Origin of the sequence: Streptomyces sp. NBC_00203, from assembly GCF_045206325.1 — a bacterium.
Lineage (GTDB): Bacteria > Actinomycetota > Actinomycetes > Streptomycetales > Streptomycetaceae > Streptomyces > Streptomyces lutosisoli.
Map to the genome: position 1 here is coordinate 8,699,040 of NZ_CP108126.1, position 57,198 is coordinate 8,756,237.

Consider the following 57,198-nt stretch of genomic DNA (forward strand, 5'->3'; position numbering starts at 1 on the left):
GCCAACCCACATGCCTATTAGGGCCTGTCCGGCGGATCATGGACGGAGCCACGCCGCTCTCTTCGCTGCCGGTCGCTCTCTCCGGGGTCTACTCGGAGGTGGTGCGCCGGTCGTGCGTTGTGGCTTGGCGGCCGCGGTGGTTGGCGACGTTAAAGCGGTTGCCGCACAGGCCGTGTGGTTCGGGAATCAGAGTGACTTCCCGCTGCGTTCGGCTAACAGCCATTCTTACGCCCCTGCTTCGTCCAGGAGACCTCTCCCATGTCAGAGTTGGAGATCGATGCGGTCGTGTTCGACGTGCTCGGCACGCTCGTCGACGAACCCACCGGTATCCGCGCCGGCATCCGTGAACTCGCCCCATCGCTCGACGATCTCAGGGTCGAGCGGCTTTTGTCGCTGTGGCAGCAGCACATCGACCGCGAGCAGCGTCGCATCCTCGACGGCGTCCGGCCCTACCTCACCAGCGACGTCCTCGACCTGGAAGCCGCCCGGCTCGTCGCGGATGCCGCCGGAGTCGACGACCCGGCCGCCGTAGCGGAGCTGGCTCTGTCAGGTCGCAGGCTCCCGCCGTGGCCCGACACCGTGGCGGGGCTCGCCCGGCTCGCCGAACGGTTTCCGCTGATCGGGCTCTCCAACGCGAGTCGGACGGCGCTGCTGGGAATCAACGCGCACGCCGGGCTGCGCTGGCACCAGGCACTGTCCGCCGAGGACGCCCGGACCTACAAGCCGGACCCGGCGGTCTACCAGCTGGCCGTCACCGTCTCCGGACGACCGCCGGAGCGGCTCCTGATGGTCGCCGCCCACGCCTGGGACCTGCGTGGAGCACAGGGCCTCGGGCTCCGCACCGCCTACGTCGCCCGCCCCGTCGGCGACCCGCCCACCTCCTCGGACGGGTTCGACCTGCACGCCGACGACCTGGCCGGTCTGGCCGGCCAACTCGACCATGCCTAGCCTGTCCGACGGATCATGCGAGTTGGCGGGTTGTTGGGGGCAGGGTGGTGAAGGTTCGGGTGCTGTAGGTGGCCTTTACGGATGCCACGATCTGCGGTACGGGTCAGTCCGCGTCCGTTGCGGCAGATTCAGCCTCCGGTAGCGCCGGATAGTCGGTCGGGTAGAGCCCGGCCGCGAAGCCGTACACCACATCGCCTGCGCGCGGGAGCTGCGCGTAGTCGTTGGCGAGCTCCAGGACCCGCGTCCAGAACTCAAGGGCCTGCTCCCGTGGGATCCGCACGTGCCGCACGATCGAGGAGAGCTGATCCGCCTGATGTGCGGAGGCCGACTCGGCCGCGGCCGTGGCGAGATCGTTGTTGCAGTAGGGCGCCTCGGCCCCGTCCGTGGGGCTGACCGTGCCGACGCGGAAGATGCGCGCGGTACGGCCGTAGTAGCGCTCGTCGATGGCCCGCACCCGGCGGGTCCGCACGACTCTCAGCAGCTGGGCGTCGACCAGGACGCTCACGTGGTGCGCGACCGTGCTCTTGGGGCGGCGGAGTGCGGCGGCCAACTCGCTCACCGTCGCGGCGCGTTCGAGGAGCAGTTCAAGGATGGCGTTGCGCAGGGGGTTGGCCAGCGCGCGGAGCTGGGCCGGGGCTGTCACATCTGTGACGTCGGCGAGGTCGTGGTCGGGGAGACGGGGATTGTTCGACACTCTTCGATTATTCTAAAGTTCCGGATCATTCGCTACTCGCAGGCAAGGGGTTTGGGCATGACAGAGGTCGTACTGTTCCATCACTCGCAGGGACTCACGCCCGGAGTCGCGGCTTTCGCCGACGAACTCCGCGCGGTCGGCCACACTGTCCACACGCCCGACCTTTTCGACGGGCGCACGTTCAACTCCCTCGAAGAGGGCCAGGGCTACGTCGAGCAGCTCGGCTTCGGCGAGATAACCGAGCGCGGCGTCCGCGCGGCCGAACTCCTGCCGCAGGACGCCGTTTACGCCGGTTTCTCACTCGGCGTGCTGCCCGCCCAGAAGCTGGCGCAGACGCGGGCGGGCGCGCGGGGCGCGCTCCTGTTCCACGCCTGCATCCCCGTCTCGGAGTTCGGTGCGGCATGGCCCAACAGTGTGCCGGTGCAGGTACATGCGAAGGAAGCCGATCCGTTCTTCGCCGAGGACATCGACGCCGCCCGCGCGCTCGTCTCCGATCGCGCCGATGCGGAGATGTTCCTGTATCCCGGAGACCAGCACCTGTTCGCGGACAGTTCGCTGGCGTCCTACGACCCGGACGCCGCCAAGCTCCTGACCCAGCGGGCGATCGAGTTTCTCGGCTCGCGCTAGGTTGTCGGCGGGTCATGCGCAAAGCCAGAGGCGCAGGGCTGCGACGGTCACGGTGCCGTAAAAGACATACGCCCTCTTGTCGAAGCGCATGGCCACTGCCCGGTTCGCCTTCAATCGGTTGATCAGCCGCTCAACTTCGTTTCTGCGGCCATATCGTGCCGCATCGAAGCCGGTGGGCCTGCCGCCGCTGCTGCCACGGCGCAGGCGGTGGGCCCGCTGATCACGGCGTTCGGGGATGCTGTGCCCTTGGAATAGATCATCCAGGGCGACGGAGGCCCCGTAGTAGTCGCCGGAGTAACGACCGGCCAGGGAGGACGGGCCGCCCACTGTTCGTCCGTCATGTCCGAGTCGTAGGCGCGGACACGGTCGGGCCGGCTTCGATTGTTGGCCGGGGTACCTCCGGGGTGCGGAGCGGTTGTCGATCCTCGGTGAGCTGATCCATGATCAGCGGTTTCGATATGCCGGATCGCCGGGATCCGCGCTCGGCAGGCTGACCATCCGCTGACGCAGCACGCGAGTCTGGCCGCTCGCGCAGGATGTGGTCGGCGTTGGTGCTGCACTGGAGGTTCTCCGATGGCGCGGCACTGGGTGAAGTTGCTGCGGTCCCCGCGCAGCCATTGCCCCTCAGGCGGTGAAGCGGCTCTGGATGTCAGGGCGCGCGGCGAGGTGCGGGGGATAGCCCGGGCCGAGGCGTGGGTGGGTGTCCTCGGCCGTCATCGGTTCCTTACAGGAGGCGCATACGACCTCGGCGTCGCTCTCGGCGCCGCAGCGGTCATGGTGGAAGACCACCGGAGGTCCCTGCTCGTCGCTGAGCCAGCGATTGCCCCAGGCGTTCATGGCGGCCAGCACGCCGAAGAAGTCGCGCCCCTTCTCGGTGAGGACGTAGTCGTAGCGCACCGGCTCGTGCTGATAGGCCTTCTTCTCCATCAGGCCCTCATCGACCAGGCGGCGGAGCCGGTCGGTCAAGGTGTTGCGGGCGATGCCGAGCTCCTGCTGGAACGCGTCGAACCGCTTGATTCCGTAGAAGGCCTCCCGTAGGACCAGTGGCGTCCACCAGTCCCCGAGCATGTCCATCGTGCGCGCGACCGAACACGGCCAGTTCGCGAAAGAGGTCCGCCTCATGACCTCAGCCTATAGGTCTCACGACAGGACTTAGCATTTCGAGCCCTTTGATCCGCAACACGGCCGCGCCGGGCCGCGGCCGGTCCGACGCCGCACCGGTGGATGGCATCTTCGGGAGTTCGGGCTACCGGCCCGGTTCGCGTTCCATGTCACAGACCAGATCGAGGGCGCGGCCCAAGGTGGTGAGCCGGGCGTCCAGCGTTTCACCGGCAGGGTAGAAGCGGACGGTGTCGACGCCCGCGTCGCGCCACACCCGCAGCCGGTTGCGCACCATCTCCTCGGTTCCGATGAGGGTGGTGCCCAGCACCATCTCGTCGGTGACCAGTCCGGCCGCGCCGTCACGGTCGCCCGCCTGCCAGCGTTCGTGGACCTCGGCGGCGACCTCGGCCCAGCCCTGCCGGCTGTATGCGTTGTTGTAGAAGTTGGTGCTCGCCGAGCCCATGCCGCCGAGACTGAAAGCCAGTTCCTTCTTTCGGCCGGCCACCATCGCCCGCAGCGCGTCCTCGTCCTCGGCGAAGGCCACCTCGGCGCCCTGGCAGATGTCGAAGTCTGCGCGTGTGCGGCCGGAAGCGGTGAGGCCCGCGTCGATGTGGTCGAAGTAGGCCTCTTTGGCCCCCTCGGGCACGAAGCTGGTACCGAGCCACCCGTCGGCGATCTCGCCGGTCAGCCGCAGCATCTTCGGTGAGAGGGTGGCGAGGTAGATCGGGATGTCATGCTCGGCGCGCATGGACAGGCGCATGGGCCTGGCATCCCCACCGGGCAGTGGAATCTGGAACTCCCGCCCGGCGTAGGAGACTTTCTCCCCTGAGGCGGCCTGCCGCACGATCTCGACGGTCTCCCGCATCCGTGACAGCGGCCGGTCGAAGGGCACACCGTGCAGCCCTTCGATCACCTGAGGACCGGATGGGCCAAGTCCCAGGAGGAAGCGCCCCTGGGAAATCTGCGAGAGGGTGATCGCCGCTCGGGCGATGGCTGTCGGTGTGCGGGTGGCGAGCTGGATGATCCCGGAGCCCAGCAGCATGCGCTCCGTCCGGGCCGCGAGATACCCCAGCGGCGATGGCGCCTCCGATCCCCACGCCTCCGCCACCCAGCAGATATCCAGGCCCAGCTTCTCCGCTTCGACGACGAAGTCCACCGTCTCCGGCCAACTGCCCCCGGATGCCTCGATCGTGGTCGATGTGCGCATCACAGACTCGCCTTTCCGGACTCTTCGGCAGTCTTCTTGATCGCCGCGAGGGTGTCGCTGAAGTTGGTCTCGAACTCCCGCATCCGTACGAAGACGATCTTCTGTTCCTTCTCCGGCATCCGGTCGATGGCAAACGAAAGACCGGAGCGGCCCGGTCCCATCTGCATCCACTGCCGCAGCAGCGTGCCGCCGTCCTGGGGCTCGAGCGTGAACCGCCAGATCGCCGAAGGCTGCTCGGGGTCCTCAACCGCCCAGGCAAACACCTTGGGTGCATCGCACTCCACGACGTAGGAGGTGGTGGCCCACTCACCGAGCGACTCGTGGCTGCTCCGGCCCACGAAGCGGGCCCCCGACGCGGGCTGGGTTGCCCCGTCCAGCCACTCCACCGACTGCAACTCCGCGCTCAGGCTCGGCATCAGCTCGATGTCGGATACCAGCGTCCATACCAGTTCCGGCGGAGCAGCGATCCAGATCTGCACCTCAACCGTCGGCTTGTCCGCATAGCCCGCGCCTGTCCACTCCATGGCCCGGCGACCTCCTCATTCATCAGTGGTGATCTCCGCAACGCGGGGATCCGAACAGTCAAGATGTGCAGATGGACTCGTATGCCACGGCCGACATCAGGACAGGCGCCCCGACCCGATAAGTCGGTCGGCCAGGGCGTCGAGTCGGTGCGCCGGGGAGCCGAGAAGCGAGCGCCTCGCACGGGCGCGCCTGAGCAGTACGTGGGACGTGTGCTCCCAGGTGAAGCCGATGCCCCCATGGGTCTGCAGGGCGTCGGCCGTCACCGCCTCGAGTGCGTCGGCCGCCGCCGCGAGTGCGGTACGAGCCGCCACTTCGGCGTCGGCACGCTCGCCATCGACGGCGTGGGCCGCCGCTTGGACGAGCATCCAGGCGGCGTCGAGTTGGACGGACCGGTCCGCGAGTACGTGCTTGATGGCCTGGAACGATCCGATCGGCCGGCCGAACTGCCGTCGCATCCCGGCGTATTCGACGGCGCCTTCCAGGGCGCGTCGTCCCGTGCCGATGAGCTCGGCCGCAAGCACGGTGAGCACCCGGGCGACCGTGTGCGCGCCGAGTGGTGGAAGCGGTTCGGCAGGCGCTCCGGTCAGCCGCAGGCTCGCCATTGGCTCGGTGACGTCCAGCGCCTCCACGGAGGTCCGGGCGGTGGCCGGCTCGGCGAATTCCACGAGGAACGGCCGCGCCGGGCCGTTGCCCTCATCGGCGAAAGCCAGCACCAACTGGGCGTCGAGGCCGAACGGCACCGCTGCCAGCACGCCGTCAACCGCCGTGTCATTGAAGGTCAGTGATCCCGCCCGCCGGCCGGGAACCATGTCGGAAGGGAAGGTCTCCCAAGCCGGTACGGCGACGGTGGAGCCGTCCAGGACGCGGGCCAGTGCGGCCCGCGCGCCGGGACTGTCGGCGTGCTCGGCCAGCACCGCGGCGACCGTCGCGGTGGCGGTGAACGGCACGGTCGGCAGGGCCGACCCCACCCGCTCGGCCAGGACACACAAGTCCGCAACACCGCCACCCGAGCCGCCCAGTTGCTCGGGCACACCCAGACCGAGCAGTCCGAGTTCGGCGAGCGAGGCCCACAGCTCGGAGTCGAGGGTCCGAGGGATGGCATCCCACGGGGGAGGAAGCGGGTTTCCGCGGGCATGGTCCGCGAGCAACCGCTCTGCGGTTCGGCCCAGTTCGAGCTGTTCGCCGGTCGGCGCGAAGCGCATCGACGTCCTCCTCACGTCGGGGGGAGATCCATGGCGCCCAGCATTGACTAGCGAGTCTATCTACGCAACTGTTCTGGTCATTCGCTTACCGATCACACCAGGAGGTCTTGGTGGAACCGCAGGGCAGCGAGCCGGCCGACAGCTTCCGCGCTTCGGTGCAGGCATTCGTCGCGGACCTGGTCCCGTCGGACTGGCAGGGCATCGGCGCCCTGGACCCGATCGAGCGCGACACGTTTCAGGAGAAGACGCGGGCCGCGCTGGCCGAGCGCGGCTGGGTTGCCCCGGCATGGCCGCGGGAGTACGGCGGCGCCGGCCTCGGGCCAGCGGAACTGGCCGTCGTCATCGAGGAGTTGACTGCAGCCGGCGTCCCGTCCGGCTCGGACAACGACGATTTCGGCATCACCATGCTCGGCAACACCATGCTGCGCTGGAGCGACCCGAACCTGTTGCGCCGCTTTCTGCCGAGGATCGCGTCCGGCGAGTACGTCTTCGCGCAGGGCTTCTCCGAGCCGGACGCCGGCTCGGACCTCGCTTCGCTCTCCCTGCGGGCCGAACGGCATGGCGACCAGTGGGTATTGAACGGGCAGAAGCTGTGGTCCTCCGGTGCACACAAGGCGAATTGGGCGTTCGTCCTGGCCCGGACCAACCCCGACGCCCCGGCACACCGCGGCATCAGCATGCTTCTCGTCCCCTTGGACCGGCCCGGCATCGACATCCGCCCGATCCGCAACCTCACCGGCGAGGCGGACTTCAACGAGATCTTCTTCGACGACGCGACCACCGAACTCGGCCTGGTCGTGGGAGAAGTCGACCGCGGCTGGGCGGTTGCGATGACGCTGCTGGGCTTCGAGCGCGGCGCGACCGCGCTCAAGGCTCCGATCCGCTTCCGCAACGAACTGGAGCGGCTGATCGAGTTGACCCGCGAGCGTGGGCTGCACCACGACCCGGACATCCGCCGCCGGATCGCCTGGTGTCACATCCAGGTCGAGCAACTGCGCTGCCACGGGCTGCGCACGGCCGCCACGCTGATCGCGGGAGAGGAACCCGGTCCCGCCGCCGCCGCGTTCAAGCTGCTCTGGAGCGAGTATCACCAGCAGGCCACCGAGCTGGCCATGGACGTTCTCGGACTGGACGCGCTGACCCCGACCGGGCGTCCCTCGCCGAACTGGTTCCACACTGACGACCCCGGCGCGCCGAACTCGTCCGCGTCCTGGACCAGCGTCTACCTCAACGCCCGCGCCGGAACCATCTACGCCGGCTCCTCCCAGATCCAGCGTGGAATCGTCGGAGAGCTGATTCTCGGCCTGCCGAAGGAGCCCCGACCCGCGCCCACCGCCGCACACTGACTGCCGAGAGCCGAGGAATACCGCTGACCATCCGTAGCCCCTACCCGGACATCGCCATCCCGGACGTCGGCCTGCCGGAGTTCCTGTTCCACACCCGCGACCAGAACATTTCCAGTCCGGTCGACAGGTGACTGTCCGTAAGACTGTCTGCGCAGTACCGCCTCGGTCGGCACCCCGAGGCGGCATGGCGGTTGAGCGGGGCACCGATCAGCTCACGGTGTGGCTGTACGTCTCGTGGACGGCGGCCCGCCCTGCTTCCAGCGCCGCGGCGAGGAGTTCACCGTCGCGGGCCAGGCGGCTGACGGACGGAGTGTCGGGGCCGGGGCGGACCGAGGCGGCCGATGGGTGGTCGGCCAGCAGCGCGTCGTCCGCGGCGAGGCGTGCTCCGCGCTCGAGGAAGGCCCGGCGCAGGGCGGCGGACTCGCGGCGCAGCGCGGTCCTGGCGATGACCGGAGCGGAGCGTGACGGACGCGCCGCGTCGATCGTGCGCCTGGATCGCAGCACGAGAACATGGGTCGCGTCGTGTGCGAGCGCGGTCCGGTAGGGGATGGACTCGGAGACGCCGGCGTCGTAGAACCGGCGCCCGCCCAGCGCCACCGGCCGGCCCGCGAGGAGCGGCAGAGCGGCGCTGGCCCGCAGCGCCGTACGCAGGTGTGCGGCATCGCCGAGGAAGGGGCGCAGGTCGGTGGACTCCCCGGTGGCGGCGTCGGTGGCCAGAGGGTGGTACTCGACGGCGTGGGCCAGGACCGCGTCGAAGTCCATGGGGGCGAAGTCCCGGTCGCCGTAGCGGTAGAGCACCTCGTAGAAGGCGTGCAGGTCCACCATGGGCCGCCCGCGCAGCGGGTTCGAGCGCCGGATCAGGACCCGGGCGTACTCGGGAGCCGCCCAGAAGCGCAGCGACTCCGGGCTTCCGCTCAGCAGCCATGCACCGGAGGCCGCACCGGCGGAGGCTCCGTAGACGGCGTCGAAGCCGTCGGTCAGGCCGAGCTCGTGCAGGGCCAGGGTCATCCCGCCGGCGATGATGCCGCGCATCCCGCCGCCTTCGATGGCCAGCGCGACGCGGTGCCCGTCGGTGCGTGCGCCGGGCCGGCTGCCGCTGCGCGCGCGCTCGGCGAGCACCCTCCAGACCGGGTGCAGTTGCCCGTCGGGCTCCGTCGTGTCGGCGGGGGGTGCTGCGGTCATGGTGCTCGGGGCTCCTGGAGGTTGTTCGGGGTTCGGTCGAGCCGGCCTTGTCAGCCGGGCCGTTACGGGGCGGCCTTACGGTCGATGGCGGCCTTCGCGGAGTGCCACAGGGTGCGGCGGTTCTCCCAGGCAGGGTAGAGCTCGACCATCCGGGCGACGATGCCGGCGCTGGTGGTCTCCTCGGCGGCGATGCGGGAGAAATCGCGCAGGTACTGCTGCGACTCCGCGATGATCTTCGGGGTTGTTGTCGCCGGCGACTGTCTTGTGACGGCGACGACGAGCGCGGGATTGAGTCCCGCGATGACGTCCAAGTTGGCGATCCACTGCTCGCGTTCGGCCGGGCCCGTCTCGGCGGTCATCATGTGGACGCCGTCGTAGGCCAGGTCGCCGGCGACGACCGCGGCGAGCGAGGGGACGTACAAGGCGGTGGATATCGCGGTGTCGGCCTGGCCGATGGACAGGACCTGCAGCTGGTTGCCCTCCAGGTCGATCGTGTCGCCGGACAGCGGCTGCGGCAGCACCCACTCGGCGAGCGAGGGCACCTCCCCGGGGAAGCTCGCCTCCCAGTACGCGGCGAAGCGCGGGTCGTCGGCCTCGGCCGCGACCTCGGCGGTGGCCGGCCCCCGTACGCCGGGGAAGCGCTGGGCCAGGCGGGCCAGACCCAGCCAGTGGTCCGACTCCCGTGCTCGCACGGCCCGTACCACCGCAAGGGCTTCTCCTGGAGGGCAACGTTCTGCGCTCCGTCGAAGTCGGGCACAGTGATACCGACGGCACCACCGTGCTTCACGTTCCCTCGATCGAGCTCGTCGTCGCCGGCGATGTCGTTTACAACGGCGTGCACGCGTACCTCTCCGAATCCGCGGATGGCGGGCGTGCAAAGTGGCTTCAAGCGCTCGACGCGGTCGAGCGCCTCGCGCCGCGCCACGTCGTCTGCGGACACAAGAACAAGGCGCTTCCGGACAGTCCGGCCACCATCGAGGAAACTCGGCAGTACATCCGTGACGCGGACCGGCTCCTGAAGGAGACAACGAGCCGGATCGAATTCTTCGATGCCCTGTGCTCCCTTCATCCCGAACGCCTCAACCGGGCGGTCGTGTGGCTCACGGCCACCGCGCTCATGGATGCGCAGAGCTGAGGCGGCCAACGCGGCTACAGCCAGGACCCCGCTCATAGGGGCTGTGACTCGCCGGTGACACGAAGAGGCCCCGCCGGTGATCCGGCGGGGCCCCTTCGTATGACTGGTCAAGAGGGGCTGCAGCATCCTTCGTGGGATCCGTTGTACTCGGACTCGCCGCTGTCGAGTACCCGAAGCAGAGACGTGGTGACGACCCGCGTGCTGCGGCCGATGCGGAGCACACGGCACGGGAACTTCCCCTGGCGAACCAGGTCGTAGCCCTTTGCTCGCGAGAATCCAAACGCCTTGGACGCTTCCTCCACGCTTCCGGTCACGCCCCAGGTGGCACGGTGTATAGAACCTTGTCGAGGCGCAGATGGAGATGATGCTGAGCGTTACGTCCCTCGCGAGCGGGAACATCATCGGTTGCGTCGACGGCGGTCGACGCCGCGCTGGTCGGCCTCGGCGAAGGTGTCACCCGATTTCAGCGCAAGCAGTATGCGGCCTACCAGCGGCTGCGGAACTTCGCCTGGCGAATTGTGCCGAGGCTCGATAGTTGTCACCGGATCAGATGGATGACGTAGTGGGATTGGTCAAAGCAGTCTGATTGACACCAGCGAGGCAAGCGGCTTGTCGCACAACCTGACTTGGAAGAACTTCTGTCACCGGCTACGGGAGGGTGTGTGACAGGCCAGGCCGGCCGCCCCGCCCCTGAAGCCAGGCCGGCACCGGCAACAACGGCCGGATGGCTGCCCACTCCGTGTCCGACATGTCCGACGGATACCGGCGCACCCGATCGGGACGATCGGCCGCGTTGCCGTACACGTGCGCGAGGCAATCACACGACGCGGCGGGCGAGTTGAAGTCAACGGGCTCGAGCGCGTACAACAACGACAACAGGGCCTCCGGGAACCGCTCGGAATGGGATCGCACCCCCGAGCTACCGTGAGGCTCTGCCTTCATACGCGTACCGCCGGAAGATCACCCGACCAGGAACTCCGTTCGATCCACACGTTCCAAGATCGGTTGAGATACGGCTTCTGAGTCAGTCGGTCAGCTTGCCCATCTTCCAGACGGTCATGGACTTGACAACAGTGCCGTCGCCGAAGAGCCGCAGGCCGAGGGAGTCCTGCCGGAAGGGGTAGGCGCGGGTGGTGATGGACTTGTGCGAGTTCGCGTATGCCTCGATCATCGAGCGGTCCAGGAACACATCCAGTGACAACTCTCCGTTGGAGAGCGTCAGCGGGCCTTTCTGGATGCCGAGGTCGGCGTCGACGCTGGAGTTGTTTCCGGATCGTGTTCGGTCGACACCCAGTTGTCCGGCTGGGGCGTCGTAGAACAGGCGGGTCCGCTCTTCGTCCCCGGGGCTGCGGAGCACATCGACTCCGAAGGTGTCGGCGCTGCCCCGTTCCAGGGTCAGCTTGATGTGGAGCATGTCCCCCTTGATGTCGGCCAGGCGCGCATTGGCGTCGGCGACAGAGGTCTGTTCGCTGATGTCCAGGAGCGGTTCGCCCACGTGAAGCCGGGAGACCTCCTCGACGGGGCTGAATCCGAGGTCTCCGTCAGGGCGCATGGACAGTTGGATGGGGAGTCCGGCGTTGTGGGCCCAGCCGGCGTCGTAGTGGGCGCGCTCGGTGCGCCGGTCCTGCGCGATGCTGATGACGAGGGAGCGCCCCTTGTCGTCGACCGTGCCGCTGGGCCCGGTGAAGTGATCGCCGTAGTCGAGCAGCCTGGGCTCGGTGGTGTCGGGCGTCCAGCGGCGCGCCTGGGCGTCCCAGGTACCGACCCAGTAGTAGACGTACTTGCTGCTGTACTCGCCGGGGCCGTCGGGGAAGGCCGGGTTGACGAGCAGCGCCCGTCGCTGGCGGCCCTGGGCGTCCTTGCCGATGGGCAGGAAGGTGGGAAGCTCCCAGACCTGGCCGGTCTTGGGGTGGGCCGCCACGTCACCGACCATCAGAGGCCCCGAGTAGGTCCAGTCGGTGAGGTTCTTGGAGGTGTAGAGAAGCGCCGTGCCGCCGACGTTTTGCCCCGAGGTGGTCTGGACTCCCGAGCCGACCAACTGGAACCAGGTGTCGCCCTCCTTCCACACGGACGGGTCGCGGAAGTCTCCGAAGCGGACCTTCCGTCCGGCACCGACGTCCAGATCGGCGGTCTGGCTGGTCACCAAGGTCGGGTACATCTTCCACTCGACCAGGTCCGGGTCGCTGGGGTCGACAGGGCGCGCGAGTCCGACCGCTTGGTTGGGGCGCTGGGAATCGTTGCCGGCCGTGAACAGCAGGACGGGGACGCCGTTCTCGTCGAGGGTCGAGCCACCGGACCAGACACCGTCGGGCGCCACGCTTCCTGCGGTGGGCGCGAGAGCGACGGGCAGGTCGCGCCAGTGCACCAGATCCTCGCTGACCGCATGCCCCCAACTGATGTTGTGCCAGTAGGGACCGTGGGAGTTGTGCTGGTAGAAGAGGTGGTACTTGCCGTTGACCTGGATGGGGGCGTGCGGCTCGTTCATCCAGTGGTTGGGGGCCGTGAAGTGGTAGCCCGGGCGGTAGCGGTCGCCGTCGTAGCGTGAGCGATCCATGGCCATACGGGCCTCGGGGATGCTGCCCCCGGCGAATGTCTGTACATCGTGCTCGTGGCTGGCCCTCACGGACTCCGAGGTGAGCGCGCTGGTGTGGACCTTCACCTCGTCGATCAGGCCATTGAACATGTTCACGGCAAAGGTGCCGTTGATGATGGCAGGCTGGTTGTGGCGGCCGATGAGCAGCGGAACCTCGGCCTTGGCCAGGCGGGCAGTGGTGGGGATGGCGGTCTGGGCGACCTGCGCGCCGTTCACGTACAGCGTGATCGTGCCTTCGCTCGGTGCGAAGACGCCCGCGAGGTGCGCCCACTTGCCTGCGGCCAGAGCTGCCGATTGGGGGACCGCCGTCTCGTACCAGGCGTCACCGGTGCCGATGCCGAATTGCCACACGCCGTGCCGGCCGACGCCGAGCGAGAACCCTCGGTGTGCTGCCTTGTCCTGCTGGTTGACGACCGCCGAGGGCTTGCCTTCGTCACCCCATTCGAAGGCGCGCGGTGCGACCCAGGCTTCGACGGTCATGCCGTCCGTCGGGATTTGGGTCTGCGATGCGGCGCGGGTGACCCAGGTGGAGTACCCGTCGAAGAGAAGGGCGCCGGAGAGAACGCCGTCCTCCTGTCGCTTGGGACGCCACAGCGGGTCGCTGTTCGGCTTGTAGACCGCGTTGTTGAAGACGTAGCTGATGGGGTCCGCGCTCTGGCTGACACGCTCCGTGGTTGCGGTGCCCTGGCCCTCGGAGAAGTCCCAATAGGTGGCCAGTCCCTCGAGGCCCGGATCCGGCGCCTTGTCCAGACCGACTCTCACGTCGTCCAGGTTGATGTGTCCCCAGCCGCCGGTGGCCTGGTCGACCGCAGTGATGCGCAGCTGCTCACCCAGGTGCTCGCGCGCGTCCCAGGTGACGCGGCGGTACGCCTCGTCGTCGGTTCCGGTGGCCTTGTGCAGGATGGTGCCGTCCAGGGTCGTCAGGGCGACGTAGAGCTGGTCGTCGTTGCGGCCGCCGGAAACCAGAACGCTGACCATTCCCGTGCCGGTCAGGGTGAACGGCTCGGAGGTGACGGTACCCGTGGGGGCGTCGCCGCCGCCCACGAATCCCCACAGGTGGTAGGTGCCCTGCTGGTTGAAGCAGCAGCCCCACCCCCAGCCCGGCTGGTCGGTGACGGATCCGTTGAAGGCCGTGCCTGTGGCGGTCCAACCGCTCAGGTCGCCTGTCTCGAAGCCGGGGTTGGACAGGGTGCTCTCACTCGCGCTGGCCGGCTGCGACATGAGGGGCGTTGTCAGGCCGAGACAGACCACGAGTGCGAGCAGTATGCGTAGCAGGCTGCCCGGGGATCCTGTCCCGGGTATCGCTGGTGAGCGCGTTCGCATGCAGACCTCCGATGGGGTGTTGAGGTTTGTTGAGCAGGCTGGTTCGCGTGGTTGAGTGCGGGCCCACGACACGGCCTCGAGAGCGTGGAACAGGGTGTGCTGGTGGTCAGGGGCGTTGGACGGGCACGTTGACGTCGTCGACGTTGATGTGGCCCCAGCCGCCCGTCGCCTTGTCGACGACCTCGACGTAGATCCGCTCACCGATGTGGGCGGACAGGTCGAAGGCGACTCGGCGGTACTGCTCGCCACCACGACCGGTGGCCTTGGCCAGCACCTTGCCGTCGTCGGCTCGGACGACGGCCGCGTAGAGCCGGTCGAGGTCGTTGCCGCCGGATACGAGCAGATCGACGACGCCGTCTCCGCCGAGGGTGACGGTGTCGGAGCGGAGGACGCCGACCGCGTCGTCGCCGCCCGCGTCTGGGTTGTAGCCCCACAGGTGGTGGCCGGTCGCGTCGTCTTCGGTCTCGGCCTGGTAGAACGGTCCGCCCCAGCCCCAGTCGGTGCGGGTGGTCACGCTGGCGTCGCTGAAGGTGGTGCCCGAGACGACGGTCCATCCGGTGAGGTCCCCGGTGGCGAAGTCGTGGTTGGGGAGGGCGTCGACGTCCTTCGGACGCGGGGGGTCGTAGGCGGCGGGAGCGACAGACGTGTCGTAGGCGCCGTTCATGCGCCAGACGTCCAGGGACACGACCCGGGCGGCGCCGCCCTCACTGGTCAGCCGCAAGCCGGTGGCGTCCTTTTGCGTCGGGTAGACGCGGCTGGTCAGGCTGTTGGTGCCGTTGATGTACGCCTCCAGCATGGAGCGGTCGAGCAGGACCCTCAGCGTCAGTCGGCTGCCGTCGAGTTCCACGGTCCCTCCGTGGGCACTCTTGCGTACGTCCGGGTCGAGGCTGGAGCGGCTGCGGTCGATGGAGAAGCGCCGCTTGGTCGTGTCGTAGGAGAGCAGTGTCTGCTCGCTGCCGTCGTCGCTGGCCCGAACGGTCAGGGTGATGGTTGTGGCGTCGCGCGGCTCGATGACGGCTTCGATGTCCAGCAGGTCGCCGGAGACGTCGGCGAGTTGGCGGTTCGCGTCCTTCACCGAGGTCTGGCGAATCTTGGCGAGTCGTCGGCCCCGCAGGGTGGCCGCTTCGGCGATCGGTTCGACGCCGAGGGCGCCGTCCTGGCGAAGCGAGACGCTGACGGGCATTCCGGCGTTGTGCGCCCAGCCGGCCTGGGCGTGCTGCTGTTCGCTGCGGCGGTCCTGGGTGATGCTGAAGAGCACGGACCGGCCGTCGGGAGTGACGAAGCCGGACGGGCCGGTGAAGTGCTCGCCGAAATCGAACTCGCGGGGCTTTTCGTGGTCGGGCACGAAGCGGCACGCGTCCTTGTCGAAGGTGCCGATCCAGTAGTACGTGTGCTTGACGGCGTTGGAGTTGAACGCCTCCCACCAGGGGCTGACCAGCAGGATGTGCTTGCCGGTGCGCTTGCCCGTGGGTCCGGGGAGCGGGAGGAGGACCGGCAGTTCCCACGCCTCGCCGGGCTCGGGCACCTTGGTGAGATCGTTCCAGTGCAGGGGGCCTCGGTACGTCCAGGGGCCCTCGGGTCGGCGGGCGGTGTGGACGAGCGCGGTGCCGCCGTACTTCTTGGTGACCTGTGTGCCGTCATAGTCGACGATTCCGCTGCCCGTCAGCTGGTACCAGACGCCGTCCTCCTCCCAGACGAACGGGTCGCGGAAGTTCTCCGCCCACGCGGTGCCGGGGCCCGCCGGGAGGGCGGCCGGGGCTTCGGTGACCGGCTCGGACTTCATGGTCCAGGTGGGCAGGTCCGTGTCGCCGTCGGTCGGGTAGGAGGACACGGCGAGCCCGGTGCGCTGGCGGTAGGGCAGCCGGTCGTCGCCGCCGGTGAAGAAGAGCACGGGGCCGCGGTCGCCGTCGACGTGGGCCGAGCCCGACCAGCAGCCGTCCGGTGCGACCGAGCCCGCGGCGGGGGCGAGGGCTATGGGCTGGTCTCGCCAGTGCACCATGTCGGTGCTGACCGCGTGCCCCCAGTGGATCTGGCCCCAGTACGGGCCGAACGGATCGTGCTGGTAGAAGATGTGGTACTTGCCCTTGAAGTACACGGGCGCGTGCGGCTCGTTCATCCAGTGCCAGGGCGGCAGCATGTGGAACTGGGGGCGGTGGCGGTCGCCGTCGTAGCGGGCCCGCTGCTGGGCCAGGTCCGGCCGGGGCACGCGATGGTCGGGGAGAGCCGCGATGGTGTCGGCGTGCTCCTTGTGCGCCGCCGAATCGTCCAGGGTGCCCGGGCGGATCGCGAGGCTGTCCATCAGGCCGATGTACATGTTGGCGTGGAACTCGCCGTTGAGCAGCGTGGGTGTGTTGTGCAGCCCGATGAGCAGCGGCTCGTCCGAGGCCAGTACGGGGGCCTTGTCCGGGGTGGTGGCGGTGCCGATCAGCCGGCCGTCGCGGTAGAGGCGCAGTTGCCGGGCGGCCGGGTCGTAGGTGGCCGCGAGGTGCGTCCACCGGCCCTTGACGGCAGGCTGGTCCGAGGCTCCCTTGACCTCGATCAGGTCGGTTCCGAAGCCGAGTTGGAAGACGATCTGACCGAAGCGGCGCAGGCCGAGCAGGAATCCGGTCTTCGCGTCCGGGTTGTGCTGGTTGACCAGGGCCTGGGGTTTGCCGTCGATGCCTTGCTCGTAGGCGTAGGGGGCGATCCACGCGTCGAGCGTGAAGCCCCCGGCGGGGTCGAGCTTGCCGGGGCCGTCGGCGGTGACGACGGTCGAGTAGCCGTCGAAGTACAGTGCCCGGCCGCGCACTCCGCGGCGCCGTACGGGATCGCCGTCGGGCTTGTAGCGGGCGTCGTCGAAGACGTAGCCGATGGGGTCGGCGGTGCCGGAGACCGCCTCGTGGGTGACCGTGCCGGTGCGCTCGTCGAAGTCCCAGCGAGCGGAGGGGCTTTGAGGGCTGCGCCGCTCCTGGGCGGCTGCCGGTGCGGGAGCGAACGCGAGGGGAACGATGGCGCCGCCGACGGCAGCCGATACGACACTGAGGGCTGTTCTTCTCCTCATGGCTGACTCCTGAGGGTGCGCGACAGGTCTGACGCCCTGCCAAATCGGTTTAACCGGTGGCTCGGCATCGTTCGCGCGCCGCTCCTGCTAAAGCAAGAGCTAACGCATGCCGATTTACCTGGGCGTTACCTGAAGGCCTCGCAAAACGTCACATAAGGTCGGCATATCTCTACTTGATATGTCCGAGGTGTTGACACAGGGCGAAGAGCGCATCAGTCTCGTCACAACTTGCTAATCCGATTTAACAACGGAGCTGAGCCGCTGATGCCTGAACGTCGTGTGACCATGGCCGACGTCGCCCGCAAGGCAGGCGTCTCGCCGACGACCGCGTCGTTCGCCCTGTCCGGCCGCACCGACATGCGCATCGCCGACGCCTCCCGCGCACGTGTCCTGGAGGCCGCCCGGGAGCTGGGCTATCGCCCCAACGTCACCGCGCGCAGCCTGCGGACGAAGTCGACCCAGACCATCGGGTTCGTGTCGGACCAGATCACCACGACACCGTTCGCGGGGGATGTGATCCGCGGGGCGCTGGAGGCTGCCCGGGAGCGGGACCACCTGCTGTTCATCACGGAGGCGGGCGGCGACCGCGCCGCCGAGTCGTCACTGGTCCACGCGCTGCTGGACCGCCAGGTCGACGCGGTGATCTACGCGTCCATGTTCACTCGGTATGTGACTCCGCCCAAGGAGTTGTTCGGTCGCCGGGTGGTCCTGTTGAACTGCCTGGCGCCCGGCTTCGACGCGCCGTCCGTCGTCCCGGACGAGCTCGAGGCCGGCCGGGACGCGGCCCGTGCCCTGCTCGCAGCTGGTCATACCGAGGGCATCTGGGCGATCGGCGGCCACCAGGCCATCCCGGCCACGCCCGAGGGGATCATCGCCGGCAACGAGCGCATGCGCGGCCTGGAGGAGGTCCTGCGGGCGGGCGGCGCCCGCCTGGACGGTGTCGTCGAGTGCGACTGGGACACGCGGGACGGGCACCGGGAGGTCTCCGCCCTGCTCGCGGCAGGCCACCGCCCCCGGGCGCTGGTGTGCCTGACCGACCGCGTCTCCTTCGGCGCCTACCAGGCGCTCGGCGAGGCGGGTCTGTCGGTGCCCGGCGACGCATCGGTGGTCTCGTTCGATGATCAGGACATCGCGTCCGTACTGCGCCCGGCGCTCACCACGCTGAAACTGCCGCACTACCAACTCGGCCGCCTTGCCGTGGAGTTGATCCTCGGCGAGGGACCGCTCGAAGCAGTCGTACACCGTGTGCCCATGCCGCTGCAGGAACGCGCCTCCATCGGCACCCCCGCAGCGGGCTGACACCGGGCACCCGAAAACGGCTGTCCCGCCGCCCGGAGCGAAGATCCCCGGGCGGCGGGACGACCACCAAGAACAGCGACCGTCGCAACCGGTCGCATGGGCGGGTCCGGCAAGACCCGTCTCAGTGAGATGGAGGAACCTCGTGGTGTTCAGAACCAGGCGCCTCGCAGTGGCGAGTGTAGCCCTCGCGGCGGCGACCGCGCTGGTCGCCGGATGCGCGACCGGGAGTGGCGACAGCGCGTCCGGAGCCAGCGGCAACACGCTGACACTGTGGACGCACAACGCCGGCAACTCGGCCGAGCTCGACGTCGTCAAGAAGATCATCAAGGAGTTCAACGGCTCCCAGAGCACATACAAGGTCAAGCTCCAGGCGTTCCCGCAGAGCGACTACAACAACTCCGTCGTGGCCGCCGCCTCGGCCCACAAGCTGCCCTGTTTGCTGGATGTGGACGGCCCCAACGTGCCGAACTGGGCCTGGGGCGGCTATCTGTCCCCGATCGACGTCTCCGGCAGCCAGGTACCGTTGTCCGACCAACTGCCCAGCACCGTCGGCCGCTACAAGAACAAGGTCTACGGGTTCGGCTTCTACGACGTCGCCCTGACCTACTTCGCCCGCAAGTCGGTGCTGAACAAGTACGACATCCGCATCCCGACCACCGACAAGCCCTGGACGAAGGACGAGTTCGACTCCGCGCTGGCCAAGCTGAAGAAGGGCGGAAAGTTCGCGTACCCGCTGGAGATGGGCACCGGCGGCAGCGGCGAGTGGTGGCCCTACGCATACTCCCCGCAGCTGGAGAGCTTCGGCGGCGACCTGATCGACCGCGACGGCTACAAGACCGCCTCGGGCACCCTCGACGGCAAGAACTCCCAGGAATGGGCGACCTGGTTCCGCTCGCTGGTGGCCAAGGGCTACATCGCGAAGAAGTCCGGAGCCGACCCGAACAAGGACTTCCTGGCCGGCAAGAGCGCCATCCAGTGGGACGGCAGCTGGAACGCGGCCAAGAACGCCGACAAGCTCGGCGACGACCTGGCGATCATCCCGCCGGTCGACTTCGGCAACGGGCCCAAGATCGGCGGCGCCTCCTGGCAGTGGGCCATGAGCTCCACGTGCTCCAACAAGGCCGGCGCGCAGGCGTGGCTGAAGTTCTCCCGCCAGACCAAGTACTTCGTCGACTACGCCAAGGCCACCGGCACCCTCCCCGGCACCGACGCCGCCGCGAAGCAGGTCGAGGGTTACCAGCCGGGCGGGAAGTTCAATGTGCTCGTCCAGTACGCGCGCAAGTACGCGGTGGTGCGCCCGGTCACGCCGGCCTACCCGTACATCTCCACCGAGTTCCAGAAGGCGGCCCAGGACATCCTGGCCGGTGCCGATCCCAAGAACGCTCTCGGCCAGGCCGCGAAGGACATCGACAACAACCGGAAGACGAACAACAACTACGCCGGCTGACCCGCCCGCCCCGCCCCGGTCCGGGCCCGACCGCGCCTCGCTGCGCCGCCTGAACCGGACCGGCTCCCTCTGGAGCTACCGTGACCACCATGATCGCAGCCCTTGAACGGCTGCGTCCGGTCCGGCGAACCCGAACGACGCACGCCCGTCGCCGTGAGAGCCTCACCGCCCTCGGCATGGCCACCCCGGCCGTCGTGCTGCTGATCGTCTTCCTCGTCGTACCGGTTGCCCTCGCCTTCGCCCTGGCGTTCACCGACGCGAGGCTCATCTCGCCCACTCCGGCCCGCTTCGTGGGCCTGAGGAACTTCACCCTGCTCTTCCAGGACCCGGTCTTCTACAAGTCCCTGCGCAACACGGCCTACTTCGCCGCCGTCGTCGTCCCGCTCCAGGCCGGGCTCGCGCTGGTGCTGGCGCTGTTGGTCAACGCGAAGGTGCGCGGCGTCAACTTCTTCCGCACCGTCTACTTCCTGCCGGTCGTCACCTCGATGGTGGTCGTGTCCCTCCTGTGGACCTTCCTCTACCGGCAGGACGGCCTGGTCAACCACGTGATCTCAGGACTCACCCTGGGGCATGTCCACGGCCCGGACTGGCTGGGCGACCCGGCCACCGCCATGCCCGCCATCATCCTGATGTCGGTCTGGCAGGGCGTCGGCTTCCACATGATCATCTGGCTGGCCGGCCTGCAGACCATCCCCGCCGAGCTGTACGAGGCCGCCGACCTGGACGGGGCCGCCCGCTGGCACCGCTTCCTCCATGTCACCTGGCCCGGACTGCGCGCCACCCGCACCTTCGTGCTGGTCACCATCACCATCGCGGCGTTCAGCCTCTTCACCCAGATCAGGGTGATGACGCAAGGAGGCCCGCTCGACTCCACCACCACCGTCGTCTATCAGGCGGTGCACACCGGCTACGACCAGCAGCAGACCGCGTACGCGGCAGCGATCTCGCTGGCCTTCTTCGTGCTCGTGCTGAGCGTGTCCCTCGTCCAGCGATTCCTGACCCGGGAGAAGGACTGACATGACCTCCTTCCTCAAGCATCTCGGCGGTCACGCCGGCCGTATCGTCCTGACCCTGGTCTTCGCGCTCCCACTCGTCTTCATGCTGGTCTCGTCCTTCAAACCGGACGACGAGATCTTCAGCGACTTGGGCTCCCTGCGTGCCTTCCTGCCAGTCGGCGCCCTGTCACTGGACAACTACACCGCCGTGTTCCAGCGCGTCCCGGCGGCACGGTTCCTGCTGAACTCCGTGCTGATCTCATCCATCACCGTGGTACTCGGCATCATCGTCAACAGCCTGGCCGCCTTCGCCCTGTCACGGATGCGCTGGCCCGGCCGGAAGCTCGTCCTGACCGCGATCATCGCCACCCTCATCGTGCCGTTCGAGACCTTCGCCCTGCCGCTGGTGTGGTGGGTCAACCAACTGCCGCTGCTGCGCATCAACGGCTTCCACCTGGAGTGGACCACCGGCTGGCTGGACACCTACCAGGTGCAGATCGTGCCGTTCGTCGCCAACGCCTTCTCGATCTTCTTCTTCCACCAGTACTTCCAGAGCATCCCCAAGGAACTGGACGAGGCGGCGGTCATGGAGGGCGCAGGCTGGTTCACCATCTACCGCCGCATCGTCATGCCGCTGTCCGGACCAGCCGTCGCCACCGTCGCCATCCTCACCTTCCTGCCCGCCTGGAACTCCTACCTTTGGCCGCTCATGGTCGTGCAGAGCGAGAACCTGCGACCGGTGATGGTGGGCATCTCCTACTTCTTCCAACTGAACGTGGGCTGGGGCCAGATCATGGCCTACTCCTCCATGATCACCGTGCCGATCCTGGCCCTCTTCGTGGCCTTCCAACGGTCGTTCGTCAACAGCATCGCCTCCTCCGGCGTCAAGGGCTGACCACGCTCCGTCGACCTCCACACCGAAAGGACCCCTGCGTGTCCGTCATGCCCGCAGACCCCCACCTGCCCGTCGCGCACCTGCGCCCGCCCCGCAACTGGATCAACGACCCCAACGGGCTCGCCTTCCACCACGGCCACTACCACGTGTGCTTCCAGCACAACCCATACGGACCCGAGCACGCGAACATGCACTGGGGCCACTTCCGCAGCCCGGACCTGATCACCTGGGAAGAACTTCCCCTCGCTTTGACCCCCACGCCGGGCGGCGAGGACGCCGACGGCTGCTTCTCCGGCAACGCGATCTCCGACGGCGACCGCATGGTCGCCTTCTACTCCGCCTTCCGCACCGACCGCTGGGCACAGCCGGTCACCACCGCCGAGTCCCGGGACAACGGTGTCACCTGGACACCGCGCGGCAGCCTGCTCATCCCCGAACTGCCCGCGGGCGCCACCATGTACCGCGACCCGTACGTGTGGCGGGAAGCCGGCCGCTGGCGCATGCTGGTCGGCTCCGCCCAGGCGGGCGGCCGGGCGGCGGCACTGCTCTACGAGTCCGGGGACCTGGAACAGTGGAAGTACAGGGGGCTCTTCCTGGACCGGGCCCCGCAGCCGGTGGCGCCGGGCGCCGACACGGGGCTGGGCTGGGAGTGCCCCCAGTACCTGCACGCGGACGGACGCGGCGCGCTGCTCCTCGGCGCCTGGGACCCGGAGCTCGGACCGCGCCGCACCGTGGTCTACCCCGGGCGCGAACAGGCCGGCCGCTTCCTCGCCGGCGATCCCGTTCTGCTCGACCACGGGCCCGACTTCTACGCCCCGGCGCTGCTGCCCGCCTCCGACGGCCGATGGTTGCTGTGGGGCTGGTCGTGGGAGGCCCGCGACCCGAAGTGGGTACGGGAGAGCGGCTGGGCCGGGCTGCTGACAATGCCGCGCGAGGTGACACTCGCCGAGGACGGCTCCGTACGACAGCGACCGGCCGCGGAACTCCTCGCGCTGCGCGACGAGCGCGCGGTGACCGCTACCGGCGAGACCGCCGGAACGGCCGTACTGGGAACGGTGGGCCCGAGCTTCGACCTGACGGCCCGTCTGGAACCCCGCAATGCCGGGAGTGCCGGGACGGCGGGCAGACTGCGGCTGGTGACCTCCGCCGACGGCACCGAGTACCTCGATATCAGGATCGACACTGCCGCCGGTGAGCTCGTCGTGGACCGCGACCACGCCTCCCTCGACCCGCGCGCACACGGCGGGACGTACCGCGTCCCCTGCCCCGAGGCGAGTGCGGTGTCCGGCGCCCCGGTCGAACTGCGCCTGGTGGTGGACCGCTCCGTCGCCGAGCTCTACCTGCCGTCGGGCCGGGCGTTGACCTTGCGGTTCTACCCAACCGGCGGCGCTCCCTGGCGGATCGAGGCCCATGCCGGAGGCGAGGGCAGCCTCGGTTACACGGTCGGAGCCTGGAACCTGCGGCCATACACCATGCGGTACACGGCCGACTCCAACGCCCAGTCCGCGCTCCCGGACGCTGGCCTCGTCCGCCCCTGATTCTGTTACCGCCTCCACGGCCCTCGTGCTCGGGCTCCCGGCATCCAGTGCACGATCACTCCGGTGCACTGGGCGCTCGGCGAGATCGGGCGCCGGGGCGATTGCAGAGGGACGTTAGCTGCGCCAGCCAGCCGGGAACCCGCGGAGTCGGCTCGCACGACTCCGCCGCTGCTGGACAGGCATGGGACCTACTGTAACCGGCTGCTGCAGGCCGACCGGAAGTAGACGCTTGGGCGTCAGTGACTGGTGACGACCTTGCCGAAGTGACCGCCTTGCTCCATGTAGGACGCTGCGGTGGGGGTTTCCTCGAAGGAGAAGACGCGGTCGCAGCCCCGACTACATCGACATCTATGCGCGCAGCGCGCACCGTCGCGGCAAGAAGACTGCCACCGTGGCAATCGCCCGCAAGCTCCTGGCCCGCGCCTGGCACGTGCTGAGCGAAGCAGAGGAAGCAGCGCAGGCCAAGGAGGCGTACACCACGGCATGAACGGCCAACAACCATTGCGGGGGAGGACGCAAGCCCCGGGTGAGCTCGCAAAACCGCATGAGACGGCCCCGCCGCACTCGTTGACCTGAATGAGCAGCCCGGCCCCGGACCAAGGTCATGGTGCCCGCCCACCAGCCCGCGCCGAATGGGTGTGTGAGTCGTCTCCGCCCGACCACATCCTGGGGAACCACATCCGGCATCCCGCCCCTTTCACAAGACCGCCCACCTCGGCGGGGGCCCGCCTCACACCGGGGACAGGCCCTTACGCGCCTTGACAACCCCGGCCCTCATGGGTGCGGCTTTATGGAGGATGGCGGCGGGATGGGCCCCGGCATACCGTGACGCTCGTCCTGGCGGTACATCAGATGCCTGCCGGCCCGGGTGCGGCCGGGAACGGGCGGGGCGCCCGCACACGCTGCGCGCGAGGCCGTCGATGGTATGTGGAAGCGGGTTCTCACGGCTCCGCGACCGATTCGGGCGCGAGCCCGCCGGGGGCGTTGAGCACTCGGGCACAGTTTGACGGCACTTGTTCGGGCGGCACCGGGACCTTCGGGGTATCACCAGGACTTCAGCCGGGCCGCGTCACGCTGGACCGGGGCCCGCGCCACATCGGAGTCCTCCGCATGAGGACTCCGATGTGGCGTCATGTTGCTGCTCTGGGCTGCTCAGTGGCTCAGGCAGACGCGAGCTTCTGGATGCGCGGATGGTTCTCCAGGGCCCAGCGCACGGTCTTCGGCGGGCGTCCGAGCAGGGTCTCCAGCTGGTCGGTGGTGCCGCGGTAGCCGCCGCCGCCCATAAGCCGGGTCAGGGTCTTCAGGTGCTCCGCAGTGTGCGGGATCGCGGCCAGGGCGGTGTCCACGTAGGTCTCGTTCCAGGTTTCGACGTCTTCGGGAACGTAGGTGACCGGGCGTCCCAGCACGGCCGCGAAGTCCTCCGCGAACCCGTGCATGTCCTTCGCTTCCGGACCGTTCAGTTCGTAGGACTTCGAGATGTGCGGCGCCGGGTCGGCCAGGATCTTCGCGCACACCTCCGCCACGTCGTAACCCGCGATGGGCGCGAGCCGGTGGTCGCCGAAAGGCAGACACAGTTCACCGCGGCTCAGCGGCTCCAGCGCCAGCCAGGTCATCAGGGGGTTCTCGACGAACATGGCCGCCCGTACGTTGACGGCCGGGAGGCCGGACCACTCCAGCACCTGCTCGGCGACCCAGTGGGCCCGCTGCTGCGGCGACCAGTTCGCGACGAGTCCGCCCAGCCACGCACGCCGCTCTTCCTCCGGCGCGGTCAACTTCTCGAACGTCATGAACGACTGCTCGTACTCGGACATGTTGACGAAAACCTCGATATCGCCCTGGGCCCGCGCCGCCGCGGCCATCAGGCTGACGGCGTCCGTGTAGTACGGCGACAGGCTCATGCTGAAGTAGATGCGCCGGACGCCCTTCAGCGCGGCGCTCACGTCGGCGATGGTGAGCAGGTCCCCGACGAACACCTCGGCCCCGGCCTGGCGGAGCGAATGCGCGCGTTCGTCGTCCTGGCGCACGAACGCGCGCACCGGGTGCCCTTGTTCGAGCAGCATGTCGACCATCGTTCGGCTCACACCACCGATTTCGCCAGCGGCACCGGTGATCAGGATGGGATTGCGCTCTGGCATCAATGTGTCCTCTGTCTGGTTGTGTCTGGTTGGGGTGAGTCAGCGAGTCAGTGAGTCGGTTGTTCACAAAGCCGGGGCCGACAGTGGGTGTCGGCGACCGTTTTGGGCTGCTTGAGGTGCGAGGAGCGCCTTGCACGGCGTACGGAGGTCCGCTCGAAGCACTTCCTGAATGCAGGCCAGGGTCTCAAGCAGGACTCCCGGGCCGCGGAGGATTTCCAGTCGCCCAGCTCGATGGCCGGCTGCGCGTGAGTCGTGGGCTCTGCTGTGTCCGGACGGTGCCGGCCAGGCGGATTCGGCGGAGGGTCATCGGGGTGCGGGGCCGTCGATGTGGGCGAGGAAGTCGAGGAGTGCGGCGTTGACCTCGGCGGGACGTTCCTGCTGTGTCCAGTGCCCGCAGCCCGGCAGCACCACCAGGTCGTGCAGTTGAGGCGCGATAGCGGTCAGCGGGTTGTCCGACCCGCCCTCGCCACGGAACATTTCGCTCAGCGAAGGGCCCCCGTCCGGGCCGCGCAATGAGGTGACCATGTCGCGGTCTCCCACCACGTACAGCGCGGGGACGTCGATACCGCGTCCCCGGAACGGCGCGAGCAGTTCGCTGTTGCGTTCGATGTTCCGGTACCAGTTGAAGGCTCCAGTGAACGCCCGCTCGCCGTGCAGGGCGAAGTCCTCGGCGTACACCTGAATGTCCTCCTCCGTCAGCCAGTCCGGGAGAGCCGGCGACTCCGGCATGGTGTCCAGGAGGCCCAGACCGTCGGGTATGACCAACGGGCGGGGTTCGCTGCCGAGCGGGTTGTCGCCCGAGGCACCGACCAGGAGGCGGCGCAAGGCGTCCGGGATGTCCTTGGCGAACTCCGCGTCGGCGACTCCCGGTTGCTGGAAGTGCACCTGGTAGAAGCCCTCGCCGTACTGGGCACGAGTGATCGAGGGCGGGACCATTCCGCCCGGCAGAATGGGCGGAATGCTGAGCCCGGCCACTGCGCGGACCTTGTCCGGGCGCAGCATCGCCGCGGTCCAGGCGACGGGTGCACCCCAGTCGTGGCCCACCACGACCGCCTGCTCCTCCCCGAGCTCCTCGATCAGGGCGATCACGTCGCCGACGAGGTGGAGCAGGGTGTACGACGCCACGTCCGGCGGCTGCTCGCTGCGGGCGTAGCCGCGCTGGTCGGGGGCGACGACCCGGTACCCGGCCGCCGCCAGCGCCCCGAACTGGTGACGCCAGGAGTACCAGCTCTCCGGCCAGCCGTGCAGCAGCAGGACCAGCGGCCCTTGCCCCTGCTCGGCGATGTGCAGCCTGACCCCGTTCACGTCGACGAAGCGGTGGGTGAGCGGACTTTCCACGAGGAGCTCCTTGAAGTGCGTGAGTGCGTGCTACTTCTTCAGCTGGGCGTACATGGCGTCCAGGTCGGCGGACAGCTGGGACTTGACCCAGCGGGTGGTGTCGTCGGCCAGGACCTCGTGCGCCCCTGCCTCGATGCCGTCGAGTGCGGCCACGGCGATGTCGCGGGGGTCGGCCTTGGGTGCGTCGACGCCCGAGGTCATGTCGGTGTCTACGTAGGCCATGTGGAGCCCGGTCACCGCTATGCCGCGCGGCTGCAGCTCCAGGCGCAGGGAGTTGGTCTGCGACCACAGGGCGGCCTTGGAGGCGCCGTAGGGCGTGCCGTCGGCCAGCCAGGACAGGGCGGAGTGGGCGTTGAGGAGGTGGCCTCCGCCGTTGCGCTCGATGACCGGCACGAAGGCCCGGGTGACCAGCAGCGGCCCGTAGAAGTTGGTCTCCAGGTCCCGGCGCACGTCCTCCATCGGGGAGTCGAGGTACGAAGCGCGGACGGATGCGCCGGCGTTGTTGATCAGAATGGTGACGTCCTGGGCCTGCTCGGCGGCCGCCGCCACAGATGCCGGGTCAGTGGCCTCGAGCGCCAGCGGAACGGCATCGGGGTGGGTCACCGTGCGCGGGTCACGGGCCGTGGCGTAGACCTTGCCGGCCCCGCGCGCGTAGAGCTCCTCGACCAGCATCTTGCCGATGCCCCGGCTGCCTCCGGTGACGAAGACGCTGGCGCCCTTGATTGCTGTCATGACTACCTCCACGAAGATGAAAACCGATCGGTTTTCACCACCGTAAACCGATCGGTTTCGTCATGCAAGTCGGGTTGAGCACCGGGTGGCTACGGCACGCGGGGTCGAGGTGGAGTCGGGCGGCGCTCAGGCTTCAGGGGCTGGCTGGCCTCGTGTCGATCGGCGAAGTCCGTACTCGCCGGGCGCAGGCCGGCGAAGCAGCGAGCCTGCCAGTGATCGACGTGGCCTGGCTGAGCCCACGGAGTTCAGCGGGGTGACGTGAGGAGTGGCGTGCCGTACGGCTCGGTATCGCCGGCGTGCCCGGCCGCCGTCCCCGGCCGGCCCGGGGTCGGCGGCCAAGGGCGGCCGACTGTCGGCGGCGCTGGGACCGGAACCACCGGCAGGACGATGCGGGAGGGTCGGGCGGGGTCGTGGAAGACCTGCTGCCGGGCCACTCGGGCCGTGGTCGCGCTCTCCTCGGGTTCGCCCGTGTTGAGATTGCGGTCCCAGCGGGGGAAGTTGCTGGAGGTGACCTGGACCCGTATCCGGTGCCCCGCCCGGAAGACGACGCTGGTCGACCACAGGTCCACGACGTGCTCGGCCGCCTCGCCCGGTGTCGCCGCGCGCACCCTTACGATGCCGTCGGCCACATTGCGGGAGACGCCCATCTCATCGACGTCGCACAGGCGTGCCACCCAGTCGGTCGAGGGGCCGTCCGTGGCAGCGAAGAGCACCGCCCGGACCCGGCCGGTTACCTCGACGTCCTCGGTGAGCAGTTCGGTGGTGAAGACCAGGACGTCCTCGCGCGCCTCGACGGCCGCGCCTGGTCGAGCGGCCCGGGACGGAACTCGTCGGTGTTCAGGAGCCCGCCGCCCATGAGGAGCGCGCCGCCGGTGGTCGGCACCGGGTCCATGGGGTCGTAGGTGAACTCCTCGGCCTGCTCGGCGGCGGACGGCGGCTCCTGCGTCAGGCGTCCGTCGGCGCGCAGGTGGAAGTCCGTATCCACGGCCCGCGGCAGGGGCCATTCCGTCTCCTCGCGCCACTGGTTGATGCCCATGACGAACAGCAGCACCGTGCCCGCGTCCGGCTCCACAGCCTCGCCGTCGCCGATCGTGCGCCGGAACCAGTCGAACTGCATGTCGTGCAGGCGTCCGCGCATGCCCATGAAGTCGGAGTTCGCGCCGAACCCGAAGTTGACGTCACCGACCACGTGCCGCAAGTTGGTGTGGGTCCACGGGCCCATGACCAGCGTGGCGGACCGGCCGGCGCGGCGCATGGCGGTGAAGTTGTCGAGCGTGCCTTGGCCGAAGATGTCGAACCAGCCGCCGACCTGGAAGGTGGGCAGATCGACCTCGCCGTGCCGGCCCGCGACAGTGCAGGACGCCGCCCACTCGGGCTCGCGCCGGGAACGCTCGTAGCCCAGCTCGGGCAGCTCGTGCCGGGCGAACGCGGGAAACCGCCCGGCGGGCAGCTTCCCGTAACCGCCGCTCGCCAGGCCGTCGAAATCCTGCACGAGCCCGGTGATGCCGTTCACGAGCCCGTCGAGGTCGGTGGAGTGACGGCGCATCAGGGTGTCGGCACCCTGCAGGAGCGACCAGGGCACGGTGAGGCCGAGCTCGATCGCGCCGCCACGCGTCCACAGCCCGTCGTCCGGGTCGGACCAGGTGATCATCGGATCGATGGCCTTCAGCTCCGGTGGCTTCGACAGCGCCGCCATCCACTGGGTGTTGCCGAAGTAGCTGCCGCCGATCATGCCGACGGAGCCATTTGAGCCGGGGAGGGCGGCGGCCCACCGTACGGTGTCGTAACCGTCGCTCTCCTCATACGTGAACGGTTCCCACTCGCCCTCGGAGGCGAACCGGCCACGGGTGTGTCCTGTAGGACCACCATGAAACCGTGCCTGGCCACCGCCAGAGGATCGAGTACGACGCCCATCATGGGCGTCTGCTTGCAGTACGGCAGCCGGGCCAGCAGCACCGGCCACGGTCACGTACCGCCGGGCCGCTAGACATCCGCGCGCAGCACCGTGCCGTCACGCATCTCTGCCGGAACGTCGAACTCGATCTGGATCTCCGCCATGTGCCGCTCCATTGCGTCTTTTCTCTTGCGGGGTGCTTGAGTGCGGGCAGGCGTCAGCCGGCCAGTTTGTTCATCTTGCGGATCTGCTTGTCGAAGACCTGGGCGGGAGCGACGCGGCGCAGTATGCGCGCGCGTCCGGCCAGGGGGCCGGCGGTGTAGCGCAGCTTCGGTTTGGCGTCGGTCGCTGCCGCGACGATCGCCTTGGCGACGACGGCGGGGGCGTCACCGTCCCTGACCGCCTCCGCCATCACGCGGTCGACGGTGAGCCGCTGCTTCGCGTAGGCGTGCAGGGGCGTGTCGGGCTTCGCGCTGTTGGCCTCGAATCCGGTCCTGGTGTAGGCGGGTTCGACGATGAGCGCCCGGATGTCGTGGTCACGGACCTCGTGGTCCAGGGACTCGGTGTAGCCCTCGATCGCATGCTTGGAGGCGGCGTAGGCGGCCATGTACGGCTGGGGCATGAACCCGAGTACGGACGAGATGTTGATGATGCGCCCACGTCGCTGAGCGCGCATGTGCGGCAGGACCTCGTTCACCATGCGCATGACCCCGAAGACGTTGGTGTCGAAGACGCCCTGGGCCTGCGCGACGGAGGTTTCCTCGGCCGCACCCATCGAGCCGACGCCGGCGTTGTTGACCAGGACGTCGATCCGCCCGAACCGCTCGCTCACCTCCTGGACCGCTGTGGCGACCGAGGCGTCACTGGCGACGTCGAGCCCGAGGAACGTCACGCCGTCGAGCGGGGTGACGCGTGAGGTGTCGCGGCTTGTGCCGACCACGTTGAATCCGGCTGCGACCAGGGCGAGCGCGGTTTCCTTCCCGATGCCGGATGACGCACCCGTCACGAGTGCCACCGGCCGGTTCATCGTCATCATGGATTCCCGACTCGTTAGAAACTGATCAGTTTCCGACCATAGTAAACCGATCGGTTTCCATGTGCAAGCTCAAGGGCCAACCCGATCCGGGCCGTGCCACCTCTGCGCGCTGAAGCCGATCGGGCTGCGCGGCGGCTGCGGCGTCTCGCCCAAGGCGGGGCGGAGCACTGTTTGTGGCGCGCGGCAGACAGGAGGCCGTCTCATGGCGGTCGGCCGCCACAAGGGCGGGCCCTGCGGACCGGCGCCCGGTCAGGTGCCTTGCCGGCTGACGCAAACCGACCGGCGCCTGCCACAATGGCGGCATGGCCAGGATCAGTGCGCAAGAGAGGCGCGAAAGCGTCGTCCGCGCAGCGATCGCCGAGTTCGCGCTCAAGGGCTACTACGGCACTTCCATCGAGGTGATCGCCAAACGCGTCGGCGTCACGCAGCCGTACCTCTTCCGACTCTTCCCGGGCAAGAAGGCGATCTTCGTCGCCGCGTTGGTGCAGAGCATGGAAGACACCCGCCTGGCTTTCGAGCGGGCGGCCGACGGGGCGGAGGGCGGCGAGCAGACCCTGCGTGCCATGACGGACGCGTACGCGCGGCTCATCTCGGCGCGCCCCGAAACGCTCCTGATGCAGATGCAGGGATACGCCGTCGTCGCGGCCGCTGAGGCGGAGGGCGATGACCAGACGGGCGAGCTCGTCCGGACCGGCTGGATGAGACTGTGGGAAACCGTGCACCTGTCGCTGGGTGCCGACGTCCGCGAGACCGCAAGCTTCTTTGCCTGCGGCATGCTCGGCAACACGCTTACGGCCATCGGGCTTTCCTCCGATCACCGGGAGGCAGGGGCGTGAGGCCGTGGGCGCTGCTCCGGTTGCCGGAGACTGGCATCAACCCGAAAGAGCGCTTCGGCCTCCGAGCCTGCTCGAACCCGGGGCGCGTCAGCGCATGTCTGCCGCATCGAGCAGGGTGACCACGGTGGGTGCGATGAGCCCGGTCAGGTTGTCGGCCTGGATTCCCGCGCGGGCGCTGGCGCCGTCGAAGACCAGGATGAGCTGCCGGGCCAGCAGGTCGGGGTTGCTCGCCCCGCCCTGTTCGGCCTCGGAACGGAAAAAGGCCGTCAGGTTCGCTTTGATCTGGTGGGCCACCCGGCTCGCGGGGTGGGTCTGATCCTTGAGCTCGATCTGCACAGCCAGGTACCGGCAGCCTTGGAAGCCGGGCGCACCCGCCTGCGACTCCACCCGCTCGAAGACGTACAGGATCCGCTCGCGGGGTGAGCGGCCATCGTCCGCCGCCGGCAGGAGACCGGCCGCGAAGGCAGCGGCACGCTCCTCCAGGCTCGCCGCCAGCAGTTCGTCCTTGCTCTCGAACAGCTGGTACATGGAGCGCTTCGACACCCCCGCTGCCTTGCACAGCGCCTCGACGCCGATGCCGACGCCGTCGCGGTAGGTGAGCGTGGCCGCTGCCTCCAGCAGCCGCTCCCGGGGGCTTTGCTTCACTTTGGTGGTCATACCGCGAGGTTAACTCGAATCGGACGAAAAAGAAACCGATCGGTTTCCATAGAGTGCCGGGAAGACGCCCGCCGCCGCGCGGCCGCCTGAAGGCCGCTCAGAGGCTCGGCGACGATCTCGGGGGAGAGACCGTCGCCGAGCCCTGATGGTGCACGCGCCTCTCGTCCCCACAGGGGGCGACGCACACCGGGGCCACTCCGAGTAATGGCCCCGTCTTGGGCGAGCCGCCTCCGCTACGCCGGGGCAGCGGTCTTCTCGGGCTCCGTCTCGACGGGAATACGGTGGAGCCCCTTGCGGTCGTACCAGCCCGTCACGCCGAAGCCGAAGAGGGCGGCTGCCGCGAGGCCGACGGCCATCATGACCCAGCCCCGGGTCAGGCCGGCGTCGGCCTGGGCGTCGTAATAGAGGATCGAGCGGATGCCGCCGGTGATCTGCCGCAGCGGTTCGAACTCCGCCAGGAAGCGGTAGAAACCGGGCAGCGCCTGGATCGGCGTGGTGGCGTTGGCCGTCGGCACCGCCATTCCGATGAAGACCAGCGTGACCACCAGCATGCCGGGCGTGCCGAAGACGGCGAGCAGGGTCAGCGCACCGATCCCGGAGACCGCGATGGCGCACACCGAGTAGAGCCACAGCAGTGGCAGATGGGCGGCGTGCATTCCCATGAGGCCGACCGCGCCCGCCATGACCAGGCTCCCCATCAGCAGGGACAGCCCGGCCATGAGAGTGCTGCTGATGGCGAGGGTCTGCACCCGGGTCGCCCGGATCAGCGGGCGGTGCAGGCGCAGCGGGCCCATGTCGTTGTGGGTGTAGCCGAGGGCGTGGTCCACCTGGCCGCTGATGACGTTGGCGGAGAGCATGCCGCAGACCACGAGGACGAGGGCGTAGTAGAACGCCGTCAGGCCCAGGCCGCTGTGCGAGTCGAGGGGATGGCCGTCCTCGACGGTGACGGCGGCCGGGTCGGCCAGCAGGACGCGTGCCGCGGCGGGCAGCTTCACCTCCCCCGTTCCGCCCTGGGACGTGAGCTCCTTGCCCACCTGGAGCGAGGCGCTTTCGGCCGCCTGCGTCGTCGCAGTCCGGGCCAGACTGGAGCCCACACTGCCGGCGGACTGGTTAGTCAGCACCGTCAGTGTCGGACGGGTCGGGGCCCCGGTGGTCGCGGCGCTGGTGAGTGCGGTGGTGGCGGAGGTGAAGTCGGCGGGGACGACGAGCGCGCCGTACAGCTTGCCCTTGCCGAGTTCCTCCTTCATCTCCTTCTCGTCCATCACCTTCCAGTCGATCTTGTCCCCGCTCGCGGTGGACTTCTTGATCGACTCGGTGATCCGAGCCCCGAGGTTGACCTGCTTGCCACCGACAGCGGCCCCCTTGTCGGCGTTGACCAGGCCGACGGGCAGATTCTTCATGTGATCGACGGGATCGATATTGGCCCCGACATAGAACACGGTGAACAGCAGCGCGAGAACACCCGTGATGACGCCATTGGCGATCCATAGGGGTTTGGCACGCAGGACGCGGAACGGGTGAATCCCACTCATGACTTACTCCGGTCTCGGACAACACACTCATATTCGGAGAGGGACGGACAGCTTCATTGCGGTCCGGCGACCCTCGGAACGTTCAATCCCGGCACACACGGCCGTCGACGCGGAACCGGAGATGCAGCACCCCGCCGGGACTCCGACTGATGAAACCGGTCGGTTTCAAGCCCATCGTAAACCGATCAGTTTACAATTTCCAAGTCGAGGTGCTGGCCCATATCCCAGCAGCGCCAGGAAGCCGCGTGCCGGCGCCATCCCTGTCATCGGGTCGGTGCGAGCCGCGAGTGGAGTGGTTCGCTTCCGGTCGCGCAAGCCCTCCAGGTCCGCCGCGCCGAACGCGGCCATCGGGGCCGCCCGCCCAGCAGTCGCCGTTACCGGCTCCCGGTGACCTGCCGGCTCCAGATGATGGCCTCGATCTGCCTGGGTGCGGATGAAGCCGATACCGTGCTCTACCGGCTCGATCGACACCGACTCCCTGCGGAGCTGGAAGTTCACGGCCAGGTCTCCGGTGGCGGGCCTGTGTGATGTCGTGATCAATCTTGCCGATCCGGATCTGCCTGGGAGGCGAAGCCGGTAGCAAGGCGATCGTGACGCGCAGGCAACTCATCGACAAGCAGGAGCAGTTGACCGAGCCGTTCCTGCCGATGGGCGAGCACGGTCCGTACCCTGAACGGCTGCGTGAGCAGGGCGAGGGGGGATCTGGCGGTTCCGCACCAGCAGTCAGTGGCGGGAAATGCCGGGCCGGTTCGGCCCATGGCCGACGGTCTACCGGGAGGCGGGGACTGGAAACTGAGCGGCGGCCACCGCGCAAGCGCCTGCCCCGGCTCAGGAGGGTGTGCGCGTTGGCGCCAGCTCGGCTGTTACGGCGTCGGCTACAGCATCCCTCACCTGCTCCTCCGTGGGCGTGGGCCGGCCGAGTTCGGCAGCGAGTTGAGCCAACGAGGTCATCCGGACACCGGGCAGGGCGCAGGCCGTGAACGTGGTGTAGACGTCGAGGTCCGGGTCGACGTTGAGCGCGAATCCGTGGCTGGTCACGCCTCCGCTGATGCGCATGCCGATGGAGGCGATTTTGCGGTGGCCGGGGGTCCATACGCCGACCAGGCTCTCGGCGCCTCGGGGTGTGTCCCGGCGTATCGCCTCGAACCCGAGTGATCCCAGCGCACGGATCAGGGCGTGTTCGATCCGTCGTATCAAGCCGCGCGGTCCTAGCTCGCGTACGTTCAGCACGAGATACCCGATCAGCTGCCCTGGCCCGTGATAGGTGGCGTGACCTCCCCGGTCGACTTCGACCAGGCTGATCGGTGAAGCCGGTTCTGGCAGTTGGTCGGCCGGTGTCCGCGCCGTGTAGGTGATCACGGGAGGGTGGGTGAGCAGAAACAGCCGATCCCCAGTACGCCCCTGCTTCCGCTCGGCCACCCAACCGGCCATGTCGGCCTGCGCCACCTCATACGGCACCTCACCCAGATCGACGCGCTCCATCTCCCCTGGCTGCATTGCCTCTCCCGTGTCTTCGAGGCGACGTCGCCTCGAGCCGCGCCTGCAAACTCCTGGTCTGGTGTCGCCGATGAGCAAACTGTGCATCGTTGGGGCTCGGCGTGCAGTCAGGTCAGGTGTCGTCACCCATGACCACGACCAACCACAGCCGCTTGCGGCTGGCTTCAGCGTGGCGTTCCGTACCCGTGGATCCCCGGGATGGAGAGTTTTCCGCCTGTCTGTCCGGCCTGGTCAATGTCGGCGTCGTCCAGGCCGAGTTGGAGCTTGAGGTCAAGCTTCCCGACCGTGTCGTAGAGCCACTCCGGAATGGTGTCCGGGGTGAGGTGCAGGCGGAGGACGGGCGGTACGGGAACGCCTTCGACTCCGGAGAGGGTGCCCGTCAGGCTTTCGACGTACATGGTGATGCCGTCGCCTCGCAGCGTGGACGTCGAGCCGGGCGCCCCGTCGATGTGCTGGATCTGCGGGCCGACGGGTACGGCCATCTTCAGGTCACGGATCGTGACGCTCCCCGCGGAGAACTTGAGCACCCGCTTGGGTCCGGCGGCCGTGTCCACGGTCACCACGCCGCCGAAGACGAGGTCGTGCAGTTCGAGGCGGCTCCCCTTCATGTTCCATGCCTCGGCGGAGAATCGGCCGGCCTCATGTTCCTCGGGGGCCTTGAGATCACTGATGTCGCAGGTTCGGGAGGTTCCACCGGTGGACTCCGGTCGGGGCGACGGCTCGACGGCCCGGTGGCTGGGAGCAGGTGATACAGGCGTGGTGGACAGCCGGGGCTCGGGCGGTGCTCCGGACTCTGGCCTCGAAGTTGCCGATCTTGGTGAAGGGCTCGCGTGGAGTGAGGGGCTCGCGTCGGGTGACGGGCTTTGCTGCTCGGCGTCGTCGCGGAAGAGGGGATCGAGGATGTCCGCGAGGCTCGTTGTGGCGGAGGTTGCGCTGGGCGAGGGGGTGGGAGTGGCGGTCGGTGCTGGGGTCGGGCCCGCTCCCTCGTCGTCCGCGTGCGACGGCGGCTTGACGGGCTTCCCGCTCGGGTGAGCGCCGACCGTGCGGGGATCAGCGGACGGGGTGGGGTGTGCGGGAGCGTTCGTCGCAGAGGTTGAGGTGCCGTCGGGACGGGCGCAGTCGACACCGCTGGTTCCAGGCGCGCCTGACCCCTCTTCGGAAACGGAGAGCGCCGCGGTGGCGCTCGTGTCCGCGGACTCGGGAAGGCGTTGATTTCCCAGGATGAGGGCGGTCGGCAGCGCGGTCAGCGCGGTCAGCGCGAGAGCCTTCCCGAGCGGCAGGCGCAGGCGCGTCAGCGCTGACGTGCGGGGAACGGCGTGCCGGCCTCTCGACTGCCGGGCGGAGCGGGCTTCTGCGGCCTCGCCGCGGGCGTCGGGTGACGGGTCATTCATGTGCCGGACCTCCTTCGGAGCCGGCGGCGCCTGACGGCTCCTGGGTGCCGCCGCCGGACAGGTCCGCCGGGTGCCCGTCCACCGGACCCCACGCCAGGGCCAGGAGCCCGCCCGTGGCCGCGAACAGCGTGCCGACGAGGAATCCGCCGAAGTTGGAGATGGGGAGCGACAGCACACCGAGGAAGACGGCGACGCAGCCGGCGAAGAACCTGATGACCGGCTGGAACCAGAGAAGTCCGCCAAGGACGATCAGCGTCAGGCCGATGACCAGGGATCCTGCCCCCGCGGTGGTGGACATCGCCACGGACAGGGCGCCCAGGGAGAGGTTGAAGTACGGGAAGTAGATGATGGGCGCGGCAGCGAGGAGTACCAGCAGGCCCGCCCAGAAGGGGCGGGTGCGCCGCCAGGCCCGGAAGTCCCGGCGAGCGCGGGCGAAGCCGCCGTCACTGTGGGGGTGCGCGGGTGCGCCTGCACTCGTCATGTGGCAGCTCCCAAGTCGTGAGCGAGTCATGGTGTCCGTGAGGGGGTGGGGACGCCGGTGCCCCGGACCGTCGCCGGTATCGCTTCCACGCACTGGAGACGACGGGGCCGGGCGGGGTCAGAAGCAGTCGTGGCGGCCGGCGGCGATGTTCATGTGCAGGCCCGCCAGTTCGAACGTTCCCGCAGTCGTGGCCCAGACCTTCTGGTGGGCATCGATGATCTCGACCGCGTCCGCCTGCTGGGCGTAGCCGTCGGGATCGACGTGGTCCTTCGGGTTGACCTGAGCCTTGGTCATGGAACCGGTGGCGACGCCGATGTCGACGTTCGTGAAGGTGCCCTTCTTGGCCTGGAGGTCGGTCATGTCGATGTACAGGTCCTTGGCCTTGACCGGCGTACCCGACCCGCCGGCCTTGAGCGACATCGTGTAGGTCCCGAGGACGGGAATGTCCACCGGGACGGACTGGCACATGTCGGTGACCGTCGCGTTCTTGATGGACGAGACGGAGACGGGCACGTGCTTGCCGTTCTTGGCGACGTCCACCGTGGCGTAGTTGCCGAATCCGGTGCCGCTCAACTTGCCGGCCGAGACCTGGAAGTCGGAACCGGAGATGCTGAACGAAGCGGCCAGCGCGCCCTGGGCCATGGAGACGGCGACAGCCGCGGTGGCGGCCACCGTCGGCACCGCACCGATGGCGAAGCGCTTCCAGTGGGTCTTGCCGATTCGCTGAGACATGGGGTGGTCCTCCGTTGTCGAGGCGTACGAGACGACCGGACCCAGGACTGACTGCCCCGGGCCCGGGGCGGGGGAAGAACTACGGCCGGGTGCGGCCGCGGCGATGCAGGCGGCTTCCGCAGGAGCATGTTGTCCACGCGCACGGGAGAAGCGGGCACACCGAAGAGGCGCTCGATAGTGTTACTACCGAGTACCTGATAGTGGCACTATCGAGATCGCGAGGGCAACCCCTCGTAACGCGATACTGGTGGGACAGTTGAGCGTGAGGGAGCGCATGAGGATTTCAGAGCTCAGTCGCCGGTCCGGGGTGCCGGTGGCGACCATCAAGTACTACCGACGGGAAGGGCTGCTTCCCGAGGGACGCGCGCTGAACCCGACGGCGGTCGAGTACGGCGAGGAGCACATCCAGCGGCTCCGTCTGATCCGTTCTCTCATCCAGCTCGGCGGGCTGTCTGTCGCGCGTACCCGTGAAGTGCTCGATGCGGTGGACCGTCCACTGGATGCGTTCGAGACCCTGGGCGTCGTCCACCATGCGCTGCCCGTGCCCTCCGCGGACAAGAACGCGAAGGGCGCGAAGGACGACGACGGGCCGGACAGCGCTGTCGACGAAGCCGTGTCGGGCGAAGGAGCCGCAGCGAGCGTCGAGGCTCTCATCGGGACCATGGGCTGGCAGATCTCCGATGCGTCGCCGCACCGCCCGGCGCTCGCCGAGAGTCTCGCGGCGCTGAGCCGCCTCGGCACCGACTACACGGCCGACGACCTCATCCCCTACGCACGGCTCGCCACCTCCACCGCGGACTTGGACTTCGCGCAGTTCGACGGGATCGAGGACCGCATCGCCCTCGCGGAGCGAGCGGTGGTCCTCACCGTGCTCTTCGAGCCGGTCGTCCGGCTGCTACGGCGCCTGGCCCAGGAGGACGCGAACCACCGTCGCCATGATCGCCGTACATGCGGGCGGGGCGAGCATCCGGAGGAGTGAGTCCCCAGCAGTGCACCGCCGACACCCCCCGCTCGCGACGGCAGCGAGGGCCGAAGTGCCCCGGGTGAAGGCACTTCGGCCTCTCGGGAGGGTTCAGCCCGTGGCGACGGGGACCCGCTCGTCGGTGTCCTCCGGCACGTCGGTCTCCTTGATGCCGAACCGGTCGTAGAAGCGGGCGAGTGGGCCCGGAGCCCACCAGGCCGCCCTGCCCAGCAGCCTCATGACGGCCGTTCCCAGCAGGACGCGCACCACCAGCACGTCCACCAGGACCGCGAACACCATGCCGACGCCGAACAGCTTGATGGTCAGCACATCGCTCATCCCGATCGCCGCGAGCGGCACGCACATCAGCACCGCCGCGCTCACGACCAGGCGGCCGATGGACTGCAGCCCGGTCGCCACGGCTTCCGTGCTGTCGCCCTGCTTGTCGTACTGCTCCCGCATCCGGGACACCAGGAACACCTCGTAGTCCATGGAGAGCCCGAAGATCAGCGCGAACAGCATGATCGGCATGTTGGGCTCGATGTTGCCCGTCGGATCGAAGCCGAGCAGGTTGTGCAGATGGCCGTCCTGGAAGATCCAGACCAGGACGCCGAAGGTCGCGGACAGCGACAGCATGTTCATCGCGATCGCCTTCAACGGCAGCAGCACCGAGCCGAACGCGAGGAACAGCAGGAGGTACGTCATCACCGCGATGTAGAGCAGCATCCACGGCAGGGTCTCGCCCAGTGCGTCCAGGGTGTCGTCGTACACCGCCGACTCGCCGCCGAAGTACGCCCGGGCGCCCGGCGGTTCGGGGACGTCCTTGAGCCGGTTCACCAGGTCGCGCGCGTGGGTCGAGATGGGATTGCCGTCGTAGGTGACCGACACCCGGGCCGTGGTGCCCTCCACGCCGCTGATCCGGGCGCTCGTGGCGCCCTCGGTGGCACCGAGCCGCTCGGCGTACGCCTTCAGCGCCGCGCCCTGCTCCTTCGAGGTCCCGTCGGACTTCAGCACGAGCAGCGAGTCGATGGACTTCACCGCGTCGCCGTCGAAGTCGTGCTCCATGGCGTTGAAGACCTGGCGGCCCTCGGAGCTGCTCGGCAGCTGCTGCGCGTTGATGGAACCGAACTCGATCTTGGAGAACGGCAGGGCGAGCGTCAGCAGCAGGCCCACCGCGCCCACCACCACGACCCACCGCCGCCGCATCAGGCCGTGCCCGAACCGGTACCAGGCACCTTCGCCCGCCGCCGTCGGCCGCCCTGCCTTCTTGCGGCGCAGCGGGAAGGCATTGACCTTCGGTCCCATCACGGCGAGCAGTGCGGGCAGCGCGACCAGTGAGAAGAGCACCGCCAGCAGGACCGCTGCCACACCGCCGTACGACATCGACTTCAGGAACGTCGACGGGAAGAGGGTCAGGCCGGCCAGCGCCGCCGCGACTGTGGTGCCGGAAACCATCACGGTGCGCCCGGCCGTGGCGAGGGTGCGCCCGATCGCCGCTTCGCCGGTGTAGCCGGCCGCCAGTTCCTCGCGGTAACGGCTCACGATCAGCAGGCCGTAGTCGATGGCGACCGCGAGACCCAGGATCGTGACCAGGCTCATGGAGAACACGGACACATCGGTGATGTTCGCGATGGTCCGCAGGACGGCCATCGAACCGAGGATGGAGAGCACGCCGACAAGCAGCGGGAGGAAGGCCGCGGTCAGACCGCCGAACACGACCAGTAGGAGCAGGAAGAGCACGGGGGCCGAGATGATTTCCGCGGTTCTCAGGTCATGTTCGATCTTCTCACTCGCCTGGTGGCCGGTGGGCACCGTGCCGCCTTGCAACGTCTGAAGGCCGGGTGCCGGGATCTTGTCCTTGACGGCCTTGTACGCGTCCTCCTTGGCCTTCTCGCTGCTGCCGTGCAGGTTCAGGGCGACGTAGGTGGCGTGCCGGTCGTGGCTGACCTGCGCCGACATCTTGGTCGTCCAGAAGTCCAGGTAGCCGGTCACCTCCGACTTCGGCAGGGACTCCAACTGCTTGACGACCGCCTGCTGGAAGGACGGGTCGTCGACGGTGCGGTCCTTGTCGCGGTAGACGATCACCGCGTCAGGTGTCCGCTGCGGGAACGCCTTCTCGGCGATGTGGGCCGCGCGCACGCTGTCCGAGCCGGGGTCCTGGAAGCCGAGCGGTGTCAGGGAGCCGAAGACTCCGGCACCGTAGGCCCCGGACAGGACGGCGAACAGCATGGTCAGTATCAGCACCGGCTTTCGCCTGCGGTGCAGCAGACGCCCAAACCCCTCAAACATGACTTCTCCTAGATCGTTAGCCAGCGCCGGGCAGGACCATCTGAAAGTCGGCGCCGAACGAACCGTAACAGTGTTTTTATTGCTCGATGCAACGCTGCTGCACACCTCTCATTCGGAGAGGGGTCGAGCTCCTCTGCTCTGACCTGCTGGTATGCAAGAGAAGCTCGTTCGGAAGCGGCGGGTCCTGACGCGGGGCGGAGCGGACGACAACAAGCCAAAGCGATACCGAGAAGCATTCGTAACGGCGTTGCAATACGATGGCGCCATGGCCAGGCTCAAGACACATGACGAAGCACTCCGGCTCCGGCTCCTGCACCGCGCGGCCGCCACGGTCTTCGACCGCGGCACTGCCGCGCTGAGCCTGCGACAGCTCGCTGCGGACGTGAAGACCTCGACCACGGCGGTCTACTCGCTGTTCGGCAACAAGGCGGGCCTGCTCAGGAACCTGTACGAGGAGGCCGCGCGGCTCTTCGTCGCACGCCTGGCAGCCATCCGTCCGACGGACGACCCGGCCGGCGACGTGATCCGACTTGGGCTCGTCTATCGCGAATACGCCATCGCCAACCCGCATCTCTACGCAATCCTCTTCTCCGACCGCAGCGTCCAGTGCCCGTCCGAGTCGGAGTCGGAGAAGCCGCGTGAGGCCATCGAGACCTACCGGCCCCTCGTCGACGCCGTGCGGCGAGGACAGCAGGCAGGGCAGTTCAGTTCGGAGTCCGACCCGGAGGTCATCGCGCTGTCGGTCTGGGGAACGGCCCATGGCCTGGTGTCCCTGGTGCTGTCGGGGAACGAGCCGCCCGGGCTCGCGGTCGCCGACTGCTATGAGCGGGCACTGGGGGTATTGGTAGCGGGGTGGCGAGAGAGCGTGGGGAAGGTTCAGGGGTTCGCGGACGTGCTGTGAGCCAGGAGCCGGTACCGCTCCGGTCCTGAACGTACGGTTCAGCGAGACTCTTTCGGTCGCGTCCCGCGAGTTGGTACATGAGTCCCCGCTGCCCTGGCCGGTCTATCCGACCGGGGCCCGTTCCGAGATGATCAGTTCTAAAATGATCAGTTGAAGTACGGCAGCGGGTGAACCCAGGCCGGTCGGATCCTGTGGGACACCGGACGGACTCGGCGGGCTGCGGGCGGTCACGTATCGCTGTGCCGCAGACTGGCTTCGATCGCTTGACCGACCAGGGGTGGATTTCATGGCTGACCGGGCTTTGACTCTGATGGCAGTGCACGCCCACCCGGACGACGAAGCTACGGGAACAGGGGGTGTCCTGGCGCGTTATGCGGCGGAGGGCATCCGCACGGTGCTCGTCACGTGCACCGACGGTAGCTGCGGTGACGGTCCGGGGGGCACCAAGCCGGGCGACCCCGGGCATGATCCAGCTGCCGTTGCCGTGATGCGTCGAGGCGAACTCGAAGCCAGCTGTGACGTCCTCGGGGTCGACCGTCTTGAGCTACTCGGGTATGCCGACTCCGGGATGATGGGCTGGCCGGCCAACACCGCGCCCGGATCGTTCTGGAGTACGCCCGTGGATGAGGCAGCCGCTCGGCTGGCCGAACTGATGCTGCGTTATGAGCCTGATGTCGTCGTGACCTACGACGAGAACGGGTTCTACGGCCACCCCGATCACATCCAGGCGAATCGGATCACGATGGCAGCGCTGTCGCTGACCGGGATGGCGTCGAAGGTGTACTGGACGACGGCGCCGCGCTCGATGATGAAGGAGTTCGGGCAGATCATGCAGGAGTTCGGCGCGGACTGGGAGGAGCCGGGTCCGTCCGAGGCCGGAGTGGGGCCCGAAATCGGCCTGCCCGACGAGGAGATCACCACGTGGGTGGACACCACCGACTTCGGCGGCCAGAAGTTCGACGCGCTGGCCGCGCATGCCAGCCAGGGTGAGAACATCTTCTTCCTGCGGATGGGCAAGGAGAGGTTCACACAGCTCATGGGAGTGGAGACGTTCGTCCGGGTCCACGACACCACCGGCGCGCCCCTGCCCGAGAACGACCTCTTCGCCGGCCTGCGCTGAGCTCCAGTCGGCGGCCGTCCCTCGGACACACGGAGAACCGCAGCCTGCACACACTGCGGCCCGAGCCGGTTCTCCCAGGAGGACGGCTCCTGGCCGCACCCCGGCAAGGTCACCGACCTCTTCGAGCGGCTCGCCGCCGCCTCCGGTCTCCCGCCCGTCCGGCCGCACGACCTCCGGCACGGCGCGGCCACCTTCATGCTCGCCGCCGACGCCGTCGGAGCCTCCTTCAAGGCGGACGACGCGCGTGCTGTCCTCGTTGAAGGCCAGTCCCCTCGGCGCCAGCCACACCGCGAGCTGCTGCTTGACCTGTCGGGCCTGTTCCTCGCTGACGCACAAGGCCACCAGATCGTCGGCATAACGGATCACCACGGGGGTGCCCGGCTTCAACCTACCGGCGTGCCTCATCCCATCAGGGAGGTACCGGCCCCCGGCGGCTTCATCCAGCCCATGCAGGGCGACGTTCAACAGCGTCGAGCTGATAACCCCGCCTTGTGGAGCCCTCGCCTCGGTCGGTGTGAGCTGTTCACGCTCGACCATGCCCGGCTTCAGCCACTGCTTGAGCTGTTCCCTCGGGGATGTGCCGAGCTGACGGAGAAGATGCCCATGGTCGATGCGGTCGAACACCCCTGCCAGGTCCGCGTCGAGACTCCACCGGCGGTGCGGTTTCTTGCCCCCGACCGCATTGAAGATCGCCTCGATGGCGTCATGACAGCCACGGCCAGGCCGAAAGCCGTACGACTTCGACTCGAACCGTGCCTCCGACTCGGGTGCCAGCGCGTTGAGGGCCGCGCCCGGAGAGCCCTCTCGCCACCGAACTGCTCGAGAATCTCCCCCTGAGATCCGATCCGCCCAACCGTACGCGCCGTCGAGTTGTACGGGGACGATGGTCTGACCGATACCGACCGCATCACCGCGCACTACACCGGCAAGCCCTGCCCCGCCCGGGTCCGCGCCCGGGGCAGCGCCCGGGTCGAGGTCGCCCGCTGCACGGCTGGGGTGCGCACTGATCCATCGACCAGGCGGCCGCCTGACGCGGGCCGGCGAGGTCACACGAGCCTGACCGGCCCGGCGTCGATCGGCAGGCGGACCAGGAGATAGGGCTTGCGGCGCAGGTCCTTGCCCTCGTGGAAGGGCGACAGCCGGTCGAGCTGGTTGGCGATGGCGTACAGGTGCCGGTCCGAGGCGACGGACAGGGTGTCGACCCAGATCAGGTCGCTCCCCTGGGCGAGGGTCCGGTAGGTGCCGTTCGGGCTTCTGCGCCAGATCGCGTTGTGTTCCAGGTCGCCGCCGTAGAGCCGCCCCTTGTCGTCGCTCTCCAGGCCGTCGGCCATCGGCTTGAACCCGAGGTCCTCGACCGTCGCCGCCACCTCGGCGTCCGTGGCGTCCGGGTCGGCGAGGGCGTCGGTGGACACGCTATGTAGCCGGCGGCTGGAGAGCGGGCAGTAGTAGAGGCGCGTGCCGTCGGCGCTGAGAGCGATGCCGTCGGAGCCGGTCTCGTAGTACGTGGGCTCGCCGCCCGCGGGGCGGACCATGAAGGGCTCGCCCTCGATGACCGGAAGGAACCGCTCGTCCGCGAGCACCGAGGGGTGCCCCGCCAGTCGCCGCCAGGAGCGGCCCGTGGCGAGGTCGACCACGATCACGCCGTTCAAGCCGCCCGAGTCGGTGATGAAGGCCATGCCCTCGGCGCCGCGCCGCAGGTCGAAGCGCACGTCGTTGGGGTAGCTGTTCGCCGGCACCACCTCGGGCGGGAAGAGGATCTTCCGTACGATCCGGTCGGTGCGCAGGTCGACCGCCACCAGCTTCGGACCGCCGTAGGAGGACCCGGCGAACAGCGGGCTTCCGGTGTCGAGGATCCACAGCCGCTCGGCCGGGTCGACGACGACGCTCTGCACCGACTGGAAATGCCCGGCCAGGTCGGAGGAGTCCTCGCGGTTCACCTCGGCGTCGGGGTAGGCCACCGGCTTCCCGCCCCGCAGTTCGGCGACGGTGAACGGGACGTCGTCGCCCCAGCGGGGAAAGTTGACGAAGACCCGGCCGCGGCGCGAGACGGTGACACCCGTCGGCATCGCGCCCCAGAAGCGGGCAACGACCTCGTAGTGACCGGCTGTTGAACGGGAGGGGGAGGCGGAGGCGTAGACGGGTCCGGCGAGTTGGGTGGCGGCCAGCGACGCGGTGGTCGCCGTAAGGAACGTACGTCGTTTCATGCGAGCGTCTCCTGGTGGGTCAAGTCGCAGGGAAGCGAGGCGAGTTGCCGCATCGCCCTGACATGTGGGGGATCGGCCGGACGCTGCCGTGGCCGGTGGAGGACGCCGCCTCCAGCAGCCGCTCTCGGGGAGTCGGCTTCGCCCGCGTGGTCATGGCGAGCCGAAGCCCACCTGGATGGCAAGTACTTCCTGCGTTTCTGCGACCCGAAGCTGTCCGCCGGGGACATCGGCTGCGGCTACCGCCAACTCATGGAGGTGGGGAACGGGGCCAAACGGCCGGTGGACCTGGTGCTCTCAGGTCCGCCGGGCTGCCGGCCGGGTCAGCGGGACCACGCGGCGGTCCCCGAAGGTGACCATCGCGTGTATTGGCGCGGCGCTGGCGCGCATGAGCGCCGCGACGCCCCGGCGGCCCTGCCGGCGGGCGAGCTCCGACCCCGCGCTGATCATCAGGGCGGTGAGGGCCGGCATCGGACGCCCGAAGAGTGTGATCTCCTTGATGCGTGCCTCGTCGTCGAGCCGGAGCAGTTGCGCCTCCTCGAACGGCTGGGATCCCACCCGAGCCCGGTAGAACAGCGAGTATGCGTCGCCCTCGCCGGTCTGGGTGTGGAAGCGGATGTCCTGAACGGCCGTGAACGCCGAGGTCAGGAAGGAGCGCAGCTGGTCAGGTCCCTCGAAACGGAACTGGTCGGTGAGCGGCGAGCTGAGCACGACGTCCTGGCTCAGGCAGGCGGCCGCGGCGTCGACGTCACCGCGTTCTGAGGCGGCGCGCCAGCTCGCGACGGTAGCCGCGGCGGAGTGCGGGGTCTCGGACATGGGTCTCTCCCGGTATCAACGGCGCGATGGGATTGGCGGGTTGCAGGTGGCGGGTTGCAGGTGTCAGCCGGCCAGCTTGTTCATCGTGCGGATCTGCTTGTCCAAGACCCAGGCGGGAACGAAGCGGAGTAGGCGCGCGCGTCCGGCCATGGGGCCGGCGGCGTAGCGCAGTTTCGGCTTCGCGTCGGTCGCCGCCGTGACGATCGCCTTGGCGACCACGGCGGGGTCGTCGCCGTCCTTGATCGCCTCCGTCATCAGGCGGTCGAAGACGTGCCGCTGGTCGGCGTAGGTCTGCAGGGGGGTGTCGGGCTTCGCGCTGTTGGCCTCGAATCCCGTCCTGGTGTAGGCGGGTTCGACGAGGAGCGAGCGGACGCCGTACTGCCGGACCTCGTGGTCCAGGGACTGAGAGTAGCCCTCGATCGCATGCTTGGACGCGCCGTAGACGGCCATGTAGGGAGCGGGGATGAAGCCCTGCACCGACGAGAGGTTGATGATGCGCCCGCGTCCCTGGGCACGCATGTGCGGCAGGACCTCCCTCACCATGCGCATGACCCCGAAGACGTTGATGTCGAAGACGCCCTGGGCCTGCGCGACGGAGGTTTCCTCGGCCGCGCCTATCGAGCCGATGCCGGCGTTGTTGACCAGGACGTCGATCCGCCCGAACCGGTCGATCACCTGCTGGACCACGGCGGTGACCGACTTGTCACTGACCACGTCGAGGTCGAAGAACGTCACACCCTGGAGCGGGGCGACACGTGAGGTATCGCGGCCTGTGCCGGCCACCTCGAAACCCGCCGCGACCAGCGCGAGCGCGGTCTGCTTGCCGATGCCGGAGGACGCGCCCGTCACGAGGGCCACCGGTCGTTTTGTCGTCATCATGCACTCCCGAACTCGCTTGGGAAACCGATCGGTTTCCCCTTAGTCTCACTGTAAACCGATCGGTTTCCACTGCGCAAGCTCAAGAACGGAACTGATCTCGGGCCGCGTCACCGGCCGACTTCAGGTTGAGCTGACCGGCGCCCGCCGGCAGGGCGGCACGCGCCGGATGAGCAGGCAGGAGAGACGCGACAGCGTCATCCCCCCGCCGCGATCGCGAGTTTGCGCTCAAGGGCCGCTACGGCACCTCTGCCGAGGCGATTGCCAAGCGTGCCGGTGTCACGCAGCCGTACCTCTTCCGACCCTTCCCGGGCGAGAAGGCGATCGTCGCCGCCGCCTTGACGCGGAGCACGGAAGAACGCCCGCCTGGCGTTCGAGAGGTGGCCAAGGATGAGCGGCACGAGTGGGCCTCCCGTGCCATGAGCAGCTCAATGGCGATCGGATACATGCGGCCGATCTCGGCACACCCCGAAACGCTCCAGATGCAGATGCAGGGATACACCGTCGCGGCAGCCACCAGGCGGTAGAAGCCCTCAGCGGCGTCCGGTGAGACGGGCACGAGCCCGATGCCGCCGACGGTGATCACTGACGAGGTGCAGTACTCGATTGTGGCGAATGCGTCCACCGCACGAATACGGACAGTGACTGCGGTCGAGAGACACCGGCACTTGGCGGGCCTGGGCATTTGCGGGCGCCCAGCAATAGCGGCAGGGTCCGTCCGGCGCGGGCCGGGCCCCCGGGCGCGGGACAGTGCGGGGGCGCAGGCGGTGGGTGATCCCTCATCGTTCAGCAGCTCCCGCGACGCAACAGTGCCGTCATGGTTCGCGGCCCCTCAGCCCGATCGCCCCCCGTCGCTTCCGGATGGATGATGGGTATGGAACCCGTCCGACAGCCGGCAGGTGCGCCGCACCTGCGTTCATTGCGCAATGTTTCCCGTCGGCCTGCCTGATCGAACCAGGGCCGCCGAGTGCGCCGGGCCGTTGAGCAGGGGGCGTGGGCTGCCGTCCGGTGCAGAAGCTCCTGAGGAATCCGGGCCCGCGGGATCAGGGCTGATCGCTGATGGCTCGATAGGCCGCGGTGAACAGGGTGTAGCACAGATCGATCAGTTCTTCGACGGTGGCGTTCTGGTGGCCGAGGGTCCAGTCCACGAGGAGTTCGTTGACTCCGCCGACCAGGCTCATCGCGGTCATGGTGAGCCGGTTGGAGGAGGCTTCCGGGCCAGGGAGCGGTCCGACGACGGCGGCGACCATTGCGGCGAATTCGTGCAGGACCTCACGGCGACGCACTTCGAGGCGGGGGCTGGCGCCCACGACCTCGATGAGCACCAGGCGGGCCTTGCGGGCGTCGCCGGCCAGTGTGCGGATGAAGACCTCGAGGCCGGCGCGCAGCTGGGCGTCGACATCGGGTGCGGCGGCGGCTGCGGCCTGCGCGGTTTCGGCGCTGATCGTAGTGATCAGCTCGTTGTAGACCCCGGCGAGAAGGTCTTCGCGGTCGCGGAACGACTCGTAGAAGTAGCGCTCGGTCAGTCCGGCATGCGAGCACACCTGCTTGACGGAGGCCGAGGCGTATCCGACCGTGCCGAACAGGTCGAGGCCCGCCTGGATGAGGCGGGTGCGGCGCTCCTGCTGGCGTTGCGCCGCGTCGCGTCCGCCGTAGCGCCGCCCGGCGGTCTGTGTGCCGGTCATTTTTCCCCTTCGCAGAGGTGTTGACACCGGTGTGCTCCGAACTGACACTCTAGCTTGTCAGTTCATCTGACATGGCGTCGTGTCAGAAATGCGTGGGGGCCGCTTGCCGCTCGGCGGTCCGCTCGTGCTCAGGGCAAGGAAGGGGCTCGACCGTGGCAGTACCGCCCAAATCCCCGTACACGTTCAGCCGGAGAGACCGCGACAGGCTCTCCCGCACACAACCGCTGACCGGCCGAGTGATCGCGGTCACCGGGGCGGGCCGCGGAATCGGGCGTGCCGTCGCAGCCCGGCTCGCCGCGGCCGGAGCCGCCGTGGCGATCGGCGATCTCGACGCGGAGCTCGCCAGGGAGACGGCCGGTGCCATCGGCGCGCGTCCCGGTGGCCGACTGCTCGGGCTGTCTCTCGACGTCACCGACACACCTTCCTTCGGAGACTTCCTGCGCACCGTCGAGACCCGGCTGGGGCCGATCGACGTACTGATCAACAACGCCGGAATCATGTGGGTGGGCCCCTTCGAGGAGGAACCGGAGGAAGCCGCCCTGCGCCAGTTCGACGTCAACGTCCACGGCGTACTGCGTGGGATGAAACTGGTGATCCCGGGGATGCGGAAACGCGGTCGCGGCCACGTGGTGAACATCGCCTCCGCCGCCAGCAAGGTCGCCCCGGCCGGCGAGGCGACCTACGCGGCGACGAAGCACGCCCTCCACGGCTACAGCACAGCCGTCCGTGCCGAACTGCGCGGCACCGGTGTGCACGTGTCCCTGGTGATGCCCGGCGTCGTGGACACCGAGCTGGCCCTGGGCACCGCGACCGGCCCCACCCGACGCCTGACGACGGATCAAGTGGCCGACGCGGTGCTCGACGTCGTGCTGCGCCCGCGGTTCGAGGTCTTCGTTCCACGCCAGATAGCCGCCCTGACCCGGCTGGCCGCGGTGCTGCCGGGCCGTGCCCGCGACGCCCTGCATCACGTCCTTGTCCCCAACCAGCTCGCCGCCCTGTCCGACCGGTCGGTCCGCGCGGCCTACGAACAGCGCACCCGCACCGCCCGCCTGCCCGAAGGATGAGCCCGTGACCACCACGCCCAAGCCGACGCCCAGCGCGAAGAAGGCCCAGGACGCCGCCGCTCCGCGTCCCATCCCCGAATTCGAAGGTGTCCACGACGTATGGCCCCGCGGTGACCGGCTGCGCGCCGTGCGCGGCGCCGCGGCCACCTACCGTGAGCGGTTCATCCAGCAGGGCCGCATCCACGCCGTCCGCAGTTTCGACATCGCCGCCGCCCCGTACCCGACCCGGTTCGGCTTCCACGGCGCCGCGCTCGCCGTCAACCCGTTCGTGAGCATTGTCAACCGGATGCTCGTCGTGCAGTTCGACGGCTTCGACGGTGAGCTGAAGACATTGGTGTGGGAGCCGACCGTCGCCGCCGGAACGGCTCAAGCGCCGTTCTACGCCCAGCTCAAGCGGCTGGCGGGGGACTTTCTCACCGAGCATGTCTTCGCCCGCTTCTACCAGGACCCGAACACCGTCCTGCCCTCCTGCGGTCTGCGACCCGAGGACGTGGACTTCGTCAGCTTCGACCACCTGCACGTCCAGGACGTGCGCATGATCATGGGAAGTACCAGCACGATTCCGGGTGAACGGGCGCCCCGTGAAGCGCTGTTCCCGCGCGCCCGGTTGTTGGTGCACCGCAGGGAGCTGGGCACCTTCGAATCGGTGCATCCGATGCAGTGGGCCTGGTACGTCGATGGAGGCATGGACGGGGTACCGGACGAGCGCGTCACCGCCTTCGACGGCGATGTCGAACTCGGTGTCGGCGTCAGCCTGCTGTGGACCCCCGGCCATACGGACGGCAACCACTCACTGGTGCTGAACACTCCCGACGGGGTGTGGGTCTCCTCCGAGAACGGCATCTCGGCCGACAACTGGCAGCCCGAGCTCTCCCGCATCCCCGGGGTGCGCCGCCACGCCGCGTTCTACGGCCATGAGGTGGTGCCCAACGCCAACACCCTGGAGGACTCTCTCGACCAGTACGACTCCATGGTCAAGGAGAAGACCCTCGCCGACCCCAGCCGGCGCGATCCGCGCTGGCTGCAGATCCTGCCCTCCTCGGAGCTGGCCCCCTTCAAGCGGCACTGGCCGGTGCTGCCCAGCTTCTTCCACGGCGGTCTGAACTACGGCGAACTGACCCCTGCCGGTGGTGGCCGATGACCGGCCCGGCCGCCCGCCGGATCGCTGCGGACGGCGTGGAGTTGGCCGCCTACCAATGGGGAGCGTCCACGGCTCCTCCGGTGGTGCTGGTCCACGGCTATCCGGACACCAGCGCCGTGTGGCGCCCGGTCGCCGAGCGCCTGGCCGACCGCTTCCACGTCACCGCCTTCGACGTGCGGGGAGCCGGTGCCTCCCACCGGCCCAGGGGACTGCGCGCCTACCGGATGTCCCGCCTGGAAGCCGACCTGGAGGCGGTTCTCGACGCCGTGAGCCCCGACCGCCCGGTGCACCTGGTCGGACACGACTGGGGATCGATCCACTCCTGGGAGTCGGTCACCGGCACCCGCCTGGCCGGGCGGATCGCCTCGTTCACCTCCATCTCCGGACCCTGCCTGGACCACGTCGGCCATTTGATCCGTGCCCGCCTTCGGCCGCGGCATCCGGATCTGCCGAAGATGCTGCGGCAGGCCGCACGGTCCTGGTACATCGCCTACTTCCATCTTCCGCTCCTGCCCGCCCTGACCTGGAGAGCACTGGGACACCGCTGGCGCACCTTCCTCACCGGCTCCCAAGGCGTGCCCGGGCACACCCCCTACCCCGCGCCGACGCTGGCCCGCGACGCCGTGTCCGGCACCGCGCTGTACCGCGCCAACATGCTGCCCCGCCTGCTGCGTCCCCGGGACCGGCCGACCACCGTCCCGATTCAACTCATCATCCCCACCCGCGACTTCTGCGTCACCCCGGTGCTGTCGTACGGAGTGGAGCACTGGACGGGCCAGATACAACGGCGCCCGATCGACGCCGGGCACTGGGTACAGCTCAGCCACCCCGAGGAGATCGCGTCCCGGATCGCGGAATTCGCCAACCGCATCGAAGACGGCTCCCGCCCCGCTCCGGACCACACCGCGCACCCGATCTGACAGCCCAACAGACCAGCAGTACTGGACGACTGCCTGACCGCCCTTTCGCACACACCGATCGCTGACGGAGGAGGAACCTGTCATGTTCCGAGCCGCACATACCCACCTGGAACGTCCGTCCGAGCCCATCGACCACCACGACCTGGTGCTACAACCCCGGGACGTCACCTTCGACTGGGGCACCACCCCGCTCCACTGGCTACCGGGTGAGCCCTTCGCGACCCACACCTTCGATGTGCTCCACCTCATGCTCCCCGAGCTCGAACGCTGGTTCGTGCGCACCTTCGAGCAGGCACTGCCACTGATCACCGATGACCGGCTGCGCGAGGACGTACGCGGCTTCATCGGCCAGGAAGCGATGCACGCCGAGGCGCACCAGGAGGTCCTGGAGCACCTGCTCACCAAGGGGCTGGACCCGGCTCCGTACACCCAGCAGTCCGAATGGATCTTCCGAAGGGTGCTCGGAGACCGGCCGGAGCTGACCCCGGCCGCCACACACGCGCACCTCCTCCAACGACTCGCCCTCATAGCGGCCTTCGAGCACTTCACCGCGTACATGGGTCACTGGATTCTCAGCAACGGGCACCTGGACCAGGCCGGCGCAGACCCCGCGATGCTCGATCTGTTCCGCTGGCACGGCGCGGAGGAGGTCGAACACCGTTCGGTCGCATTCGACCTGCTGGTGCACCTCGATCCCCGCTACCGGCGCCGAGTGGTCGGCATGCTCGTCACCACTCCGGTGCTGACCCGGCTGTGGATCCGCGGAGTCCGCTTCCTGATGAGCGCCGACCCCGAACTCGACGATCAGGTCAAGGTCCGCTTCCGCGACTACCTGACCGCGGCCCGCAAGCACCTGTTGCCCCCGCCGGTCTCGTTCACCCGCTCGGTGCTGCGCTACTTCCACCCCGGCTACCACCCGACCCAGGAGGGCTCGACCCAGCAGGCGGTCGCCTACCTGGCAACGTCCCCCGCTGCCCGAGCGGCTGCCCGATGACCCAGCAACCAGTGGGACATCGCATGGACATCGGCACACCCGCCACTCGGCCGCCGGACCTGTACGGCAGGCCGCGCGGCGACTCCTTCATGCAGAAGCTGGCGGCTTTCAGCGACCACGCGGTCACGCGCCTCGCGCGGCGCAGCACTCCTCCCAGGCGCCCGCCGGCCACCGAGATGCCCGTGATCCGGGAACTGGTGGTCGCCGCCAAGCACCAAGAAGCCGAGGATGTCGTCTCCCTGCGGCTGGCAGCATCTGACGGGGGAGTACTCCCGCCCTGGCAGCCCGGCGCCCACATCGAACTGCAGCTGCCCTCCGGCCGCAAGCGGCAGTACTCTCTGTGCGGCGACCCCGCCGACCGGTACCGGTACCGCATCGCGGTGCGCCGCATCGCCAACGGCCAAGGCGGTTCGGCCGAGGTACACGACGCCCTCTCAGACGGAATGCGGGTCGCCATCACCGGGCCCCGAAACGCCTTCCCCTTCGCCGCCGAAACGTCCATCCTGCTCATCGCAGGCGGCATCGGAATCACCCCGATCCTGCCGATGGCCCGGGAAGCCGCCCGACGCGGGCTTGACTGGAGGCTCGTGCACACCGGCCGCAGCCGCAGCTCGATGCCCTTCGCGGCAGAGCTGGCCGAACTCGCAGCCGCAGCCGCAGCCCCTGGCCGGGTCTCCATCCGTCCTGACGACGAGTCCGGCGCGCCCGAAGCAGCCGATCTACTGAGCTTGAGCCCGGCGACGGGTGCGGTGTACTGCTGCGGGCCCGCACCCATGATCGACGGCGTTCGGCGCGCGTTCGGTGACAGCCGCGCGTCCGCCCTGCACTTCGAGCGTTTCGCCCCGGCCCCGATCACGGACGGCCATCCCTTCGAACTCCAACTGGGCGACACCGGACGGGTTCTGCCAGTGCCGTACGACCGCTCCGCCCTGGATGTTCTCCACGAGGCCCTGCCGGACCTGCCGTTCTCCTGCCGCCAGGGGTTCTGCGGCACCTGCCGGGTACGGGTGGCCCATGGCCATGTCGATCACCGTGACCGTCGGCTCACGGCCACCGAACGTGCGGCCGGCGCCATGCTGCCCTGCGTCTCGCGTGCACCGGAAGGAGAGCGGTTGGTGCTGGAGGTGTGAGCGATGGCCGAGCGCCCGTAGAGCGCGGCCGTCGCCGCGAGGAACCTCAACGGCAGGGTTGACACCCGACCCATGGCGCGACGCACTGCCTGGACGATGAGACGGTCCATCCGGGACACCGGCCAGATCCAGCGGCAAGTCGAGCCATCAGGCCGGCCACCGGGCGCAGCGCGAACGGTTGACGGGACATCACTTGGCTGATCTTCACCCCCATCTCCGACGCTTCCCGCGCCGGTGTCGCGGATCAGCCGGCGTGGCCGGCCGCTGCGACAGCCCCGGCAGTGCGCGGTGCTGACGCGAGGGCGACTTGGAGGTGTGGGAGCTGATCCGGCCGGTCATCACGTCCTGGAAGGGACAGCACCGCTCGGTCAGCGGTCATGAGGGCCGGTACGAGATGCGAGAGATCGTCGACGCGATCCTGTACCAAGCCCGGGTGGGCCGCCAATGGCGCTACCTGCCGCACTACTTCCCGCCGTACACCGCCGTGTACTACTACTTCGGCAAATGGCGCGACGACGGCACCGACTAGGTGATCCACGACCTGCTGCGCTGGCAGGTGCGCGAGAGCCGCGGCCGCCGTGAGGACCCGTCCGCGATCGTGATGGACACCCAGACCGTGCACGCCTCCGTCAACGCGCCCAAGGCCACGACGGGGCTGGATCCGGGCAAGAAGAGCCGGGGCCGCAAGCGGGGCATCACCACCGACATCCTGGGCCTGCTCATCGCGGTGATCGTGGTTCCGGCGAGCGTGCACGACAACGCCATCGGCATCACGCTGCTGGACCAGGTCGCCGCGGACAACCCGTCCGTGACCAAGGGCTGGGTGAACGCCGGTTTCAAGAACGCGGTAATCGACCACGGCGCCGCCCTGGGCATCGACATCGAGATGGTGCAGCGCGATCCGCACACGAAGGACTTCGCGCCGGCGCCGAAGCGGTGGATCGTCGAGCAGACCTTGTGCGCCACGAGGCGCTCTGTTTGTATCCCCGGTTCAGCCGGGAGGAACTCGGAAGGAGGTTCCTGGGTCCGATGACTTACCTGGATCCGAAAGGTGAAGGGGACAAAAGCATGTCAGAAAACCAGTGACCGGGCCCAGTTGTCAGGGACAGGGTACTGGGTGGCCCGCGCGATATGGCGAAGACTGGATTGGGTCAAGCCCAATTCTCCAAAAGATGCAAGTTCCCATCCGCAGGAAAGACAACTGAAACCGGCGCCGTGCTCTGCTCCGGCTTCGTATGGTGTGGTCGGAGCAACTTCCGGAGTGCGGAGCGATGCCCAGCGAGGGCATTCAAGGAGATGAGTGGGACGCCTAACTCGCGCTAGAACGAACAAGCAGAAACGAACGTGGGATCGCCTACGGGATGCGAGTCCTAGGGCGACGGAGGCCCCGTAGTAGTCGCCGGATTAACGCCCGGCCGAGGCAGGCGGGAAAGCCGTCCGCAGGGCGAAGTTGCGCCGTCTAACTCGGCGTTGGATCACTCTTTCAGAGAGTGGAGGTTCGGAAGGAGGAGCCTCTGGACCACCCGCCTTACCTGGACGCGAAAGCGCGAGGGAACAACAGCATGGCGGGAAAGCGTGAAGCGCTGCGAAGGCGTTTAAGGTGCTGTAGCGCAAGGTCCGTGTGATATGGCGAAGACCAGACTGTTTGAAGCCCAGTTCCCAGTGATGGAAAGAGGAATTCGGGATTGCCTAAGGGGCGAGAGCCCTAGCCTCGATCTTTCGTGACGGTCCGTCGACGTAGTCGGTGGACCGTTGCGCTTTCTGTGGCTGACGGTGGGCAGGGCGCGGGCCCGGGTGTCGTCTCGGGTGGACGCCGGGTTCCACTGCTCCGGTATGGATTGGGTTTCTCGCAGGAGCGGGAAGGTTGCTGGTCAGCCGGGGTTCGGCAGGAGCGCAAGACGTTCAAGGGCGGTGGTGACCTCACCGGTCCATGGCCAGTGGCGGGCGAGGCGGAGGATGCGGCGCCGGCCGGTGGTAACGAGTTGCCCGGCTGCGGAGAACAGGCGGAACCGTAGACGGCGGGGCTCCCAGAGGCGGGCCTGGCCGGTCAGGGCGAGCATGGGCATCCAGGCCAGCAGGTCGAGAGCGATCTGGACGATCTCGAGCCAGACCTTGTTCTGCGCGGTGTCGTGCAGGGGCAGGTTGCGCAGGCCGGTCGCGCGGGCGGCCCGGATCCGGTCTTCGGCCCGGGCCCGCAGGCGGTGACGGCGCTCAAGCTGGGCGATCGGAAGGTCGGCGGTGCTGGTGGCAAAGCATGTGACCCGCATGCCATCCGCGTCGGTGATCCTCAACTGGGCACCGGGATGCGGCCGTTCCTTGCGAACGATCAGCCGCATGCCCTTCGGCCAGCCCTCAAGGATGTCACCGGCGAGTTCGGCGACCCACGCCCCGTCGCGGACCTCGCCGCCGGTCTCGACGGCCGGGGTCCAGGCCGATGCCGGGATCTTCAGGACGTGCTGGTGGATGGCCCCCGTGATCACCATGCCAACGGAGTAGGACAGCCAGCGCCCGCGCCGGGCGAGCCAGGCCACGAACTCGTGGGTGCCGCCCGCGGAGTCACAGCGGATGAGGGTTTGCCGCCCGCGCCGGTACTTCTTGGGCAGTTGGGCGAGGGCGAGGCGGGCGGCCTCGATGTGGTCGGCGGCAGTGTTCGAGCCCGCGTTCCCGGGTCGGAGCAGAGCGGCGACGGGTTCGCCGGTCCCGCCCGGCCCGTGGTCGACGAACCCCATCAGCGGGTGGTGACCGTAGGTCTTCTTCCAAGTCGCAGCGGCATCCTGTTTGTCGGAGTGGGAGATGACCAGGACTCCGTCCAGGTCCACGATCACCTGCCCACCGGTGTCCGGTGCCCGATTGCCGGCCAACGTCCAGGCGCGTTGGCGCACTTCAGATCGCGCGGTGCGGATGGTGGCCAGTGCTTCCTCGCCCGCGGTGGCGAGGCTGTCGATCAGACGGGAGACCGTCGGGTCGGAGGCGACCGGCCCGAACACGGCTGGCTCGGCCCGCAGCATCGCGATGTCGGCGAGGCAGTCCCCACCGAGCGCGACCGCCAAAGCGAGGTCCACGAGGATCTTGCCCGGGTCGTGGATGGCCCGCGGTTTCCGCCAGGGAGCGAGTGCTGCGGATATGGCCTGGTCGAGGCCGGCTTTACGGGCCGTTTCGACCAGCAGGACCGAACCGGCCTGCGAGACCACGGCCCGGCCGCCATCCCGGACAAAGATATGCGGATAGGACCCGATAGGCTTCTTCACCTGGAAAGTGCCTCCGGCAGGGGCGGGAACAAGGACCTTAGCAATCCTCATTCTCGCTGGTCAGAGGCACTTTCTGCTTGCCTGATCACCTGCCGGACAGCACGCTTCATGAAAGCGCGAGGCTAAGGTGACGGAGTGTCAATAGTAGTCGTGAGAGTAACGCCCCACCAAGGAGAGCGGGCGCGTCCGGTCCGCAGGGCCTTGGCAAGTTCGCGACGGAGTTTCGCCCCGGCCCTGGACGTAGAGAGCCTGGTAGACCGTCTCGTGGGTCACGTGCATCTCCGACCGGTCGGGGAACTTTCTGTGCAGAGCGTGACAGATCTGCTCGGGGCTCCACCGCCGGGCATCGGCGCGGGCCTGTGCGGCGTGCGGCCGGTAGTGCCACTGGCCACGGGGGCCGACGGTGCGGTTGCGGCGGATCTCCCGGCTGATGGTCGACGGGCTGCGGCCCAGCTCGGCTGCGATGGCCCGGATGGGGGCCTTCTCCTGCAGCC

Annotated in this window: 49 protein-coding genes and 5 pseudogenes (1 of these 54 cut by a window edge); 23 read left to right on the forward strand and 31 right to left on the reverse strand. The window is 68.5% G+C overall.

The genetic code is table 11. The annotated features are described in order from the left end of the window. Nucleotides 1-258: 258 nt before the first annotated feature. Nucleotides 259-948 carry a haloacid dehalogenase type II gene (locus OG975_RS38645; RefSeq protein ID WP_406334144.1) on the forward strand — a complete coding sequence of 230 codons (690 nt, stop codon included), beginning with the start codon at nt 259-261 and terminating at the stop codon, nt 946-948. Nucleotides 949-1,051: 103 nt separating this feature from the next. Here OG975_RS38645 and OG975_RS38650 read toward each other — a convergent pair whose 3' ends face one another. Continuing rightward, the gene (locus OG975_RS38650) at nt 1,052-1,642 is read right to left on the reverse strand and encodes an ArsR/SmtB family transcription factor (RefSeq protein WP_406334145.1); all 591 of its coding nucleotides are present in this window, start codon (nt 1,640-1,642) and stop codon (nt 1,052-1,054) included. A 57-nt stretch (nt 1,643-1,699) separates the two neighbouring features. Here OG975_RS38650 and OG975_RS38655 point away from each other — a divergent pair, with 57 nt between their 5' ends. After that, nucleotides 1,700-2,269, forward strand: coding sequence for a dienelactone hydrolase family protein (locus OG975_RS38655; RefSeq protein WP_406334146.1), 570 nt, complete (start codon nt 1,700-1,702; stop codon nt 2,267-2,269). Nucleotides 2,270-2,281: 12 nt separating this feature from the next. Here the strand turns inward: OG975_RS38655 and OG975_RS38660 are convergent. The 5 genes and pseudogenes from OG975_RS38660 to OG975_RS38680 form a co-directional block, all read right to left on the reverse strand. After that, nucleotides 2,282-2,512, reverse strand: a pseudogene (locus OG975_RS38660) (IS5/IS1182 family transposase); the annotation flags it as partial. A gap of 381 nt (nt 2,513-2,893) precedes the next feature. Continuing rightward, nucleotides 2,894-3,391: a winged helix-turn-helix transcriptional regulator gene (locus OG975_RS38665; RefSeq protein ID WP_406334147.1), complete on the reverse strand. Its 498-nt coding sequence runs from the start codon at nt 3,389-3,391 to the stop codon at nt 2,894-2,896. 124 nt (nt 3,392-3,515) lie between these two features. Then, nucleotides 3,516-4,577, reverse strand: a complete 1,062-nt coding sequence (locus tag OG975_RS38670; protein WP_406334148.1) for an LLM class flavin-dependent oxidoreductase — start codon at nt 4,575-4,577, stop codon at nt 3,516-3,518. Beyond that, the gene (locus OG975_RS38675; RefSeq protein WP_406334149.1) at nt 4,577-5,101 is read right to left on the reverse strand and encodes an SRPBCC family protein; all 525 of its coding nucleotides are present in this window, start codon (nt 5,099-5,101) and stop codon (nt 4,577-4,579) included. The genes OG975_RS38670 and OG975_RS38675 overlap by 1 nt, the downstream gene beginning before the upstream one ends. A gap of 96 nt (nt 5,102-5,197) precedes the next feature. Beyond that, the gene (locus tag OG975_RS38680) at nt 5,198-6,304 is read right to left on the reverse strand and encodes an acyl-CoA dehydrogenase family protein (RefSeq protein ID WP_406334150.1); all 1,107 of its coding nucleotides are present in this window, start codon (nt 6,302-6,304) and stop codon (nt 5,198-5,200) included. 110 nt (nt 6,305-6,414) lie between these two features. Here OG975_RS38680 and OG975_RS38685 point away from each other — a divergent pair, with 110 nt between their 5' ends. Next, nucleotides 6,415-7,650 carry an acyl-CoA dehydrogenase family protein gene (locus tag OG975_RS38685; RefSeq protein ID WP_406334151.1) on the forward strand — a complete coding sequence of 412 codons (1,236 nt, stop codon included), beginning with the start codon at nt 6,415-6,417 and terminating at the stop codon, nt 7,648-7,650. Between the two features lie 207 nt (nt 7,651-7,857). On the opposite strand, the gene OG975_RS38690 is transcribed toward OG975_RS38685, so the two are convergent. Continuing rightward, nucleotides 7,858-8,832 (reverse strand): patatin-like phospholipase family protein, encoded by a 975-nt coding sequence (locus OG975_RS38690; RefSeq protein ID WP_406334152.1) that lies wholly within the window; start codon nt 8,830-8,832, stop codon nt 7,858-7,860. Nucleotides 8,833-8,894: 62 nt separating this feature from the next. Next, on the reverse strand, nt 8,895-9,524 hold the full coding sequence (locus tag OG975_RS38695; protein WP_406334153.1) for an MBL fold metallo-hydrolase: 630 nt from the start codon (nt 9,522-9,524) through the stop codon (nt 8,895-8,897). Between OG975_RS38695 and OG975_RS38700 the strand changes: the two genes are divergently transcribed. Further along, entirely contained in the window at nt 9,515-9,967 is a 453-nt protein-coding gene (locus tag OG975_RS38700) for a hypothetical protein (protein WP_406334154.1), read from the forward strand. The two genes, OG975_RS38695 and OG975_RS38700, sit on opposite strands and share 10 nt — an antisense overlap. Before the next feature lie 107 nt (nt 9,968-10,074). On the opposite strand, the gene OG975_RS38705 is transcribed toward OG975_RS38700, so the two are convergent. Further along, nucleotides 10,075-10,281, reverse strand: a complete 207-nt coding sequence (locus OG975_RS38705; RefSeq protein ID WP_406334155.1) for a helix-turn-helix domain-containing protein — start codon at nt 10,279-10,281, stop codon at nt 10,075-10,077. 99 nt (nt 10,282-10,380) lie between these two features. Between OG975_RS38705 and OG975_RS38710 the strand changes: the two are divergent. Continuing rightward, a pseudogene (locus tag OG975_RS38710) lies at nt 10,381-10,476 on the forward strand (transporter); the annotation flags it as partial. 515 nt (nt 10,477-10,991) lie between these two features. Here OG975_RS38710 and OG975_RS38715 read toward each other — a convergent pair. Next, nucleotides 10,992-13,781, reverse strand: a complete 2,790-nt coding sequence (locus OG975_RS38715; protein WP_406334156.1) for a GH32 C-terminal domain-containing protein — start codon at nt 13,779-13,781, stop codon at nt 10,992-10,994. A gap of 208 nt (nt 13,782-13,989) precedes the next feature. Further along, nucleotides 13,990-16,923, reverse strand: a complete 2,934-nt coding sequence (locus OG975_RS38720; protein ID WP_406334157.1) for a GH32 C-terminal domain-containing protein — start codon at nt 16,921-16,923, stop codon at nt 13,990-13,992. A 264-nt stretch (nt 16,924-17,187) separates the two neighbouring features. Between OG975_RS38720 and OG975_RS38725 the strand changes: the two genes are divergently transcribed. From OG975_RS38725 to OG975_RS38745, 5 genes are all read left to right on the forward strand, one after another. After that, complete coding sequence (locus tag OG975_RS38725) at nt 17,188-18,222, forward strand: LacI family DNA-binding transcriptional regulator (protein WP_406334158.1); 1,035 nt, start codon at nt 17,188-17,190, stop codon at nt 18,220-18,222. Between the two features lie 169 nt (nt 18,223-18,391). Next, on the forward strand, nt 18,392-19,669 hold the full coding sequence (locus tag OG975_RS38730) for an extracellular solute-binding protein (protein ID WP_406334159.1): 1,278 nt from the start codon (nt 18,392-18,394) through the stop codon (nt 19,667-19,669). An 89-nt stretch (nt 19,670-19,758) separates the two neighbouring features. Beyond that, a complete protein-coding gene (locus OG975_RS38735; RefSeq protein WP_330308388.1) occupies nt 19,759-20,685 on the forward strand; it encodes a sugar ABC transporter permease in 927 nt (308 codons plus the stop codon). Between the two features lies 1 nt (nt 20,686). Beyond that, the gene (locus OG975_RS38740) at nt 20,687-21,559 is read left to right on the forward strand and encodes a carbohydrate ABC transporter permease (RefSeq protein WP_406334160.1); all 873 of its coding nucleotides are present in this window, start codon (nt 20,687-20,689) and stop codon (nt 21,557-21,559) included. 47 nt (nt 21,560-21,606) lie between these two features. Next, complete coding sequence (locus OG975_RS38745) at nt 21,607-23,097, forward strand: glycoside hydrolase family 32 protein (RefSeq protein ID WP_406336667.1); 1,491 nt, start codon at nt 21,607-21,609, stop codon at nt 23,095-23,097. Between the two features lie 1,160 nt (nt 23,098-24,257). On the opposite strand, the gene OG975_RS38750 is transcribed toward OG975_RS38745, so the two are convergent. From OG975_RS38750 to OG975_RS38775, 6 genes are all read right to left on the reverse strand, one after another. Then, the gene (locus OG975_RS38750; protein WP_406334161.1) at nt 24,258-25,232 is read right to left on the reverse strand and encodes an NmrA family NAD(P)-binding protein; all 975 of its coding nucleotides are present in this window, start codon (nt 25,230-25,232) and stop codon (nt 24,258-24,260) included. 303 nt (nt 25,233-25,535) lie between these two features. Beyond that, nucleotides 25,536-26,570: an alpha/beta fold hydrolase gene (locus OG975_RS38755; protein ID WP_406334162.1), complete on the reverse strand. Its 1,035-nt coding sequence runs from the start codon at nt 26,568-26,570 to the stop codon at nt 25,536-25,538. 30 nt (nt 26,571-26,600) lie between these two features. Continuing rightward, nucleotides 26,601-27,302 (reverse strand): SDR family oxidoreductase, encoded by a 702-nt coding sequence (locus tag OG975_RS38760; RefSeq protein ID WP_330308391.1) that lies wholly within the window; start codon nt 27,300-27,302, stop codon nt 26,601-26,603. A gap of 245 nt (nt 27,303-27,547) precedes the next feature. After that, entirely contained in the window at nt 27,548-28,075 is a 528-nt protein-coding gene (locus OG975_RS38765) for a CocE/NonD family hydrolase (protein ID WP_406336668.1), read from the reverse strand. After that, nucleotides 28,033-29,271, reverse strand: coding sequence for a CocE/NonD family hydrolase (locus OG975_RS38770; RefSeq protein WP_406334164.1), 1,239 nt, complete (start codon nt 29,269-29,271; stop codon nt 28,033-28,035). Before OG975_RS38770 ends, OG975_RS38765 begins: the two co-directional genes overlap by 43 nt. Nucleotides 29,272-29,413: 142 nt before the next feature. After that, the gene (locus OG975_RS38775; RefSeq protein WP_406336669.1) at nt 29,414-30,229 is read right to left on the reverse strand and encodes an oxidoreductase; all 816 of its coding nucleotides are present in this window, start codon (nt 30,227-30,229) and stop codon (nt 29,414-29,416) included. Between the two features lie 305 nt (nt 30,230-30,534). On the opposite strand from OG975_RS38775, the gene OG975_RS38780 reads away from it, so the two are divergent. Beyond that, nucleotides 30,535-31,068: a TetR/AcrR family transcriptional regulator gene (locus OG975_RS38780; protein WP_406334165.1), complete on the forward strand. Its 534-nt coding sequence runs from the start codon at nt 30,535-30,537 to the stop codon at nt 31,066-31,068. A gap of 87 nt (nt 31,069-31,155) precedes the next feature. On the opposite strand, the gene OG975_RS38785 is transcribed toward OG975_RS38780, so the two are convergent. Next, complete coding sequence (locus OG975_RS38785) at nt 31,156-31,725, reverse strand: TetR/AcrR family transcriptional regulator (protein ID WP_406334166.1); 570 nt, start codon at nt 31,723-31,725, stop codon at nt 31,156-31,158. 233 nt (nt 31,726-31,958) lie between these two features. Continuing rightward, on the reverse strand, nt 31,959-33,257 hold the full coding sequence (locus OG975_RS38790; protein WP_406334167.1) for an SNG1 family protein: 1,299 nt from the start codon (nt 33,255-33,257) through the stop codon (nt 31,959-31,961). A 590-nt stretch (nt 33,258-33,847) separates the two neighbouring features. Between OG975_RS38790 and OG975_RS38795 the strand changes: the two are divergent. Beyond that, a pseudogene (locus OG975_RS38795) lies at nt 33,848-34,029 on the forward strand (transposase); the annotation flags it as partial. 56 nt (nt 34,030-34,085) lie between these two features. Here OG975_RS38795 and lipB read toward each other — a convergent pair. From lipB to OG975_RS38815, 4 genes are all read right to left on the reverse strand, one after another. Further along, the gene (gene lipB, locus OG975_RS38800; protein WP_330308397.1) at nt 34,086-34,754 is read right to left on the reverse strand and encodes a lipoyl(octanoyl) transferase LipB; all 669 of its coding nucleotides are present in this window, start codon (nt 34,752-34,754) and stop codon (nt 34,086-34,088) included. Nucleotides 34,755-34,918: 164 nt separating this feature from the next. After that, complete coding sequence (locus OG975_RS38805) at nt 34,919-35,362, reverse strand: hypothetical protein (RefSeq protein ID WP_330308398.1); 444 nt, start codon at nt 35,360-35,362, stop codon at nt 34,919-34,921. Between the two features lie 775 nt (nt 35,363-36,137). Next, nucleotides 36,138-36,626: a DUF6114 domain-containing protein gene (locus OG975_RS38810; RefSeq protein ID WP_330308399.1), complete on the reverse strand. Its 489-nt coding sequence runs from the start codon at nt 36,624-36,626 to the stop codon at nt 36,138-36,140. A 117-nt stretch (nt 36,627-36,743) separates the two neighbouring features. Beyond that, on the reverse strand, nt 36,744-37,358 hold the full coding sequence (locus OG975_RS38815) for a DUF6230 family protein (RefSeq protein ID WP_330308400.1): 615 nt from the start codon (nt 37,356-37,358) through the stop codon (nt 36,744-36,746). Between the two features lie 274 nt (nt 37,359-37,632). Between OG975_RS38815 and OG975_RS38820 the strand changes: the two genes are divergently transcribed. Beyond that, nucleotides 37,633-38,337, forward strand: a complete 705-nt coding sequence (locus tag OG975_RS38820) for a MerR family transcriptional regulator (RefSeq protein WP_381255707.1) — start codon at nt 37,633-37,635, stop codon at nt 38,335-38,337. A 93-nt stretch (nt 38,338-38,430) separates the two neighbouring features. Here OG975_RS38820 and OG975_RS38825 read toward each other — a convergent pair whose 3' ends face one another. Then, entirely contained in the window at nt 38,431-40,608 is a 2,178-nt protein-coding gene (locus OG975_RS38825; RefSeq protein ID WP_406334169.1) for an MMPL family transporter, read from the reverse strand. Nucleotides 40,609-40,873: 265 nt separating this feature from the next. Between OG975_RS38825 and OG975_RS38830 the strand changes: the two genes are divergently transcribed. Then, nucleotides 40,874-41,509, forward strand: coding sequence for a TetR/AcrR family transcriptional regulator (locus tag OG975_RS38830; RefSeq protein WP_406334171.1), 636 nt, complete (start codon nt 40,874-40,876; stop codon nt 41,507-41,509). 286 nt (nt 41,510-41,795) lie between these two features. Further along, nucleotides 41,796-42,629 carry a PIG-L family deacetylase gene (locus OG975_RS38835; RefSeq protein WP_406334172.1) on the forward strand — a complete coding sequence of 278 codons (834 nt, stop codon included), beginning with the start codon at nt 41,796-41,798 and terminating at the stop codon, nt 42,627-42,629. Between the two features lie 246 nt (nt 42,630-42,875). Here the strand turns inward: OG975_RS38835 and OG975_RS38840 are convergent. From OG975_RS38840 to OG975_RS38855, 4 genes and pseudogenes are all read right to left on the reverse strand, one after another. Beyond that, a pseudogene (locus OG975_RS38840) lies at nt 42,876-43,679 on the reverse strand (reverse transcriptase/maturase family protein); the annotation flags it as partial. Beyond that, nucleotides 43,676-44,833, reverse strand: a complete 1,158-nt coding sequence (locus OG975_RS38845) for an L-dopachrome tautomerase-related protein (RefSeq protein ID WP_406334174.1) — start codon at nt 44,831-44,833, stop codon at nt 43,676-43,678. The gene OG975_RS38845 and the pseudogene OG975_RS38840, both read right to left, overlap by 4 nt. 294 nt (nt 44,834-45,127) lie before the next feature. Then, nucleotides 45,128-45,646, reverse strand: coding sequence for a nuclear transport factor 2 family protein (locus OG975_RS38850; RefSeq protein ID WP_406334175.1), 519 nt, complete (start codon nt 45,644-45,646; stop codon nt 45,128-45,130). A 63-nt stretch (nt 45,647-45,709) separates the two neighbouring features. Further along, nucleotides 45,710-46,522 (reverse strand): oxidoreductase, encoded by an 813-nt coding sequence (locus OG975_RS38855; protein WP_406334176.1) that lies wholly within the window; start codon nt 46,520-46,522, stop codon nt 45,710-45,712. A gap of 260 nt (nt 46,523-46,782) precedes the next feature. On the opposite strand from OG975_RS38855, the gene OG975_RS38860 reads away from it, so the two are divergent. Continuing rightward, complete coding sequence (locus OG975_RS38860; protein ID WP_406336670.1) at nt 46,783-47,049, forward strand: hypothetical protein; 267 nt, start codon at nt 46,783-46,785, stop codon at nt 47,047-47,049. A gap of 516 nt (nt 47,050-47,565) precedes the next feature. On the opposite strand, the gene OG975_RS38865 is transcribed toward OG975_RS38860, so the two are convergent. Further along, nucleotides 47,566-48,207, reverse strand: a complete 642-nt coding sequence (locus OG975_RS38865; protein WP_406334177.1) for a TetR/AcrR family transcriptional regulator — start codon at nt 48,205-48,207, stop codon at nt 47,566-47,568. A gap of 152 nt (nt 48,208-48,359) precedes the next feature. Between OG975_RS38865 and OG975_RS38870 the strand changes: the two genes are divergently transcribed. From OG975_RS38870 to OG975_RS38900, 7 genes are all read left to right on the forward strand, one after another. Continuing rightward, complete coding sequence (locus tag OG975_RS38870; RefSeq protein WP_406334179.1) at nt 48,360-49,271, forward strand: SDR family oxidoreductase; 912 nt, start codon at nt 48,360-48,362, stop codon at nt 49,269-49,271. A gap of 4 nt (nt 49,272-49,275) precedes the next feature. Then, nucleotides 49,276-50,412 carry a hypothetical protein gene (locus OG975_RS38875; protein WP_406334181.1) on the forward strand — a complete coding sequence of 379 codons (1,137 nt, stop codon included), beginning with the start codon at nt 49,276-49,278 and terminating at the stop codon, nt 50,410-50,412. Continuing rightward, on the forward strand, nt 50,409-51,332 hold the full coding sequence (locus OG975_RS38880; RefSeq protein WP_406334183.1) for an alpha/beta fold hydrolase: 924 nt from the start codon (nt 50,409-50,411) through the stop codon (nt 51,330-51,332). The genes OG975_RS38875 and OG975_RS38880 overlap by 4 nt, the downstream gene beginning before the upstream one ends. Nucleotides 51,333-51,414: 82 nt before the next feature. After that, nucleotides 51,415-52,326 (forward strand): metal-dependent hydrolase, encoded by a 912-nt coding sequence (locus OG975_RS38885; RefSeq protein ID WP_330308412.1) that lies wholly within the window; start codon nt 51,415-51,417, stop codon nt 52,324-52,326. A gap of 23 nt (nt 52,327-52,349) precedes the next feature. Beyond that, nucleotides 52,350-53,456, forward strand: coding sequence for a PDR/VanB family oxidoreductase (locus OG975_RS38890; protein ID WP_406334184.1), 1,107 nt, complete (start codon nt 52,350-52,352; stop codon nt 53,454-53,456). A 313-nt stretch (nt 53,457-53,769) separates the two neighbouring features. After that, entirely contained in the window at nt 53,770-53,985 is a 216-nt protein-coding gene (locus OG975_RS38895; RefSeq protein ID WP_406334186.1) for a transposase, read from the forward strand. After that, on the forward strand, nt 53,986-54,489 hold the full coding sequence (locus OG975_RS38900; protein WP_406334187.1) for a transposase: 504 nt from the start codon (nt 53,986-53,988) through the stop codon (nt 54,487-54,489). A gap of 838 nt (nt 54,490-55,327) precedes the next feature. On the opposite strand, the gene OG975_RS38905 is transcribed toward OG975_RS38900, so the two are convergent. Both OG975_RS38905 and OG975_RS38910 read right to left on the reverse strand, forming a co-directional pair. Continuing rightward, the gene (locus tag OG975_RS38905; RefSeq protein ID WP_406326719.1) at nt 55,328-56,704 is read right to left on the reverse strand and encodes an IS1380 family transposase; all 1,377 of its coding nucleotides are present in this window, start codon (nt 56,702-56,704) and stop codon (nt 55,328-55,330) included. Nucleotides 56,705-56,880: 176 nt separating this feature from the next. Next, nucleotides 56,881-57,198, reverse strand: a pseudogene (locus tag OG975_RS38910) (transposase) (its annotated part continues 268 nt past the right edge of the window); the annotation flags it as partial.

Coding starts and splice junctions, on each gene's coding strand:
- OG975_RS38645 (WP_406334144.1), top strand. CDS start 259: ATGTCAGAGTTGGAGATCGATGCGGTCGTGTTCGACGTGCTCGGCACG.
- OG975_RS38655 (WP_406334146.1), top strand. CDS start 1,700: ATGACAGAGGTCGTACTGTTCCATCACTCGCAGGGACTCACGCCCGGA.
- OG975_RS38665 (WP_406334147.1), bottom strand. CDS start 3,391: ATGAGGCGGACCTCTTTCGCGAACTGGCCGTGTTCGGTCGCGCGCACG.
- OG975_RS38670 (WP_406334148.1), bottom strand. CDS start 4,577: ATGCGCACATCGACCACGATCGAGGCATCCGGGGGCAGTTGGCCGGAG.
- OG975_RS38675 (WP_406334149.1), bottom strand. CDS start 5,101: ATGGAGTGGACAGGCGCGGGCTATGCGGACAAGCCGACGGTTGAGGTG.
- OG975_RS38680 (WP_406334150.1), bottom strand. CDS start 6,304: ATGCGCTTCGCGCCGACCGGCGAACAGCTCGAACTGGGCCGAACCGCA.
- OG975_RS38690 (WP_406334152.1), bottom strand. CDS start 8,832: ATGACCGCAGCACCCCCCGCCGACACGACGGAGCCCGACGGGCAACTG.
- OG975_RS38715 (WP_406334156.1), bottom strand. CDS start 13,781: ATGTCGCAGCCGGCCAGCGCGAGTGAGAGCACCCTGTCCAACCCCGGC.
- OG975_RS38720 (WP_406334157.1), bottom strand. CDS start 16,923: ATGAGGAGAAGAACAGCCCTCAGTGTCGTATCGGCTGCCGTCGGCGGC.
- OG975_RS38725 (WP_406334158.1), top strand. CDS start 17,188: ATGCCTGAACGTCGTGTGACCATGGCCGACGTCGCCCGCAAGGCAGGC.
- OG975_RS38735 (WP_330308388.1), top strand. CDS start 19,759: ATGATCGCAGCCCTTGAACGGCTGCGTCCGGTCCGGCGAACCCGAACG.
- OG975_RS38740 (WP_406334160.1), top strand. CDS start 20,687: ATGACCTCCTTCCTCAAGCATCTCGGCGGTCACGCCGGCCGTATCGTC.
- OG975_RS38745 (WP_406336667.1), top strand. CDS start 21,607: ATGCCCGCAGACCCCCACCTGCCCGTCGCGCACCTGCGCCCGCCCCGC.
- OG975_RS38750 (WP_406334161.1), bottom strand. CDS start 25,232: ATGCCAGAGCGCAATCCCATCCTGATCACCGGTGCCGCTGGCGAAATC.
- OG975_RS38760 (WP_330308391.1), bottom strand. CDS start 27,302: ATGACAGCAATCAAGGGCGCCAGCGTCTTCGTCACCGGAGGCAGCCGG.
- OG975_RS38775 (WP_406336669.1), bottom strand. CDS start 30,229: ATGACGATGAACCGGCCGGTGGCACTCGTGACGGGTGCGTCATCCGGC.
- OG975_RS38780 (WP_406334165.1), top strand. CDS start 30,535: ATGGCCAGGATCAGTGCGCAAGAGAGGCGCGAAAGCGTCGTCCGCGCA.
- OG975_RS38785 (WP_406334166.1), bottom strand. CDS start 31,725: ATGACCACCAAAGTGAAGCAAAGCCCCCGGGAGCGGCTGCTGGAGGCA.
- OG975_RS38790 (WP_406334167.1), bottom strand. CDS start 33,257: ATGAGTGGGATTCACCCGTTCCGCGTCCTGCGTGCCAAACCCCTATGG.
- lipB (WP_330308397.1), bottom strand. CDS start 34,754: ATGCAGCCAGGGGAGATGGAGCGCGTCGATCTGGGTGAGGTGCCGTAT.
- OG975_RS38805 (WP_330308398.1), bottom strand. CDS start 35,362: ATGAAGGGGAGCCGCCTCGAACTGCACGACCTCGTCTTCGGCGGCGTG.
- OG975_RS38810 (WP_330308399.1), bottom strand. CDS start 36,626: ATGACGAGTGCAGGCGCACCCGCGCACCCCCACAGTGACGGCGGCTTC.
- OG975_RS38815 (WP_330308400.1), bottom strand. CDS start 37,358: ATGTCTCAGCGAATCGGCAAGACCCACTGGAAGCGCTTCGCCATCGGT.
- OG975_RS38820 (WP_381255707.1), top strand. CDS start 37,633: ATGAGGATTTCAGAGCTCAGTCGCCGGTCCGGGGTGCCGGTGGCGACC.
- OG975_RS38825 (WP_406334169.1), bottom strand. CDS start 40,608: ATGTTTGAGGGGTTTGGGCGTCTGCTGCACCGCAGGCGAAAGCCGGTG.
- OG975_RS38830 (WP_406334171.1), top strand. CDS start 40,874: ATGGCCAGGCTCAAGACACATGACGAAGCACTCCGGCTCCGGCTCCTG.
- OG975_RS38835 (WP_406334172.1), top strand. CDS start 41,796: ATGGCTGACCGGGCTTTGACTCTGATGGCAGTGCACGCCCACCCGGAC.
- OG975_RS38845 (WP_406334174.1), bottom strand. CDS start 44,833: ATGAAACGACGTACGTTCCTTACGGCGACCACCGCGTCGCTGGCCGCC.
- OG975_RS38850 (WP_406334175.1), bottom strand. CDS start 45,646: ATGTCCGAGACCCCGCACTCCGCCGCGGCTACCGTCGCGAGCTGGCGC.
- OG975_RS38855 (WP_406334176.1), bottom strand. CDS start 46,522: ATGACGACAAAACGACCGGTGGCCCTCGTGACGGGCGCGTCCTCCGGC.
- OG975_RS38865 (WP_406334177.1), bottom strand. CDS start 48,207: ATGACCGGCACACAGACCGCCGGGCGGCGCTACGGCGGACGCGACGCG.
- OG975_RS38880 (WP_406334183.1), top strand. CDS start 50,409: ATGACCGGCCCGGCCGCCCGCCGGATCGCTGCGGACGGCGTGGAGTTG.
- OG975_RS38885 (WP_330308412.1), top strand. CDS start 51,415: ATGTTCCGAGCCGCACATACCCACCTGGAACGTCCGTCCGAGCCCATC.
- OG975_RS38890 (WP_406334184.1), top strand. CDS start 52,350: ATGGACATCGGCACACCCGCCACTCGGCCGCCGGACCTGTACGGCAGG.